The following is a 57,671-nucleotide window of genomic DNA, read 5'->3' as shown; positions in this document are numbered from 1 at the left end:
TTCCTTATTTCGAACGACACGTATTAATTCTTTCTTCGGTCTCATTTCATTGGTGACTATACATTTACGCTCTGGAACCTTTTTCTTCTTAACCAATGACATTTACCTCCTTATTCAAACAAGTCATTTTCATTGTCAGAATAGGATTCACCTTCATCGAGTAATCCTTCTTCTCTTGCTTCGGATTCACTTTTAATATCTATTTTCCACCCTGTCAATTTAGCTGCCAATCTGGCATTTTGGCCTCTCTTACCAATTGCTAGGGATAACTGGTAATCTGGAACGACCACCGTCGTTGATTTTTCTTCCTCGTTCACGGACACCTTAACTACTTTTGATGGACTCAATGCATTAGATACATATACTACTGGATCTTCTGACCATTGAACAATGTCTATCTTTTCACCTTTTAGTTCAGTTACAATTGCCTGAACTCGTTGTCCACGCTGTCCAACGCAAGAACCAACTGGATCTATTTCCGGATCAGATGCATACACAGAAATTTTAGAGCGATCTCCTGCTTCACGAGCTACTGACTTTATTTCTACAGTTCCATCATAAATTTCTGGAACTTCCATTTCGAATAGTCGTTTTAATAGACCAGGATGGGATCTAGAAATAAAGATTTGTGGACCTTTACTTGTATTTTCTACTTTCGTAACAAACACTTTCAAACGGTCATGCACATGATATTCCTCTGTAGGCATCTGCTCAGATTCAGCTAGTTTTGCTTCAATCTTACCTAAATTAACATATACAAAGCGTGGATCTTTTCGTTGAATTATACCCGTCATGACATCTTCTTCACGATCAACATACTCAGAGAAAATCACACCTCTTTCTGCTTCTCGAACTCGTTGAGTCACAACTTGTTTTGCAGCTTGTGCAGCGATACGGCCAAAATCTTTTGGTGTTACCTCTACCTCGATAACATCATCCACTTCATAGTTTGGGTCAATTTTTTTTGCTTCATCTAAAGAAATTTCTTGTTGTACATCTTCTAATTCGTCTACTACTGTTTTACGTGCATAAACTGCCATTTTTCCGGTTTCTTCATTCAACTCTACTCTTACATTGGAAGCAGATTTGAAGTTTTTCTTGTACGCTGAGATTAAGGCTGCTTCTAAGGCCTCCATTAAGATATCCTTATCAATTCCCTTTTCTTTTGCTAAATTCTCAATCGCATCAAATAACTGCATGCTCACTTTTACTTTTCCCCCTTTTATTAAAACGTAACAGCAATTCTTGCTTTGGCAATTTTGTTATAAGGTATCTCTACTTGCTTCTTACGCGTTTTCACTTTATATTCCATTGTTACAATTTCTCCATCAAAGGATTGTAATGTACCTTCATACTCTTTACTTCCATCAATAGGCTCATATAATTTCACAAAGATATTTTTCCCTATACTGGAGTCAAAGTCTTCTTTATGCTTGAGTGGACGTTCTACTCCTGGAGAAGACACTTCTAAGAAATATGCTTCTGTAATTGGATCTGACTCATCAAGCTTCTCACTTAGAAGTTCTGAAACTTCTCCGCATTCCATGATGTCAATACCGCCTTCTTTATCTATATATACACGTAGAAACCAATTTTTGCCTTCTTTTACATATTCAATGTCTACTAATTCTAGATTCTTTTCTTCTAAAATTGGAGTAACCAACTCTTCCGTTAAAGAAACCACATGAGAACTCATACTCTCATCCTCCTTAAATTCCGACTTAAATTAAATTCATTCAATATAAAACCCCTGCCAGATGTATCGGCTAGGGGGAAGCTAAACTCTTCATGGAAATGGGTAAGAATAAAGAGTGGGCGATTCACCCACTCTTTTAAACCGTACGTATCGAACGTTCTTTCCAAAAAATAGTATAGCATAGTTATCTTACCAATGCAAACGGCTCTAGTACTTGTGTAATAGAACGATTTATTAATCTAGTCAACATCTGTTTATAGGATATCCTTTTATTATAAAAACTATGCTATACAATACGTATTAGAATAAGGATAACTGGTTTTTATCTTCCATTCCTTCTAAGCAACCATGATTGTCCAAGTATTCCAATACCGTTTTCGAAATTTTACTACGCTCTCTTAAATCTTCCTTAGACAAGAATTCCCCTTCTTCTCTCGCTTTTACTATATTTAATGCTGCGTTTGTGCCTAATCCATCCACTGCATTGAATGGAGGCAATAAACTTTCTCCATCAACAATAAAGTCGGTCGCACTTGATTGATATAGATCAACTTTCTTAAAAGAAAAACCTCGTTCACACATTTCTAGTGAAATTTCTAGTACTGTAAGTAAATTCTTTTCTTTTGGAGATGCGTCATTACCTTTAACAGTAATTTCTTCCATTCGTTTACGAATTGCTTCAGAACCCTTGATCATCGTATCAAGTTCAAAATCATCTGCACGTACTGTAAAATATGCAGCGTAAAATAGAATCGGATGATGAACTTTGAAATAAGCGATTCGAACAGCCATTAACACATATGCAGCCGCGTGTGCTTTCGGAAACATGTACTTGATTTTTTTACAAGATTCGATATACCAATCTGGTACATCATGTTTTTTCATCTCGTCTATCCATTCATCTTTAAGCCCTTTTCCTTTACGAACAAATTCCATAATTGTAAATGCCATCGATGGTTCTAATCCTTTATGCATTAAATAAACCATAATATCATCACGACATCCAATTACGTCTGGTAATTGGCAGATGCCATCATTAATCAACTCTTGGGCATTTCCAAGCCATACATCCGTACCATGTGACAATCCAGAAATAATGAGTAGCTCTGCAAAGGTCTTTGGCTTCGTATCTTCTAACATTTGTCGAACGAATTTGGTACCAAACTCAGGTACTCCTAATGTACCGGTTTTACAATTTATTTGTTCCGGTGTTACTCCTAATGATTCCGTACCAGAAAAGATTTTCATTACTTCTTCATCATCGGTCGGAATAGTTTTTGGATCCATGCCACTTAAATCTTGCAACATACGTATGACTGTTGGATCATCGTGTCCTAGTATATCAAGTTTCAACAAATTATCATGAATGGAATGGAAATCAAAGTGCGTTGTTCTCCATTCACTATTACGGTCATCTGCAGGAAATTGTATTGGCGTAAAATCATAGATTTCTTTATCAGAAGGAACAACGATAATTCCTCCAGGATGCTGTCCTGTTGTTCGTTTTACTCCAGTACATCCTTGTACAAGCCGGTCTACTTCAGCATTTTTATACACAAACTGATTATCTGAAGCGTATCCTTTTACATATCCATAAGCAGTTTTTTCAGCAACAGTTCCTATCGTTCCTGCACGATATACATTATCAATACCAAACAATTCTTTCGTGTAATTATGTGCACGAGGTTGGTAATCACCAGAGAAGTTCAAATCAATATCAGGAACTTTGTCTCCTTTAAACCCTAAAAATGTCTCAAATGGAATATCTTGTCCATCTTTCGTTAAGGGTTTCCCACACTCAGGACATTCTTTATCCGGTAAATCAAATCCACTAGCAACAGAACCATCGGTAAAGAATTCATGGTAATGACATTCTTTACAAACATAATGCGGTACCAATGGATTTACTTCTGTAATTTCTGTCATGGTTGCTACAAAAGAAGAACCAACTGAACCACGTGATCCTACAAGATATCCGTCATCTAAAGATTTCTTTACAAGTTTTTGAGAAATGAGGTAGATGACTGCAAACCCATTACCAATGATACTTTCAAGTTCTTTTTCTAAACGATCGACAACAATTTGTGGAACAGGATCTCCATATACCTCTTTGGCCTTGTTATAACATAAATCACGCATCTCTTGTTCAGCGCCTTCAATATTTGGTGTGAACAAACCATCTTTCACCGGTGAAATTTCTTCAATGGAATCTGCTAGTTGTTGACTGTTTTCAACGACAATTTCATTCGCTTTTTTCTCACCTAAGAAGTGAAAACATTTAATCATTTCATTCGTTGTACGGAATGGAGTATCTGGTAACTTATGGCGACTCAATGGATTTCCTGCTTGCGAACCTATTAAGATTTGACGATATTGCTTATCATGTTTATCTAAATAGTGTACATTACCAGTAGCAACTACGTTTTTTTTCATTTTATCTCCGAGATTGACGAGTTTTCGTAAAATGTCTAAGATTTGCGATTCGTTTTGAACTAGATCTTTTTCAATAAGATGGGTATAGTTCTCAGGTGGTTGTACTTCAATATAATCATAGAAATCAGCAACTTGCTCTGCTTCTTCCTCAGATTTTTGCATCATGGTCTCAAATACTTCCCCTTTATCGCAAGCTGTTCCAACTAAAATTCCTTCGCGGTGTTTTTGCAATACAGAACGAGGTAATCTAGGTACCCGGTAGAAGAAATCAATATGAGCTCTAGATACTAATTTATATAAGTTCTTTAAGCCTTCTTCAGTTTGTGCTAATAATGTGCAGTGGTATGGTCTTGAACGTTGATATGCATTATTCTCACCCATATGATTGTTCAATTCTAAATGATTGTTAATTTCTTTTTCTACTAAACGTTGAACCAATTTCCAAAGTAGATATCCTGTTGCTTCAGCATCATAGATTGCACGGTGATGCTGTGTTAATTCGATATCAAGATGCTTACAAAGTGTATTTAAGCGATGATTTCGTAGTTCAGGTAATAAAAATCGTGCTAATTCTAATGTATCAATTACCGGATTGGATGCCTTCTCATAATTGATTCTTTGAAATCCTTGATTAAGAAATCCCATATCAAAGCTAGCATTATGTGCTACTAATATATCGTTGCCCATCCATGTATGAAAATCCTTTAGAACATCAGCTACTTCAGGAGCATCTTTTACCATATCATCTGTAATACCAGTTAAATCTATAGTTGTCTGAGACAATGCATGATGTGGATTTGCAAATGACTCAAATCGATCAACAATTTCTCCGCCTTTAATTTTTACTGCTGCTAATTCTATAATTGTATCGTAAACAGCAGAAAGACCGGTTGTCTCTACGTCAAATACAACAAATGTATCTTCATATAAATCTCGATCCGCTTCGTTATAAGCAATCGGCACGCCGTCATCGACAAGGTTCGCTTCCACTCCATAAAGTACTTTAATACCATGCTTTTTCCCTGCATTATGCGCATCGGGAAATCCTTGTACGCCGGCATGATCTGTTATAGCAATTGCTTTATGTCCCCATTTCGCAGCCCTTTCTACTAAGGCTTCAGGAGAAACAACTGCATCCATTTGACTCATCGTCGTATGTGTGTGAAGTTCAACACGCTTTTTATCTTGCGCAGCCTCATCCATACGTTGTGTTACATGAATTTCATGAATGTCTTTGGCCATCATAGCTAGTTCATTCGTATACATATCGGTTTGAATACTTCCCCTTGCTTTTACCCACATGCCTTTTTTCACTGATGCAAATTTAGCTGCATCTTCATCACCTTTGGAGAACATTTTTATTTGGATTGAATCTGTATAATCTGTTGCTTTAATAATTAGTAGACTTCTTCCAGAACGTAATTCTCTCACTTCTGCATCAAATACATATCCTTGGACAGTTATGCGACGCTCTTCATCGATGATCTGATCCATTGTGATTGGTTCATCTTGAATCTTATAACCAATTGCTAATGGTTGCTGATCTGGAACAGACTTATCCTTATCTCTTTTCTCTTTTTCTTGTACAGTTTTCATAACTAACTGTTGGTCTTCGAGTGCTTTTTTATCTCGAAATTCTTTCATTGCTTCTGTGTTAGTTTTCACTTCAACTTCAAGTGTGTATGGTAGACTTCCGATTGACAAACAGAACTGATGAAATTTAGTTTCAAGCCTTTTCTTCAATGCTGATGCTTCCGCTTCGTTTCTAGCAGTTAACATAATCTTATTATTGGAAACTTCGGGAGCTTGATCCAATACTAGATCACGGTAAGCAGGAGACAAAGAGGTTTGTGCAATAAAATGCTTCCAATATATTTGTATATCGCCTTCCGGACAATGTTTATTTGCAGCAGACAAAGTTAAACTTACCTCTGCAATGGATGCAAAGGAGTCTTTAAGAGAACGATGAAACAATTGATAAGTTTGGAAAGGAAGTACATGATCTATATTTATATAAAAATTCCATTTCTTATCTGCTTTATGTACTTCTACTTTTTGTAGAGATGAATCAGAAAAATGTGCTTCGATTTCGTTCTCTGGCATCTGAATTTGCTCTAGTAATAATTTTAGCTTTTCCTTCTTTGAAATGTCCACTTCTTGCCCTCCTCTAAAGAAAGATGAATCAAAAAGGAAGAGGTTGAGACAAAAGTTTTTAATCAAAAGATATCTTCCAATGAACGGTGTTTGAAAATAGCTTCAAAAATATACTTCGCTTATCTAATGGGTGGCAGATGAAACCTCCGTTTGCTTTACGGTGGATTACCTTGTCCTTGTTCCATAGTCTAAGTATATTTCTTACACTAATTCAAAATATCCGTTCGTCTTTTGAACAAAACTTTTTATTTAGTCCCAACCTCTAGTTTCTCTTAATATATTTTACAAGAATAATCGTTGAATGTCATTCCATGTAACTACAATCATTAGTAACATTAGTAAAGCAAACCCTACAAAATGGAATATACCTTCCTTCTCAGGAGCAATCGGCTTCCCGCGAACAGCTTCGAGCCCTACAAAGAGCAAACGTCCACCATCCAAAGCTGGTAATGGAACTAGATTAATTATTCCTAAGTTAATACTTAACATCGCTGTCCATAAAAGGAAGTTTGAAAAACCAGTCTGAACCACTTGGTCTGTAGCGTCATAAATACCAACCGGCCCCGATAAAAGCTCAATAGAAACTTGCCCTGTTACTAACATAAATAAGTTTTGTATAATCATGGTGGTTGTATCATACGTTCTTTCAATTCCATAAACAAACGTACCTAATACGTCTTTTTCAAACCCTTGATACACCCCAATTTGCCCAATTGTAATAGGATCCCCAACTTCATTCACGGCTTCCGCTTCACCTGGAACAACAGATATATCTTGTGATTCACCATTTCGTTGAACCACCATATCTAATTCTTGTCCAGGGTTTTCACGAACAATGGAAGTGAATTCTTCCCAAGTAGAAATGGACTGATCACCTATTTGTGTAATAACGTCATCTTGTTGGAAACCAGCCTGTTCAGCTGGTGTATCAGGTTGAATTTCACCAAGTTTAGCTTCTTCCACTGGCACACCTTGAATAATCCCTAAAATAAGGAAAATCGCTATCGCTAATACAAAGTTCATCATTGGCCCAGCAAATAATTGCATAGCACGTTTACCTGTAGACTTGGAAGCAAACTGTCGATTATATGGAGCGATTTGTGTTTCACGCTCGTCCATTACAAACATTGCTTTTTCATCAACATCGAAAGATAATCGGGTTTCATCATCATCTAATTCGTATCCTTCAATTATTAATTTATGGTCTAGGTCTACATTTTCTACTTCAATGACTCTAGCATAAGGATGCTTTGATTTGTTATTTACAATGATTTTAGACACTTTACCATCTTGATTAAATTCAAGACCAATATGATGTCCAGGTTTTAATTCAATAATTTCAGGATCTTCACCAGCTACACGAACGTACCCACCAGCAGGAATTAAACGAATCGTATACAAGGTTTCATTCTTAGTGAAGGAAAAGATTTTAGGCCCAAAACCGATTGCGAATTCTCTTACGAGCATACCTGCTCGTTTTGCAAAAATTAAATGTCCCCATTCATGAATGGAAACTAAAACTCCAAACATTAGTATAAATGCAACAACCGTTGTCATAATAACACCTTCCTTTTAGTGGAGCAGGCATTCGAATTAAGTATACAAGCTCTCCGTTAATTATATTCATGAAAAGGTTAAGATTAACCTTTTCGACTAAAATCGTCTAAATTTATTTTAGAAAAAATGTATAAAATGTAATAACGGAAAAACAAATAACATACTATCAAATCGGTCTAATATTCCACCATGACCAGGTAGTATATTACCTGAATCTTTCACATCATAATTTCGTTTAAATGCTGATTCCACTAAATCACCAATTTGCCCAAAAATCGATGCCAATATCGTTACAATAATTACAATTAACCATGTATGTTCAAATGGGGAAATCAAATGAAATACAGTTGCTACGATACAAGCTGTTAGTATTCCACCCAATGCCCCCTCTACTGTTTTCTTTGGACTAATGGTTGGCCAAAGCTTACGTTTTCCCCATTTTTTACCAAATAGATAAGCTCCAGTATCCGTTGCCCAAACAATGAAGAAGGCAAATAAAATATTATTTAATGCATTATCTCCGTTTCGTGTTTCCAACAGATAATAAAATCCAAGACCTACATAGAATGCGGCTAAAATTACAAAACCAACATGGTCAAACGTAAAACGATTCTTCACTAATACGGTATAACCTAATAAAATTAAGATTAATAAAGCAATTAGCTCATATCTTGTAAACCAATTAAATATTGCACCATAGTAAGTCGGTAATAGTATTAGCCAAACTAAACAAACTGATAAAATATAAGGAAATATATAATTTCCAATATGCCTCATCCGTAATAGCTCTAATAAACCAATTGTAGCTACTAGATAGATCAATATCATGAATGGAAGTCCACCGATAAGGATGAATGGGACAAAGATTAATAGTGCGAGTAATGCTGTAATTGTTCTTTGCTTCATTAAAAAATCATCACCTTATATACCTCCGTATCTCCTCTTTCGTTGTTGATATTCCATCAACGCTTGAAGAAATGTATCTTCATCAAATTCCGGCCAGAGTTTTTCGGTAAACCAAAATTCCGTATAAGCAAGCTGCCAAAGCATAAAATTACTCAGACGGTACTCTCCTCCAGTACGAATCAATAAATCTGGATCAGATAAACCGTTCGTAAATAAATGTTTCTCGAAATAACTTTCATCTAATTGTTCTACGTCAAATTCAGATGCTTTCGTCTCTTGCACTATTTGTTTTACTGCATGTATGATTTCATACCTACTTCCATAGTTTAGCGCAAAATTAAGTACTAAACCATCGTTGTCCTTCGTTTTCTCCATGGCATATTCTATCGCATCCTGTGTATGCTTAGGTACTGCATTAAAATCACCAATTGTTTGTACACGAACATTATTTTCTATTAAACCTGGTAAATATACATGCAGGAACTCTTTTGGTAATTTCAATATAAAATCAACTTCAGATTTCGGTCGTTTCCAATTTTCTGTAGAAAATGTATAAAGTGTCAATACTTTTACATTTGCATTAACAGCGGCTTTGACGATTCGATTTACTGTAGACACACCTTCTCTATGTCCAGCGATTCTAGGTAATCCTCGTTTTTGTGCCCAACGACCGTTACCATCCATAATGATAGCAACATGACTGGGAATGTTATCCCAATCTTCTAGTTCCGTTTCTTTTACTTGTTTTGATAAAAAAGGAATTTTGATAGACATAATCCGTCCCCCGAATGGTTGTTAATTCACAAACCTTTCTTTCTAACTTGAAGAAAAAGGTATGAAAGGCATGACCATGCCAAATGAATATATTGTAAATGACTATTCTCATTTACCCAATTATAACGACTTTCCTAACAGAATACAAAAGCCCCCTTTAATAAGAGGGCTTAATGGCATCTTACTACGTAAGAAGAAAACTGTCATCTAGAAAATCGATTTTTTTATAGAATAATTTACCAAAGTGAAATACCTTTTGGAATTTGTAATTAAAACTTAAGAGAAATTCATTAATTAAGCATCCTATTTCATTCTTACAATCACTAACTTGTACAGAATAAACTGAGGATAAAAGGCCGTAATTACACTTCCATAATTTCGTTTTCTTTATTTTTAGCTAATTGATCAATTTTATTAATATAATCATTTGTAGATGTTTGAACATCATCTTGGAAACCTCGAAGATCATCTTCCGTCAAGTCACCATTTTTCTCCATTTTTTTCAACAGATCATTTGTGTCTCTACGAATATTACGGATTTGAACTCTAGATTCTTCTGCGTACTTTCCAACCACTTTAACAAGATCTTTACGTCGCTCTTGTGTTAGTGCAGGAATATTAATTCGAATAATATTACCATCACTAGATGGAGATAGACCGAGGTCTGCTTTTTGAATCGCTTTTTCGATATCACCTAATGCAGTTTTGTCATATGGAGTGATTGTTAAGAGTCTTGCTTCAGGAGCTCCAACTGTTGCTAATTGGTTTAAAGGTGTAGAAGCACCGTAGTAATCTACAAACACACTATCTAAAATACTTGGGTTAGCACGTCCTGCTCTTACGGAAGCTAAATTCTTAGAAAAAGCTTGTACCGCTTGATCCATTTTTTGTTCCATCTCTTTTAATACAGAAGCTGACATTTTTATTTCCCCCTTATTGTTGTTCCGATCGTCTCACCTTGAACGACCCGTTTAATATTTCCTTCTTCCATAATTGAGAATACAATTAATGGAATATTATTATCCATACATAATGAAGAAGCCGTTGAATCCATTACACCTAAACCTTCATTTAACATTTCAAGATATGATAACGATTCGTATTTCTTAGCTGATTTGTTTATCTTAGGATCATCCGTATATACTCCATCAACATTATTTTTTGCCATTAAAATTACTTCCGCTTCGATTTCAGCTGCTCTTAATGCGGCAGTAGTGTCTGTTGAGAAATATGGATTACCCGTTCCTGCTGCAAAAATGACAACACGTTTCTTCTCTAGATGGCGAATAGCTTTTCTTCTTATGTAAGGTTCTGCAACTTGTCTCATCTCAATGGATGTTTGCACTCTTGTTTCAACATCGATTGTTTCCAAACCATCTTGTAATGCAAGAGAGTTCATAATCGTAGCAAGCATTCCCATGTAATCAGCGGATGCACGATCCATTCCCATTTCACTACCGACTTTACCTCTCCAAATATTTCCTCCGCCTACAACAATGGCAACTTCAACACCAAGGTCGGCAACCTCTTTTACTTGTTTTGAAATAGATTGGATTACTTTTGGATCGATTCCATATCCTTGATCACCACTTAAAGCTTCTCCACTTAATTTTAACACAACTCTATTGTAACGTGCTGTCGTCATAATAACCTCCAGAGAAAAAGTTTTTACTATTATATCACTTTTACTAATTAATAAGCTTGGTAAACCATACGTTAAAGTTCCAGTTACACTTATATGGTAAAGCTTAAAAATACCCTTACTTGCCAAAATAGGGAACAAATTAATGTCCCCTAATTTGTTGCAACTATTTTTTAATTTGACTCATTACTTCTTCTGCGAAATTGTCTTCGCGTTTTTCCATTCCTTCGCCCACTTCATAACGAACAAAAGTTTTTACAGTAGCACCTTTATCTGCTACATATTTTTTCACTTTTTGGTCTGGATCTTTTACGAAGCTTTGCTCTAATAATACAATTTCTTCAAAGAACTTGCCTAGACGACCTTCTACCATCTTTTCAACAATTTTCTCTGGTTTACCTTCATTTAATGCTTGTGTTTTTAATACTTCACGTTCACGGTTCACTTCTTCTTCAGCTACTTCATCACGAGATACGTAACGAGGATTTACTGCTGCTACATGCATGGAAATATCTTTACCTACTTCTTCATCTGTAGTACCTTCAAGTAATGAAAGAACTCCAATACGCCCACCCATGTGTAAGTATGCTCCAAATGCATCATTGTCTGTTTTCTCAATTACTTCGAAACGACGAAGAGAGATTTTTTCACCAATTTTTGCAACAACATTTGTAATTACAGAATCAATTGTATCTCCATCACCGTGCAGTTTTTGTTGAAGAGCCTCTTCAACAGAAGCAGGTTGGTGAGCAACTAAATGTTTTCCAAGATCCGTTAATAATTGTTTAAACTGATCATTTTTTGTAACGAAATCAGTTTCGCAGTTTACTTCAATAATAGCAGCTTTGTTACCATCAACTTCAATATGAGTTAATCCTTCTGCTGCTACACGGTCTGCTTTCTTCGCAGCTTTTGCCATTCCTTTTTCACGTAGAAAATCAATTGCTTGTCCAATGTCACCATTTGTTTCTTGAAGTGCTTTCTTACAATCCATCATTCCAGCACCAGTTTTTTCACGTAGTTCTTTTACCATTTGTGCAGTAATAGCCATGTATGGTCCTCCTTAAAATCAATAATTTAATTCTTTAAAAAAGGGTGATAAAAGGCTTCTATCCTCTTATCACCCTCACCTTTTCAATGATTACTCTTGAGTTGAAACTTCTTCTGCCGCTTCTTCTTCAGCAACAGCTTCGTTTGCTTCTTCTTCAACTACTTCTGTTTCTTCCCCTTGTTTCACTTCTAAAATAGCATCTGCCATTTTTGAAGTCAAAAGCTTCACGGCGCGAATAGCGTCGTCATTAGCTGGAATAACGTAGTCAATTTCATCTGGATCACAGTTTGTATCTACAATTCCGATGATTGGAATGTTTAGTTTATGAGCTTCAGCAATTGCAATACGCTCTTTACGAGGATCGATTACAAATAATGCATCTGGAAGCTTAGTCATTTCTTTAATTCCACCAAGGAATTTCACTAAACGTTCTTTTTCTTTTAATAGATTTACAACTTCTTTTTTAGGTAATACTTCAAATGTACCATCTTCTTCCATTTTCTCAATGGATTTCAAACGATTAATACGCTTGCGGATAGTTTGGAAGTTTGTTAATGTTCCACCTAACCAACGTTGATTTACAAAGTACATACCTGAACGGATTGCTTCATCACGCACAGAATCTTGTGCTTGTTTTTTTGTACCAACAAAAAGGATTGTACCGCCATTTGATGCGATTTCCTTTACGTAGTTGTATGCTTCATCCACTTTTTTAACTGTTTTTTGTAAGTCGATGATGTAAATGCCGTTACGCTCCGTGAAGATATATTTCTTCATTTTCGGATTCCAACGACGAGTTTGGTGTCCAAAATGTACACCAGCTTCTAGCAATTGTTTCATTGAAATTGCTGCCATGTTGCATTCCTCCTAATGGTTTTTTCCTCCGTATAGATCTTCTTTATAGAAACACTGATTCATATCAGCACCAATCCTACAAATCCCTATACGTGTGTTTTTTGTTCTAATCGTTCATGACTAGACTATTTACACCAAAAGTTACTATACCACAACATGATTAGTGAAGCAAGTTATTTCAAACATTTTTTTGATGAAGCTTTATAATAATCTCAGCTTCTGTTTTGCCACATTCCAATTCACTTGCAATTTCGTCAATTGTTTTGCCTTGATTATAAAGTTGTAATACTCGTGCTTCCAATGATGCCTCAACTGTATCTTCTGCATCTTCACTTGAGAAGTTCTCTTTTATTTGTTCACTAAATGGCTCCTCTTGGAGATTAAATTCTTCTAATACACCATTACTTTGCTGCTTTTGGTCAGGAGTAGCCCCCTTCTGTATTAGCGCTTGTAGATTTTGGTTCTCTTGTCTAATTTCTTCTATGTAATGTTTTAGTTTTGAATCTATATTCGATTCAGAAGCAGGTCGTTGCTTTAAGACTTGAATTTGTTGTAATAATTTATAAATTGCTAATAAGGCAATCATGTGTAATAAAAAACTGATAATCCATAAAAGAGAAGACATAATTCACCCCTAAACTATCCATTATAATCAATTTTGCTTCCTAAAAACGGATGCTCTGACTTTTGCTCTTGATTGTCATCTTTATTTTCATCTTTACTCTCATGTTTACGTTTGTTGTTTGAATCTACTTTATATGTATGATTCAATTCATTCACCTTTTTACTTCTCAGTTCTTGTTTTTTCGCTTGTAACTGCGCTAGCGATTCCTGAAGATGTTGTCCTTGTTTATCCATTTGATCCTGTATCTTTCCTGCATCTTGAACTCGAGGTAACGCTACTTGCATCTCAATTGATTTCCAACCCATACAAGCATCTCCTTTAATTATTCAAATAACGGAATAATTTCAATTTCATTCTTTGATACTTGGATTTTGACAAAATGGTGAGCACTTTTAATAATTCTTTTATATTTTCCAAAAGAAATAATAACATTTGGATGAATGAAATTTCGGACAGTTAAAGATGCTTTATTTTCAGAACCAATTGTCGATTGAATTACGAATAAAGATTGATCAATTAATTGCAGTTCTTCTTCTGTTTGTTTTAATAATTTTCTTTGTCGCAACAATGATAAGCGTAATTTCGGGTCATTATCTATACTTCCATTACGTAATCTGTCACCAACTTTTCGTATTTTTTCAACATCTTCTTCTAAAGTCTTTTTTCGATTAAGTAATTGTTTTTCTTTTTCATATTCATTCTTATTAATTCCAAATGCAATCTCTGTCGTAATTCCTAATCGGTTTCCGATGTCTTTCGCTTCCATTGTTTTCCCAGCAGATACTGTTCCACCTATGATATTCCCTAGTTTGCAAAACACATGCCCGATTGCTGTACAATCACTATGAAGAATCGATTTTTCTACATATAAATCATTCCCAGTCTGTATATGAGAGTGATTACAATAACCAAGTACAATATCATTTCCAGCTTGAATACTTCCGATATTTTTCCCAGCTATACCTTCCATAATAAAAACAGATCCACCAGCTATTATTGTTGCCCCTTCTACCATGCCTTGTATACGTATATCACCTTCTGCTTTAATCTCAAAACCAGACGGTACATCCCCTTGTATTTCAATGTTACCAACAAAATCCAAATTCCCTGTTTTCATGGATATCGATTCATTCACCTTAAATACAGGTAATACTTGAATTTGCTGATTGTTAATACTAATTTGTCCATCACTAACAGCATAAAAAGAATGAGCATCTTCTTTCCAAACAACATTTTTTCCCGCTCGAATCTTCTTCTGTTTTCCATCCTTCGCCTTTAAATCTCTTCCTGTAACATCTACCCCATCTACACCTTTTTTAGGTAAGATTAATTTGGCAAGCAATTGACCTTTTGTGACATTCGGTATTCGCATAACTTCTCGATAATCCCAATGCTCCTCTCGATTAATAGAAGTGTCTAAGTTTGCTAGAATTTCTAGCCTACCGTCTTCACCATTTATTGGCTTCGTACCTTCTGCTATAAGAATAGGTTCTATAACAGTTAAATCAATGCTAGTTAATATATCTTCCTTGATACCATGAACTATTCCATGTTCATGAAGTTGGTTTTCAATTGATTCATGAAACAATGCTATATCTTCTTCTGATAATGCCTCTTTTTCTATTTCTATATAAGCAGCCATTTTGTCTTTACTCGTATAAATTCTCCACGAATTATCTACTTTCATCCCTTTTACCCCTTTTCCCGTATATGACGGGCAGTAATACCCCCACTGAATGAAGTTTCACTTTATCGCTTTTGTACAAGCTACTACATAGCTTGTATTTTTTCTAACGTTTTTTTCAATTTAAAGATAGATCGTTTATGAATTTGTGAGATTCTTGAAGTAGTTAATCCAACGACTTGGCCAATTTCAGTAAATGTAAGTTCTTCATTATAAAACAAACTAACAACCAACTGCTCTTTTTCATTTAATAGTTTAATTCCTTGAATAAGCTCCTCTTTTAACTCTTCATTAATAATATGGTTTTCTGGCAATATAGCTCTTTCATCAGAAATCGAATATCCAATGCCTTCTTTTAATTGATCGGAGTTACCTTTTGGTTTTTCTTCAATGGATAAAATATTACTAAATAACGCATCTTTCATCGTAGTTTCTACTTCTTCGGTGCTCATACCTGTTAGTATAGCAATTTCTGAAGAATTTGCTTCTCTTTGATGGCTTTGTTCATATTCTTCAATTGCTTGTTCTACTTTTTTTGTCTTTTCCCGTATAGATCGAGGTAACCAATCTTCTTTTCTTAAGCCATCCATAATCGAACCCTTTATCCGAAAAGAAGCATACGTATCAAATTTTAAATCTCTGGAGGGGTCAAATTTCTTTAGCGCATCATAAAGTCCGAGAATACCAAAACTTCTTATTTCATCTTTCACTACGTTATTTGGAAGATGACTTGCAATACGTTCAGTGTGGTAGTTAACAAGATACATATAATTATTAATTAACTGATTGGCTGCATCCCCGTCCTGATCATTTTTCCATTTGTCCCACAGTTTTTGTTCCAGAGGAGAATTTGTCATATTCACTTGAAGCTCCCCTTTCTATTCTTATTTCTGGATTTAAATCATCATTGATTCTTGATTTATTTTTCGAACAGCAAGTAGTTTAGATCTTGGATCAAACTCAATTGTCCTACCAACGTTACCACCAACATCCTTACTTACAATAGGTACACCAAGTTCGGTTAATGCCTGCTCTACGGATTCTACATTTCTAGGGCCAATTCTCATCATGTCAGTACCAGTTCGTAATTGAAACATTTGAGCTCCCCCGGCTAATTTAGCTTTTAATGATGATTCTTCTGCTCCTCGTTTAATAAGTTCTTGATATAGATAAGGAATAGCCGTATCTGCATATTTATAGGGGTTAGTGTTTGTTTGCTTTCCTTGTTGCGAATTCGGTAACAATACATGCGATAATCCCGCAATTTCTTTTTTTTCATCATATATAACAGTCCCAACACAAGATCCCAATCCAGATGTACGAATCAATTGGGGAAATTGGATAATTTTCAAATCCGCAATACCAACTTTAACAACAGTGGTTTCTACGCTAGTCATTATAGTCAATTCCTAACTTTGTAAATAGATTATGGAAAGATTCTGGATCCGGTATAAAAAGAAATTTACCACTAATTTTTTCAAATTGTTTATCATCTTGATGCATTTCTGTATCGATAATAATCACATAATCACTTGTATGAGATATCTCAATTAATCCTACAGTTAAAATTGCACCTGCCATATCGATGCCTAAATAAGGGACAGAAGGTTGCAAATTCATGGTAGTAAAATCGGACAATGCGGATAAATAAGTACCTGTCAAAATATTGCCAATCTCACTTAATGCAGATATTGCAATTTCTTGGTTTTCCGTATTATCAAACAAAGAGTAATCTGGATTATTTGTCAATTTACGCACAAGATATTCTGCTTCTTCAATTTGTAATATTACATACACTGTCCCAGGAATGTCTCCATTAATACGAAACATTAATCCTACTATTGTTTGTTCCGGACCACCAATCAAATCCATGACTTCATCAAAACCAACTACGTTTACCTTCGGTACTTTCATGTCAATTTTTTGATTAAGCAACTGGGATAAGGCAGTCGCAGCATTTCCAGCACCGATATTGCCAATTTCTCTCAACACGTCACGTTGATCTTCATTTAATCGCTTTCTACTCATTCCTCTTCTTCCAACCAAGTAGAATCTTCTGAGTCTAGTGATAAGACGTGATGCATATCTAGTAAGATTAATAGTCGATCATCTATTTTTGCTACTCCACTTAGATATTCTGGTTTTACAGAATCAATAACTTCAGGAGCATCCTCTATAATATTTACTGGGATATCTATTACATCATTTGCTTCATCAACAATTAATCCTACTTCTTGATCTCCGACTCTTGAAATGATAATTCGTTTATTTTCATTAATATCTGTTTTCGTTCTTTCTAACCTTAGACGTAAATCAATAACTGGAATAACCACTCCGCGTAGATTGATGACTCCTTTCACATAATCTTCCTTATGAGGTATGCGAGTAATAGGCATCATACTCTCTATAGAGCCAATCCATTCAACAGGAAGTGCGTATTCCCCACCATCTAAGTCAAAAACAATCATTTTAATGCTCTTTATTGTTCCTTGTTCCATTTTGTATACCTCCTATAATTTATCTTAATTGTTTTACAATCAAACCAGGTATTTCCTGTAATGAGATTTCATAATCGATTAATCCAGCATTCACCGCAGCTTTTGGCATGCCATATACAATCGCAGTCTCTACAGATTCAGCTAACGAAATAGCAGATGCATCATGTAATCTCAATTGCTGTAAACCGTCTGTTCCATCATTGCCCATTCCTGTTAAAATACAGATAATCTTGTTGTAGTTTTTAATATGTTGAAGAGAACTGAAAAGATTATTTACAGACGGTCGATGCCCTTTTAACGGAGGAGATTTATCTAATGCTATTGCTAAGGACATGCCTACATTCTCCACCTTCATATGAAATCCTCCTGGTGCGATATAAGCTGTTCCAGATTGCAATATTTCTCCGTGAACAGCTTCTTTAACTGAAATTGCACAAATCGAATTTAATCGGTCAGCTAATGATTTTGTAAATCCAGGCGGCATGTGCTGTACAATAACGATTGGAGCTTGTATATCTTTAGGCAATTCCATTAACACCTTTTGTAATGCTTTTGGTCCTCCGGTAGAAGTACCTATAGCAACAATACTTCTTCGATATCTTTTTTTTCTATCTATATTAGCTATGGTCTTTGTTGATTGTATATTATCTTCCGCGGTTTCTTGGGTAGGATTCACCTTTACCGTAGAAGCCAATATAACCTTCTTACGAATTTCTTCTTCTACATCTCGAATATCTAATGAAATAGATCCCGAAGGCTTCATGATAAAATCTACTGCACCACTTGAAATGGCTTGAATTGTTTTTTCTGCTCCTGCTTTCGTAACACTGGATAACATTACAACAGGAACGGGATGTTCATTCATAATTCGTTGTAAAGCTTGCAGGCCATTCATTTTAGGCATATGGACATCAAGCGTTACCACATCTGGAGATAACTGTATGACTTTGTTTAGTCCATCTTCTCCATTGCGAGCAACAGCTACTACTTCAATTCTTGGGTCGTTATCTAAAATATCGGAAATTATTTTCCTCATAAATGCCGAGTCATCAATCACTATTGCTCGAACTTTTTTCATAAGATCACCCTTCCATCCAGTTCTTTAACCTACCTAGAAAGCTTGTGTCTGCGGAATTACTCTTCCTTTTTTCTTGCAAGTAAACATCTGCTAAATGTGTTATAGCTTTTGATGCTTTAGATCTTGGGTAAACTTCAGAATACGGCTGTTGTGCGGTAACTCCCTTTACAACTAATACATCATCCGGAATAACCCCAAGAGCTTTTACCTCTACAGATAAAAATTGTTGGATAACATTTTGGAATTTTTTTAATGAGGCTATCCCATCACTTCTTTTGTTCCATCTATTTAAAACTGCATAAATAGGAAGTTGATCATTTCTGGATACGATATGCTTTACCATCCCATATGCATCTGTAATGGATGTCGGCTCTGGCGTTGTGATAACAATACATTCTTCAGCTGATAGTGTGAAAAATAAGGACTCTTCAGTAGCTCCTGCTCCCATATCAAAAAAAATATAATCATATTGATGTATAAGCGTATCAAAAGCTTCATAAAATCTAGTTTTTTGAAGATCAGTTAATTTGAATAACTGGGATAAACTCGAACCACCGGCAATATAATGTAAACCATTTGATTCCTTTTCTATTAAACTATTAAGTGGTATATCGTTTTTGAGTAAATCAACAATAGAATAAGTAGAACGATTTCCTATTAGAATATCAATGTTGCCCATTCCGATATCTAAATCTAAGATTAATACTTTTTTATTTCGTTTTATCAGTTGTAGAGAAAAATTAACAACAAAATTTGATTTCCCTACTCCTCCCTTACCACTTACAACAGCTACTGTTTTCGCTTGGTGAACGGAATCACTTAGCCTTTTTCGCAACCCCTCTGCTTGGTCAATTTTCATTGTTATCACTTAGAATTAGATGCGACATTTCTTCGACAGATGGTTGTATGACATCTTCTGGAACATCTTGTCCATTTGTCAAATAACCAATTCTTATTTTATTGTTCCAACAAATGTTTAAAATGTTCCCGTATTGTTCCGTCTCATCTAATTTTGTAAAGACAACACCATGAACATCGAGTAATTGAAATCGCCTATATATATCCAACATATCTTTAGGCTTAGAGGTCATCGATAACACTAAATAATTGGTCACTTTAAGAGAACTTGGCCATTCTTTTATTTCGTTCATATACTGATTATCTCGATAATTCCTACCTGCAGTATCTACTAAAATTACATCAAAAGAAGAAAATTTCTCTACTGCTTTTCGATAATCTTCCTTACTATATGCCACCTCTACGGGGATGTGTAATATTTTTGCATAAGTTTTCAACTGTTCTACTGCCGCTATACGGTAAGTATCTAATGTAATAAATGCAACTTTCTTTTTATCTTCTAAATAAAGTTTCGCTGCAATTTTTGCGATGGTTGTCGTTTTCCCAACCCCTGTCGGTCCAACAAATTGAATAATTCGATGATCATAAGTAAACCCGATATCCACTTGCTCTAGTCTGTTAGATATTAATTGTTTTACTTTAATTAAAATTGTCTCTTGATCATGGTACTTATCTTGATTCGTTTCATCATTTTTTACGTCTTTAATTAATTGCCCAGCAATTGATGGCGATAATTCTTGCGCTAATAGGTGCTCATAGGCTAATTGATAAACAGGTGTAAATTCTTGTTTACTTGTTCTTCCTTGTACTTCAATCAAACGCTGTAAATTTAGAATTTCTTCCCGAAGTGGATTTTCTTCTTTCACTTTTCTGTTATGACTTTGTTGAGTATGTTCTGTAACTTGTTTCTCACTAGGGGATGATTTACTAATAATTGGTTCTGGATCTACTCCAGCTACAACTTCAATAAATGTCTTTTTAAACAGACCAAGGAAACCACCCTTTTTTACTTCTTTGGATTGCAAAATTACTGCATCTGTTCCAAAATCTTTCCTTACTTCTTTCATCACTTCTGGCATTGTTGGTGCTGTATATTTTTTTATCTTCATGCAATATTCACCACCCCTACACTTTGAACTTCAACAGTTGGTTCGAGTTCATTGTACGATAGAACAACAACTTGAGGTAAAAATCGATCTAGTAACTGTTTTAGGTACATTCTTATAGCAGGAGAGCATATAAGAATGGTTGTTTCTTCTTGTAATGATAACTTTTCTGCTTCGGCATGAATTGATTTTACTATTTCTTGCTGTGTTTCTGGGTCTAAAGACAAATAATTTCCATGTTCTGTTTGTTGAATGTTATCAGCAATGGTTTTTTCTACTTTTCCTGATACAGTTATAACTTTCATTTGATTATTATCTTGTGCGTAATTTTTCGTAATTTGTGCAGACAGTGATTGTCTTACATATTCCCCGAGTAACTCTGTATCATTAGTCATTTTAGAAAAATCAGCTAATGTTTCAAATATGATCGGTAAATTACGAATAGAGACACTTTCACGTAACAGTTTCGCAAGAACTTTTTGTACATCACCTGTAGATAATGGTTCTGGTGTTACTTCTTCAACTAAAATTGGATTACTTTCCTTCAAGTGATCAATTAATTGTTTTGTTTCTTCTCTACCCAATAACTGATGTGCATGACGCTTAATTACTTCTGTGATATGTGTAGACACTACAGAAGGTGGGTCAACCACCGTGAAGCCAGATAATTCCGCCTCATCCTTTATCTCCTCATTAATCCACTTTGCAGGTAGTCCAAAAGCGGGTTCCTTCGTGTCAATTCCCTCTATTTCTTCTTCGCCAAAGTCTGGAGTCATTGCTAGATAATGGTCTAACATTAGTTCCCCGTTAGCGACTTCATTGCCTTTAATTTTCAACCGGTATTCATTTGGATTTAATTGGATATTGTCTCTAATTCTTACAACCGGGATAACTAATCCTAACTCAATTGCTAATTGACGACGTATCATAATCACACGATCAAGTAAATCCCCACCCTGTGCTGTGTCAGCTAGTGGAATTAACCCATAACCAAATTCAAACTCGATAGGGTCCATATTTAATAAACTGACTACATTTTCTGGTTGTTTTAATGCAGTAGATTCGGTTTCTTCCTCTTCTTCAACCGTTGGTTCTTCCTCTTTGGTTGCCCGGTTTTGCATCCAATACCCACCTAATATTAAAATCGCCGCCAAACTAGTTGTTAAGAAAAAATTAATTGGAGTTAGACCTAATAAGAAAATAGTTCCTCCTGCAATATAAAGTAGCTTCGGAAACTGTAATAATTGATCCATAACATCAGCACTTAAGTTATTGTTACCTGCAGAACGTGTAACTACAATACCTGTTGCAGTTGAAATTAAAAGTGCGGGAATCTGACTTACCAATCCATCACCAACTGTTAATCTCATAAATGTATTTACTGCTTCATCCATGGACATTCCCATTTGCACCATTCCGATAATTAATCCAAATAATATATTGATGATAACAATAATAATTCCAGCAATGGCGTCCCCTTTTACAAACTTACTAGCACCGTCCATCGAACCATGGAAATCTGCTTCTTTTTCAATTTTTTCACGACGTTCTTTTGCTTGCGCTTCGGAAATAAGTCCAGCATTCAAATCAGCATCTACACTCATTTGCTTTCCTGGCATAGCATCAAGGGAAAATCTTGCAGCCACTTCAGAAACTCGCTCAGAACCTTTTGTAATAACTAAGAAATTAATAATTACTAATATGATAAATACTACAAAACCAACAAATGGATTGTCTCCAATAACAAACGTTCCAAACGTATCAACGACTCCACCAGCTTCTGCTTCAGAAAGTATCGATCTAGTTGTAGATACATTCAACGCAAGTCGAAATAATGTTAACAATAAGATTAATGTTGGGAATACACCAAACTGCAATGGTTCTGTAGTATTCATTGCAACTAAAATAACAATTAGCGCTAAGATAATATTAATTAATATAAAAAAGCTAAGAAGTGCTCCTGGCAGTGGAATCACTAACATGATAATTACTAATATAACTCCCAGAAGTACTGATATATCTCGCGCTTTCATACAACTCTCTCCTAACTTGTTATGCTTTTTTCTCCACCCTGTAAACATAAGCTAATACTTCTGCTACTGCTTGAAAGTATGCTTCTGGGATTAATTCACCAATTTCTACAGCATCATGTAGTCCCCGTGCTAAAGGGCGATTTTCTACCATCATTACACCGTGATTTTTAGCAATCTCTTTAATCTTTTGAGCAATTTGATCTGTCCCTTTTGCTAAAATATATGGTGCGTTTGCTTTCGCTTCATCGTATTTAATTGCAATTGCATAATGGGTAGGGTTGGTAATTATGACGTCTGCATTAGGTACTTCACTCATCATTCTTCTCGTTGCCATCTGTCGTTGCTTTTCTTTAATTTTTGATTTGATTAATGGATCTCCCTCAACATTTTTATATTCATCTTTTATGTCCTGTTTAGACATCCGGATATTTTTTTCAAAATCAAATTTCTGATACCAATAATCAAATAACGCAAGAAAGATGAGTAAGATAATTGCGGCAAACCCCATAATTGCTGTGACAGAGGCGAAAAAACCTAGCGCACCTTTTGCATCGAGAAATGCTGTCATTAACATATCATCTTTAAAAATCCAAATCACAGAAAATGTTACTAAACCAACAAACACAATTTTTAACATAGATTTTAGAAACTCTACTAGAGCTCGAATGGAAAATATACGCTTTGCACCTTTAATTGGGTCAATCTTTTTCAAATCAAATTTTAATGGCTCTGTACTAAACAAAAACCTTACTTGCACTAAGTTTGCTGCCATTCCAGTAATGATCGCAATAATCATTATTGGTGCCAACATCAACCCTGCATCTAATGAGGCACTGTTAAACATTAGTTGAACGTTTTTTTCTGTAATGTCCCAATGAATGTACTCAGTAAAAGATTTTTCGAAAAATCCAGTCATGTATTGAAGCATATAGCTTCCAAATACGAACAAACCGATAAAACATCCCAAAAGCAATAATGCCGTGTTAACATCTTGACTTTTGGCTACTCGACCTTTTTTTCGTTCATCCAGTCTCTTTTTTGGAGTTGCCTTCTCTGTCTTTTCACCTGCAAAAAATTGCAAATCTAATTTTAAAAGCAAGTTATACACCTCCAAACAATGACATTAAGCCATTCATAACTCTATACATTGTCTCAAAAAGGCGTTGTGCTAGATTCATATAAAGCGCAAGGAATACTAATATAGCAGCAAAACTAACAAGAATTTTCAATGGTAATCCAACAACAAACACATTCATTTGTGGAACAGTTCTGGCAATGATCCCAAGAGCAACATCAACTAAAAATAAACATCCAACGATAGGAATCGCAATTTGAAATGCAATTAAAAACATCGTATTAAAAGTCGTTATCACAAACTGAACAATCGACTCTTCTCCAAAAGGTAGAAATTGATTTAAAGGTATGTAAGAATAACTATTAAAAATTCCATCTAAGATAATGTGATGTCCATTAACGGATAATAAAAATAATAATGAAATGATATAAAGATACTGACCTGTTAATGGACTTTGTGCTCCTGTTTGAGGATCAACCACATTCGCGATTGCAAATCCCATTTGAAAATCTATAAATCCGCCGGCAACCTGTATAGCGGCAACAATAATATAAGCAATCAGGCCAATACATATCCCGACTAGTATCTCTTTTACAATTAAAAAAACATATAAATTATTAACAGCTACTCCTGTAGTATCAACAGTAGATATCATAATAATTGCTAGAAAAAAACTAATTCCTATTTTAAATTGTACGGGAACTGACCGATAAGAAAATAACGGCATAATCACAAAAAATGCTAGGACTCGGACAAATATTAATAAAAATGCAGGTAACGTATTCAAATCTATATACTCTAACATGTTTTAACCTACAAATTGATTTAAATTCTGATATAAATTTGATGTAAATTCCACAATTGTTGTTAACATCCAAGGTCCAAAAAATACTAATCCGACCAACACTGCAATTATCTTTGGAATAAATGCCAATGTTTGTTCCTGAATTTGTGTCGTTGCTTGAAATATACTTACGAGTAAACCAACTCCTAAGGCAAGTAACAATAATGGAACGGTAATTAATAAGATAGTAACGACGCCTTGTTCAGCTAACGTTAACACTAATTCACTACTCATGACACATGCTCCTTTCTAAAAGCCACCTAATAATGATTGGGTGATAAGATACCAACCATCCACAAGTACAAATAATAATATTTTGAACGGTAGTGAAATCATTACAGGCGGAAGCATCATCATACCCATAGACATTAAAATACTTGCTACAGCCATATCAATAATTAAAAAGGGAATGAATATCAAAAATCCCATTTGAAAAGCAGTTTTCAACTCACTAATTGCAAATGCAGGTACTAATGTAGTGAGTGGTATATCTTCTACAGTCTCCGGAGGATCAGCTTGAGTATAATTTAAAAACAAATCCAAATCTTTTTGCCTAGTATGTTGAGCCATAAATTCTTTTAATGGCATACTAGCATTCTCATATGCTTCATCCAAGGTGATTTCCTCATTAAATAGTGGTGCCAACCCCTCTTCATAAACTTCTGAGAAAGTAGGAGCCATAATAAAAAAGGTCATAAACAATGCAATTCCTATTAATACTTGGTTAGGAGGCATTTGTTGTGTTGCTAGTGATGTCCTCACAAATGAAAGAACAATAATAATTCTAGTAAAACTTGTCATTAAAATTAAAATTCCTGGCGCCAATGAAAAAATCGTTAGTAGTAATAATAATTTTATAGAAGTCGATATGTTGGTTGGGTCGGAACTGGAAAAAATATCAATAAATTCATTCATGAGAATCTTCCTTATACTTTTGAATCATTTTACCTCGATTATATTTAAGGTTATTCAGTTCTTGTTCAAAATGCTTTTCGAATGATTGGTCTGAATCATCTTCTCGCGTGTTTATCTTTTTATTCTTTGTCAACATAGACATAAAGTTGGCTCCAAGGAAATCCTCTGACTGTTGTTCATCATTTAGAATTTGTTGAATTGTCTCTTCATCAGTTATTTCTTGAAGTAATTCCACATTGTCGCCTACTCCAACCATGTAAACCTGATTCCCAATTCGTACAATTTGTATCGACTTATTTTGTCCAACGGAAATTCCGCCGACATTTTCCAAAGATTTGATGTTACTACCTAACTTGTTTCGTTTTCCAAGAAGTTTTAATACGACATAAATTAAACCTATTACAAGTATTAATGCAAAAAACATTTTAATAATTTCAAACACTAATGACGGACTGGAATTATCTCCATTAACGACCATACCGTTATTACTATCTTCATTTATCACTTCAGGTTCTTCTTCGAAATTTACTTCTTCTGAACATTCTTCATCATTTTTAATGCAATCTGACACATTTGGGGCCGCCCCCACAGGAAGGGGCAGTATACATAAGATAAAAAGTATTCCTGCTCCCCATGTTAGTAAGATTCTATTGAAGTTCACTTTACTCAACTCACTTTTAAGATAACGCTTTTTGAATAGCTTCAATTACACGATCCGCTTGGAATGGTTTTACAATAAAATCTTTTGCTCCTGCTTGAATAGCATCAATTACCATTGCTTGTTGGCCCATTGCAGAACACATAATAATCTTTGCTTCTGAATCAATTTGTTTAATTTCTTTTAACGCACTAATACCATCTTTTTCTGGCATTGTAATATCCATTGTTACTAAATCTGGTTTATGTTCTTTAAATTTTTCTATTGCTTCGTTTCCATCTTGTGCCTCATCTACTACTTCAAAATCATTTTTTGTCAAAATATCTTTAATCATCATTCGCATGAAAGCTGCATCATCCACTATTAAAATTCGTTGTCCCATTCTTAAACTCCCTTTCCATCTTTTATTTTTTTAGGTTTTTAATTCGATCGGTTGGACTAATAATATCCGTTACTCTTACACCGAAATTTTCTTCAATAACAACTACTTCACCTTCAGCAACGAGTTTTTCATTCACTAGTATATCGACTGGTTCACCTGCTAGTTTGTCTAATTCAATAATCGATCCTGCTGATAAATCAAGAATGTCACTAATTGATTGTTTTGTTCTCCCCAATTCCACAGTCACTTTTAAAGGAACATCTAATAGCATATCTAGATTTCTGTGTTCTTGTTTGGACAATGTAGAACTTTCAAAATTAGAAAATGCCGCTTCTTGCACAGTTGGATTACTAGAAACAGATGAATTACCTAAATAATTTGTTTCTCTTTTTATTTCCTCTTGAATTGGCTGTTCTTCGTAAGTTTGGGTTATATCTTCATTCCTGGTTCCATGATCCATTTTAGGTTGTGAAACTTCTGAAGCTGTTTTTTCTAGTTCTAATACAGCAGCAGCTTCTGTTGGAGCATGTAATAGTCGATCCACAAGTTGTCTTGCAAAACTTAATGGAATTAATTGCATCATGTTAGAATCTATTAAATCTCCTACTGTTAATCTGAAAAACACCTTAACGTATACATCTTCATCAAACACAATCTTATCAGCATTATCTTCAATTCCATTTATAATTTCAGGAGGTGAAATATCAACCTTCATATCAAAGACAGTGGACATACTAGTTGCAGCCGCCCCCATCATTTGATTCATCGTTTCTTGGACAGCACTTAAGTGAATATCATTCAATGTTTCATCTGGAGTTGTTCCATCTCCACCTAGCATAATATCAGCAATAATTGCTGCATCACGCGCTTTTATTACAAATACATTCTTACCAGAAAATCCATCTATGTAATTCACTTGTACACTGACAGGTTCAAACGTAACTTCGCTATCAATGTCAGCTTTTTCAATTACTTCTACATTTGGCGTTGTAATTTCTACTTTTTGATTTAATAATGTGGATAATGTTGTAGCAGAACTACCAAATGAGATATTCCCAATTTCTCCTAAAGCATCAATCTCGATGCTAGACAAATAGGCTTGTGATGTTTCTTCATTTGATGTTTCAGAATCATCCTCTGATACTTTAAGTAAAGCATCTATTTCATCTTGAGAAAGCATTCCATCATTCATCATCTTCATTCACCCCTTTAATTTCTTCTAAAATTTGAACAGACATTTTGTTTTTGAATTTACCTGGCTGTGCAAAGAACTTCGGTTGATCATATATCGATAACAGTAATGGTGCATCAATAGGTTGATCAAGCGAAATAATGTCCCCTTGTTGAAAGTGGAGAAAATCATGAATTGATATCGTTGTTGCCCCAAGAATGGCCTTTAACTCAACCTCTGTCTTCTTCAAATTCTGCTGCATTTTACCATAAGCTTGTTCATCTTTATTCGATTTTGACTGCATCCAGTAATGTACTGACAGTTTTGGAATAATCGGTTCTAAAATAACATGAGGTATACACATGTTAATCATACCTGTTGTTTCTCCGATAATCGTTGTAAGAGATACGACAACTACTGTCTCATTAGGTGCAATCTTTTGCATAAACTGCGGATTCTCTTCAAATTCTTCTAATACAGGTTCGATATCAACAACCGAGCTCCATGCATCTTTTAATGCGTCTTCTGCTTTTTCAAACATTTGCATAAGTAATGTTTTCTCTATCTCTGTTAAATTGCCGTCTTTTGTAATTGTGCTTCCTTTTCCACCCAGTAAACGATCAAGTAACGCGTAAGCAATATTAGGATTAATTTCCATAATCAAATTACCATCTAATGGTTCCATACTATATAAATTAAGGATGGTTTTCTTTGGAATCGAGCGAATAAACTCTTCATACGGTACTTGATCAACAGATGTAACAGAAATATTTACAAAACTACGTAATTGTGTAGCAAAAAATGTCGTTAGCATTCTAGCATAATTTTCATGTATCCGAGATATACTTCGAATTTGATCTTTTGAGAAACGAAGCGCACGTTTAAAATCATAAACTCGAACCTTTTTCTCTTCTTCTTCTTTTTTCAATTCATCTGCATCCATCTCTCCAGAAGAAATAGCGGACAATAAAGCATCAATTTCATTCTGCGATAAAACTTCATCCATGTATTACGTTCACCTCCTAGCAGGAGCTAGCTTCTATTGAAGGATCTTACTTATCGTATAGACTTCAGTAACGTTGCCTTCTGTCATTAAATTATTTAATTCATTCTTCAGAGCTTCTTCAATATCTCCTAATCCAGCTTGAAAATCTTCTTTATTCTTTTTCGCCAATTCTTTTATTAAAATATTCTTCAACTGAAAGTCTCGTTTTTCTAATTCCTTTTTAGCATCACTACTGTCAGCAATAATTTGAAATTGGACACGAACAAAGGCACCATCCTCTAAATCCGTGGTAACTTCAGGCGACTCGAATGAATATTCCACCATGTCATCAATCGATTGTTCCCCACTCACTTTTTCTGGTGTACTGATATTTATAACTATTACTAATGCTGTAATCGCGCCTGCAAGTAAAATTACTAAAGAAGTAATCATTGTTTTCATAAGTTTACTCATCTATTTCACCTACCTTGGAAGATAATTGTTGTAAGCCAATCGTTTGATAATAGCTTGTAACTTGTTGAAGTACCTCACTAGCATTGTCCTTTACAACAATTTTCTTACCGTTTATCAATGAAATTGTTGTATCTGGCAGTGATTGTATCTGTTCAATATAAATTGCATTTAAAACGAATTTTTCATTATTTAATCTCGTTAAATGAATCATCTGTTTGGCGGGAGTAACGAAGCAATGTCGTCACTCCCTACCTCCCTTTTATCGTTTTAGGTTTACAAGTTCCTGTAATATTTCGTCTGAAGTAGTAATGATTCGTGTGTTCGCTTGAAAAGAACGTTGTGCTGTAATCATTTCCGTAAATTCTTCAGATAAATCTACATTTGACATTTCTAATGAACCACTGACAACGGAAGAACCTAGATTCTCAGATTCTGGTGTATATAATTGATCAGCTAGTCCTGCATTCGGTGAATCTAAATATAAATTATTTCCTGCTTTTTGCAATCCAGATGGATTCGAAAAAGAGGCTAAAGCAACTTGACCAGCCACTTGTGTATCTCCATTTGCATCAATATAGTTGATCGTTCCATTGGACTGTACACTGAAGCTTTGTGCAGTCTCTGGAATATTTATTGTTGATTCCTGTGGCGGATCACCAACAAAACCAACTAAATATAGTCCTTGAGAATTGACGATGTTTCCATTATCGTCTAAGAAAAAGTTTCCTGCGCGGGAATACGCAGTTGTGACGTTGTCTAAATCTATATTCGTTGTTCCTCCATTGGCATCTACACCTTCTACCAGCACAAACATACCATCACCTTCAATAGCAAAATCTAATGGGTTATTTGTAACTTGTTGAAAGCCCTGTGTGTGAATGTTAGAAATAGCACCAATCGTTGAACCCAAACCTACTTGAGAAGCGTTCACGCCACCTCGGGTTGCTGTTGCCCCTTGTGCACCAGAAGTTGTTTGACTCATCATATCTTGGAAGTTTACCATTGCTTTTTTATAACCAGTTGTATTAACGTTAGCGATATTATTACCGATAACATCTAGTTTCGTTTGTGAATTTTTCATTCCAGAAATACCTGAATACATTGAGCGTAACATGATTATTTCCCCTTTATTCTTTATTCTGCGTCTGTCATTCTGCAGTTTATTAAGCTTCCCTATGGGGTCCAGCTTAATCTTGAATTAAAATCGTTCCATTAATATTTGTAAAGATCTTACTTGCAAATTCATCACGATTCATTGCCGTTACTACTGTATTATTCTTTGTACTTACAACAAGTGTTGCGTCATTTAAAACAACAAGAGAATCAGTTACTCCTTTTTCTTTTGCTTCTTGCATCTTTCCTTGGATCAAGTCCCATTGCTTATCATCTATTGAAATATTGCGTTCATGCATTCTTTCCGAAGCATGCTTACTTATCTTTAATTGATTTTGTTCATGCAGGACATCTTTAAACGAGACAGTTGATTGTTGCTTAGATTGACTCGTTTTTGTTGGTGGTATAACAAATGGTATTGTCTGATAAATACGATGATCCATTACTATTCACTTTCCTCTTCATTATCTGGATCCGCATCACCTTGTTCACCATCGTCAATGTTTGATTTCCCGACTTGTACCACAGCATCTGCATAAATACGTTCACCATTTTCTAATTCAAAAACTGCCCATCCTTGGTTTTGAGTCACTCCAACTACTTTACTAGTTTCCACGCCTGTTTCTTTCCCTGTTTCTTCATCAAATGTCATATAGGAGACTTCTTCTCCAATCATGTGACTGTATTGAAGAACAGGAGATACGAGTGAATTGTTTACTAACATTTCAATAGAGTTGGACATATTCATCATTTGTTCTAAGGATGAAAAAGTCGCCATCTGTGACATAAATTGAGAATCGTCCATTGGGCTAGTTGGGTCTTGATTTTGCAACTGAACCATCAGTAATTTTAAAAATTCTTCTTTTCCTAATTCTTGACTTGGTGTGCGTACCTTCTGTTGATTATTTAAATATAAAGATGAATCAATTGATGTCATTTTTTCACCTACCTAAATTTGTTCATTGAGTAATTCTGCCATAAACTCTTCAAAATCATGTGTGCCAGTATCTTTTTCATCTTCATCAGTTTGTTGATTAGAACCATTCGTCTGTTCTTTAAGTTGCTCTTCGGTGCTATCTTTAGATTCTTGTAAGCTATTTGTACTCATTAATACATCCTGTTTTTCAATCATTACTTGATGCGGTGAGAAGATATTTCTCAATTGATGTAAATTCGAATCAAGCATTTCTTTTGCAGCCATAGAAGAGACCAATATTTTCACAGTCATTTCTCCATTGACTTGCGCCATTCTTATCGTCATATCACCCAGTTGTTGTGGACTTAACTTAATAGATAGTCCACCACTTCCATTCCAGAAGTTTTGCAATTTATTTGATTGTATAATTTGTTTGAATTTATCGATCAACTGGTGTTCTTGAGCCTGGTTTACAGAATTGGTACTTAAATGAATATAAAATTGCTCTAGTTTAGAAATCGGAACTGACTGATTCATTGATGTATAGGTAAGTGGTTTATCGAAATCAATTATCTTGTTTAACCACAAGCTGACATCCGTTGATGTTATTTTTGGTCCATTTCTTTGTTGAAGGTGTTGATCACTTACTTGCAAGAGCTTCGACCAAATTCCTTCTAATTCTAATTCATTAACAGTATTCACCTGATTAGATATAAAACTCTGTGTATGTTGTATTGCTGGTAATTTAATCTGTTGATTATTTAACTGCTGATTCCACTGCTCTAACAATAATGCTATCTTCGGGGCAACCGTATGAATATCCCCTTTATTCGAAATATTTTGTAGTAATTCTATTGCAGTCAGTTGTATCTGCTGCGGCGTCAAAGATTTCATATTTCCAGCTACTTCTACAATATCTTCCGTCCAACTAAGATTAATTGGTGAAACCAACTTATCCACATATGCATGAAAGTAATCATGATCAGCGATAATTTTATAAGCTAATTGTTCAATATTTAATGCAGCAACCGACTCTTGAATTTGTACTAAAGATTTATTTTCTTCTACACTTTCAGAGAGCATCAATTGAACTTGGTTCATTAAAGAATCAAATAAATCAGTCTCTTGAAGAAATTGTAATAATTCTTCAGGAACTTCTTCATTAACTAGTTTTTCAGTTAAAGTGAATCCATTTTCTTTGTCCATCGATAATCCATTGCTTTTTGTATCAGTATTCGCTAATAAATTGTGAAAGTTTTCTACTTTTTTATTTATTAAAGATGAATCAGACTTTGGCGTACTTGACATAGATTGCATTGCTTGCAACATCATGACATTCACTTTTTCACCTCCTTTCAATTGTGGATTTAATTATTCATTCTCCATTGTTGCCATGACGAGTTCAGTATATCTGGCTGCTTTTTCTTTAGTCATACGTTGTAATATTTCTCCACGATCTCCGGGTTCCATTCCTGTAAGTATACGAACAACTAATTGATCATCATCAATTGATTCAAGAATTTGAGCAGCTTGCTTTCCTTTCATCTCGGTAAATGATTGAATCATTTCATTCGCAACATCTTCTTCGGGATTTTGATTTTCTTCAGTGTTATTATTCGAATCATTCCTATGTTCAAGGCGAAGAATTTCATCTTCTAATTGCTTTATAGTAGATTCTAAATCTCCAATAGAATTTTCTAATTCCGTTATCTCATCTTGTCTTTCTTGCAATTTTGCTTGTGCAGCTTCTAATTTTTGTGTGGATTCCTCAGTAGGTTGATCTTCTTTAATCATCTCACCAACAATTGGTACATTACTTGTTTTTTCTTTTGCCCAATCAACCACTTCCACCCCAGCCATTTCTAGAACAAAAACAGCTAATATAGCAACAACGAATAGTGGAATGACACCAGCAAATAACACCAAGATAAAAGGATTCATTTTTTTCTTTTCTTCATTATTGTTCATAATATTCACCTAGACTTATGGCTTAAATATTGTTGCATGGACATTTCATCCATCCAATTTGCTTCTTTTCTTTTCGCTTCCTCTATTTCATTTTTTTGTTTAAATTCAATAATCTTGTCAAACTTCTTCACTTCAACATAAGCATTTGACAGTTTTTCTTGTTTTATTTCCATGTCATTTCTTGCTCGTTGTACGAGAAGTTGAACACTTTGAATACGCTGATTTAATTTTTCAATATAGGCAGCTTGTTCCTTTATTTTTTCAATTGAAGTTGTATTTTGAATATACGATTCAAATGAAGCTTCCGCACTCTCTTTTGTTCGTAACAAGTTATAAAGTTCCGTTGCTATTTTTTCGAATGTTTCCATTGACTGACTGTATGCCGATTGTGCAACCTTCTTCTCGTTTTCTCTAATTTCTCTTATTCTATTTAAACCAACTACTTCTACCATCAGGACACCCCTCCATGTAGTAGATTCTTCATCATTTGTATTGTTTCAACAAACGATCGTTTTTCGTGTATACCTTGTTTTAAAAATTCTTGAATATAAGGTTGAAAACTGATAGCTTTATCAATTTCATGATTGGTTCCTTTTTTATATGCACCAATCGTGATTAACTCTTGGTTCTCTTCATAGGTAGACAACAGCTTGCGTAATGTTTGGCTTAGGTCTTTATGTTCCTCATCTGCAATAACATTCATAACTCTACTAATTGATTTCAGTACATTTATTGCTGGAAACTGTCCACGCTCCGCCAACTTTCTATCAAGAATAAAATGCCCATCCAAAATTCCTCTAACCGCATCGGCAATCGGCTCATTCATATCATCCCCATCTACCAAAACAGTGTAAAAACCAGTGATTGTTCCATTAGCATTCGTTCCAGTACGCTCTAAAAGTTTAGGTAAAATGGAAAAAACAGACGGCGTATAACCTTTGGTTGTTGGTGGTTCACCAACAGCAAGTCCAATTTCACGTTGTGCCATTGCGACCCTAGTTACCGAATCCATCATTAGGTTAACTTTGTACCCTAAATCCCGGAAATATTCACTAATTGCAGTAGCTGTATAAGCTCCTTTTATTCTCATTAGTGCAGGCTGATCAGAAGTTGCGACAACAACAATTGATTTCTTTAGTCCTTCTGGACCGAGATCATTTTCAATAAATTCTCGAACCTCTCTTCCTCGTTCGCCTATTAACGCAATAACATTTATATCGGCACTACTATTTCTGGCAATCATTCCAAGAAGTGTACTTTTTCCTACTCCACTTCCCGCAAATAAGCCAACTCTTTGCCCTTCCCCCATGGTAAGTAAAGAATCAATTGCCTTTACTCCAACTTGTAACGGCGTTCGAATTGGCGGACGATCAAGTGGATTTGGAGGGGCTTGTTCAGTCATAAAATTAGCTAAACCTTTCGGTAATTCTTCTGACTCATTTAACGGTTTTCCTAGTGAATTTAGAACTTTTCCGATTAATCCTCTGCCAACCTTCACTGTTAAAGGTTTTCCTGTTGCTTCAACAAGGCAACCCGGACCAACTTCAGTAACCTCTGTATAAGGCATTAATACTATTTTTTCATTTCGAAATCCGACAACTTCTGCTAATAACGCATGATCCGTATTTGGAGAAGTTTTTATATAGCAAACCTCTCCAATATTAGCCGTCGGGCCTTCAGATTCAATCATTAATCCTACAACTCTGATTACTTTTCCATAACGTTTATACGTATCTACTTTAGCTATAACTTCTCTATATTGATCTATCATTATGCTTTCGTCTCCATCAAGAAATCCATTAATGCTTCACGAATCTTTGTCAGTTGACTATCTATATTAGCTTCAATTTGTCCAAAAGGATGTTCAATTAAGCAATCTGTTTCTTTCAAATCTTCATTTACATAAATAGCCAGTTTACTATCCTTACCAATTATGCGTTGTAATTCCGTTTTGTGAGTGGAAACTAGTTCATAATTTGTTGGATGTAAAATAATCGATACTTTTGGTTGACCCTTTATATCATGAACCGCCGCTTTTACAATATTTAAAAATTGACTCGGATGCTCAGTGAGTTGATTCTCTATAATGCGCTCTGCGACTAATACGGATAGTCCTAATATTGTTTCCGTACTTTTATCAAGTTCACTATGATAATCTTTTATTGTTGCGTCTACTATATTATTTACTTCGATTAATTTTTCTTTGTAAGAATCATAGCCTTCTTGTTTACCATGTTCGTAACCATCTCGATAACCAACTTGTTTTGTTTCTTTCATAAGTTTTTTCTTTTCTTCTTGCCACTGTGCTTGCGCTGTAGCAATTTTTTCTTTCGTTTCCTGAATTAACGAATTTTGTTTCTCTTGAAGTGATTGCAAATATTTTTTCTCTTCTTGTATCTTTTGTTGTAAGTTTTGGATAATTACTTCTTCCGTTTGTTCGGGTTCTAATCGCTTTGGAACAATGGATTCAATTGATCTGATTGAGATTTGTTTTGTTTGATTAGACAATGATATCGTCTCCTCCACCTCTTGCAATTACAATTTCACCTATATCTTCTAATCTACGAATCAACCCTACGATACGAGTTTGAGCTTCCTCGACATCTCGTAATCGAACTGGTCCCATGAATTCCATTTCTTCTTTAAAGGTTTGTACCATTCGTTCTGACATATTTTGAAATACAATATCTTTCACTTCTTCACTAGCTACTTTTAATGCTAAACGAAGATCTTCATTATCTACTTCACGCACAACACGTTGTATAGCACGATTATCAAGAATAACAATATCTTCAAAGACAAACATACGTTTTTTAATTTCTTCAGCTAAGTCAGGATCTTGAATTTCAAGTGCATCTAATATTGTACGTTCTGTACTTCTGTCTACACCGTTTAACACTTCTACAACTGCTTGAATTCCGCCTGTTTGAGTGTAATCTTCGGTTACAGACGAAGAGATATTTTTTTCCAGCACTTGTTCAATTTGATTGATTATTTCTGGTGATGTTGAGTCCATCGTCGCAATTCTTCTAGCAACATCAGCTTGCAATTCTTGCGGTAGAGAGGAAAGAATTTGTCCACCCTGTTCAGGATCTAAATAAGATAATATAAGTGCAATCGTTTGCGGATGCTCTCCCTGTATAAAATTAAGTACTTGTTGAGGGTCTGCTTTCCTTGCAAAATCGAATGGTCTAACTTGCAATGATGATGTTAACCGATTAATGATATTAGATGCTTCCTGTTTTCCGAATGCTTTTTCTAATACCGTTTTGGCATAACCAATACCTCCAGAAGTTATATAATCTTGAGCTAAAGCAATTTGATGAAATTGTTCCAATACCTCTTCTTTTAAATTGGAGTCAACTTTTTTAACCGAAGAAATTTCAAGACTTAATTTTTCAATTTCTTCTTCTGATAGATATTTATATACTTGTGCTGAAACGTCTGGTCCTAGAGATATTAGAAGAATTGCTGCTTTTTGTTTTCCTGTTAACGCACCTTTTGTTCTAGCCACTTCACATCCTCCTAATCTTCACCAATCCAGCTACGCAATAGTTTTGCAAAATCCTCTGGTTTTTCTTTTGCTATTTTCTCTAATTGCTTTCTTCTGATGGTAGCATCTGATTCTTCTTTTTCTGGCAAGTCCGGTATCGGTGTTTGCTCATTTATTTCTTCATACTCATCGACTACTTCTTCGGATGTTTTTCGATTTCGTATTAAGAAGAACAATAATACAATAATAACGAGTAGTAAGATTCCTGCTACAACATACAACCAAGTTGGAATACCAGCTGTACCTTCTGAGCCTGGTGTAGTTGTTTCTGTAAATTCTTGAAATACGATTGAGGTTTTATCATCAGGTACTAAATCTTGGTTGTACTCACCATCGATAGATGAAGTAATAATCGAATTTAAAATGGAACTTATCCCTTCCTCTACAGAGGTCTGCTCTTGTTGTGAGAGGTACTCTACCTCATTATTTACATTTCTCGTATTGTTCACTGCCACTTGAATACCTAAATCTCGAACTTTATAAGGACTTTCTACAATATCACGACGAATTCGATTAAATTCATAATTAATCGTTTCTTTATCTAGTTCATACTCTCCGTCTCCATTATCACCAGCTGGATAGTTGGCTACGTCTTCCTCACCAGTACCTGCTGCTCCAGCCTCTGCTGCACCTTCACCAACGTAAGATTCTTGAATAGTTTCTAAACTAACTGGTAATCCTTCCATATTTTCTATGTCTACTGGTTCCACTAATTCTTCTGTTCGATTCTCTTGCGTAAAATCTATGTCTGCTGTAACGGAGACAACAATATTTTCATTACCTACCATCGTTCCTAGCATTTGTTGCAATCTTCGTTGTATATCTCTTTCCACTTCTTTTTTCACAGTTTGTTGATGTGTATATGTATCTTGATTCGCCGCTTGTTGAGTATTTTGATCAAAATACTCAAAATATTGATTCATAATAACAATATTTTCTGCCGGTAAATTTGGAACTGCTTTAGAAACTAAATGATATAGTCCTTCTACTTGATTCCCTTCAAACTGATATCCCGGTTGTGTATTTAAGACGATCGAAGCACTTGCTTCACCCGTTACCTCCGTAGCAAACACTGGTTCTTCTGGAACATTTATCATTACTTGTGCATCTTGAATTCCTTCAACACTTTTGATTAAATTCGCAAGTTCTGTTTGCATGGCATCTAACTTCATTACGTTAAACTCATTATCTGTAATGCCCCAAGAAGTGTTTTCACTAAAAAATGAATAATCAATACTACCACTATTTGGAAGTCCCATGGCTGCCAAATCTAACAATAATGTATCAACCTGCTCTTCCGGAACTGTAATGGTTGATCTTCCATTCTCTAACTCAAAAGGAACGCCTCGAGACTCTAACTCGGTAGTAATTTGACCAGCTTCTTGCGTTGATAAGTTGTTATAGAGTGGTACATAGTTTGTGTTTGTCGATGCAAAAGTAATTACACCTATTAGTAAAATGATTAGAAGAAATCCCCCTATGAAACTTCCCTTTTGAACTTTGGAACGGGAAGCCCAAAATGTCGTTAAGGAATCCTTCCCTTTTAAAAATTTTTCCTTCATATACTTCCCCCACTAAACACATATAAATTAAAAGAATTAATGATATCCACTAAGTTATACTTGCATTCTCATTACTTCGTTATATGCGTCAATCACTTTCTTTTGCATCTGAACAGTAGTTTCAAGTGTTACACTCGATTTTTGTGCAGTAATCATAACATCATGCAAATCGTCAATCTTCCCACTTGCAAATGCTTCTGTCTTTTTATCCGATTCTAATTGAATATGGTTTAGGTCTTCAATCGCATTTTTTAATGTAGAAGCAAAATTCGCTTGCACTTCACTAGGTGATTGTTTAACTTGATTAACCAATTCTTTTGATTGAATCGGAGTGACATTATTGCTCATAATTGAAATAGTCATATCGATCACTCCTTATCTATTTACCAATTTCTAATGCTTTCATTAACATGCCTTTACTAGCATTCAAAGCTGTAATGTTCGCCTCATAGGACCTAGTCGCACTCATTAAGTCAACCATTTCTTTTAAAGGGTCCACATTAGGCATTTCGACATACCCTTGTTCATTTGCATCCGGATGCTGAGGATTAAACACTAATTTAAAAGGTTCATCATCCTCGGTAATGGATGTTGCTTTTACACCAGACGCAGATGTAGACGCAGAAGATGTTGCATGTTTTAAAACATTTTTAAACTGAGTTTGATCTGATTGTAAAGTAACCATTTTTCTACGATATGGCTCAAATTCCCCATCTTCATTTATCGTTGCTCTAGTAGATTGAGCATTAGCAACGTTTGAAGAAACGATATCCATCCTTAATCGCTGCGCTGTTAATCCACTAGCACTCGTATTCATAGAATTAAATATGGACATTCTAGTTACCTCCTCTAATCACGGTTTGCAGACTTCCAAATTTACCATTTATTCGATCAATCAAACCGTTATAATAGATTTGATTTTTTGCCAACTCGGCCATTTCTTTATCAACATCAACATTATTCCCATTGTGGTTATAAGCCGTAGAGTGATTAGTTACATATCGATAAGGAGATGAGAATGACTGATTAAACGACAAATGACGATCGTTCGTTCTTTTTGCATCTATCGTAGCCATTGTATTTTCTAATGTATCTTTAAAAACAACATTTTGCGATTTGTACCCGGGCGTATCTACATTTGAAATATTATTAGAAATTGCATTATTCTTCGCTGTTGAATAATCTAGTGAGTGTTGTAACTTAGATATAGTACCTGAAAATAAATCCACCTCTTAATCAACCCCTTCATTATTTTTAACACCCAAAAATTCCTATGCTGATACGAACATTTTAAGTTAAATGTTTTACAAAGTCTATGTATTTTCGACATTTTCCTTCATTTGAAACAAAAATGACCATAATTAACTAGGTCTTTTATCCCTGATGATTTCCTTTTTTTGTAATTAGATACACTAGACGACAATTTCCGCTATTTAATTTTGGTAATATATGGAATAATATCATAGTTTTAAAGGTAAATTGGAAAATTTATGTATATAGTTAGTCTAATATACTGGGTTTTATTACCCACATAATGTATCTTTAGTATAACAAAAAAAAGAGTCGATTTTCATCGACTCCTTTACATATTTGTGAAAATTTTACATTATATTCAAATTTCCAACATAAATCTTCATCTGTAACTTCTCCTACTAGAAACTCGCTTTATCTTGTACGTAACTTTTCTAGCTCTACTAAGAATTTATCGTTCAGTACTTTAATATACGTACCTTTCATACCTAGTGAACGAGACTCAATTACTCCGGCACTCTCTAATTTACGTAGTGCATTTACAATTACGGAACGAGTAATTCCTACTCGATCTGCGATTTTACTTGCAACCAGTAATCCTTCTTTACCATTAAGTTCTTCGAAGATATGATCAATAGCTTCTAATTCGCTGTAAGAAAGTGAGCTGATCGCCATTTGTACTACAGCTTTACTACGTGCTTCCATTTCTATTTCTTCTGTTTTTTCATGCAGAATTTCCATTCCTACTACTGTTGCACCATATTCTCCTAATAGTAAATCATCATCACTAAAGCTTTCGTTAACTCTACCTAAAATTAACGTACCTAAACGTTCTCCACCACCGATAATCGGAACAATTGTTGTAAGTCCATCTTTAAATAATTCCTTGTTTTCTACCGGGAACACTGTGTGAGTACTTTCGATATCCAAGTTTGCCGTAGTCTCACGAATATCGTGCAATCCTCTTGTATATTCTTCTGGGAATTGACGCTCTTCTAACATAGATTTCATACGCTCGTTCTCAATCTCTTGATTTACAGCAAACCCTAATAGCTTTCCGCGTCTACTTACAATATAAACATTCCCACGAATAACGTCGCGTAATGATGCAGACATTTCGTTAAAATTCACTGACTTCCCTGTTGCTGTTTGTAACATTGCATTGATTTTTCTTGCTCTACTTAATAAATCCATGATATTTCCTCCATTCAATATTTTAAATTATAGTATGAATTGGCTTAAATCTTTATCTTGAACAATAGATGATAGTTTATCATCGACATAACCAACCGTAATTTCAATTTTTTCCATTGTTACTTCTGGCGCCTCATACGATAAATCTTCTAAAAGTTTTTCTAATATCGTATGTAATCGTCGAGCACCAATATTATCTGTGTTTTGATTTACTTGATAAGCAATTTCTGCTAGTCTTTCTATAGCCTCGTCAGTAAATTCAACATTTATACCTTCTGTTTGCAGCATAAGCTGATATTGCTTAATTAAAGCATTGGAAGGTTCCGTTAAAATACGTTTGAAATCTTCCACTGTTAATTTTTCAAGTTCTACCCGAATTGGAAATCTCCCTTGTAATTCCGGTATCAAATCAGAAGGTTTTGACATATGAAAAGCTCCAGCAGCAACAAATAACATATGATCCGTTTTTACAGTTCCATGTTTTGTTACAACAGTAGAACCTTCAACAATTGGTAAAATGTCTCGTTGAACACCTTCTCTGGATACATTTGCTGCATTCTCTTGTTTACCAGCTACTTTATCAATTTCATCAATAAAGATAATACCAGATCCTTCTGCACGAGCAGTAGCTTCTTGAGCTACTTCATCCATATCTACAAGCTTTTGAGCTTCTTGTTGTGTGAGTACTTTACGAGCCTCTGATACTGGTAATTTTCTTTTTTTCTTTTTCTTTGGCATAAACTGACCAAAAGCATCTTGCATATTCATTCCCATTTGCTCCATACCCGATCCTTGTAACATATCAAACATGGATGGAGGAACTTCATCAATCTCTACAGAAACAAGATGATCCTCGAGTTCTCCAAGAGATAATTGATGAGTGATTCTTTTTCGTTTTGAACGAATTTCATCATGTGAATCTTGTTCCGTCGCTTCATCTTCTCCATCAGATCCATCTGATTGGAATAACATTTCGAATGGATTTTTCATAGCTGATTTCTTTTTAGAGTCAGGAACTAATAGTTTTACTAACTTTTTATTAGCTTCTTCCTCCGCTTCACTCATTACTCCAGCCATTTTTTCTTCTTTTACCATACGCACTGCCATTTCAACCAAGTCTCTTACCATGGATTCTACATCTCTACCAACATACCCAACCTCAGTAAATTTTGTTGCCTCAACTTTTATAAAAGGTGCTCCCACCAATTTCGCAAGTCTTCTAGCAATTTCTGTTTTTCCTACACCGGTTGGACCAATCATGAGAATGTTTTTAGGGACAATTTCATCCCGGAACCCTTCATCTAATTTCATTCTCCGATAACGATTACGAAGTGCAACCGCTACTGATTTTTTTGCTTGCCTTTGACCAACAATAAACTGGTCTAACTGCTCAACAATTTGCCTTGGGGTATAATCCATTCCCATTAATGGATAGCCTCCTTTTATTCAAGTACTTCTAATGTAATTTGATCATTAGTGAACACACATATTTCTCCTGCAACTTCTAATGCAGAACGAGCTATATCAGCAGCAGACATATTATCAGCATGTCTGACAAGCGCTCTTCCAGCACTTAAAGCATAATTCCCACCTGATCCTATAGCTAATATGCCGTCGTCAGGTTCTATCACTTCACCAGTTCCAGATACCAAATACATATGTTCTTTATTCATCACAATTAACATTGCTTCTAATTTACGAAGTACTTTATCTGTACGCCATTCTTGAGCTAGTTCTACCGAAGCTCTTGTTAAATTACCATTAAATGATTGTAGCTTGGTCTCAAACTTTTCAAACAAGGTAAACGCATCCGCTACCGAACCAGCAAACCCTGCAAGAACTTTTCCATTATAGAGAGTTCGAACTTTTTTCGCCTTGTGCTTCATTACAACGGAGTTACCTAATGTTACTTGACCATCTCCACACATGGCGCTTTGACCCAGGTGTTGCACAGCAAAAATAGTTGTTGCATGCATTTCCATTGTCATTACCCTCACCTCATCTTTTGTTCCCATTTGCTCTAGGGTGACTTTTCATATAAGCTTCCCGCAAATGATCTTTTGTCACATGTGTATATATTTGTGTCGAGGATAGGCTTTCATGGCCGAGCAACTCCTGTACGGATCTTAAATCAGCACCCTCATTTAATAGATGCGTTGCAAATGTATGTCTCAACTTATGAGGATGTACATGTACAGTCAAAGAGGCTCTTTCGACGATTTTATTTAAAATGGTACGAATTCCTCGAGTGGTTAGATGACGTCCACGGGAATTTAAAAAAATAAATTCCGTGTCTGAATTACTTTTTTGTAATAACTTGTTTCTTCCTTCTTGAAGATAAGTCTCTAACGCTATTTCAGCGAAACTTCCAAATGGTACGTAACGTTCTTTACGTCCTTTCCCTCGAACAAAAATAGTACCGATTGAAAAGTCGATATCTTGTAAACGTAGGTTTTGACATTCACTCACACGAATTCCAGTTCCATATAACATCTCTAATAAAGCTTGATCTCTTTGCCCCAATGGAATTGTTATATCGTTAACCTCAAACAATTTATCCAATTCCTCTTGATACAAAAAACCAGGAACCGGTTTACTTGTTTTCGGCAGATGTAACTGTACAAAAGGGTTTCCTTCCACATATCGTTCTCTTTCTAGAAATCTGTAAAAACTTCTTAATGTAGATATTTTTCTTGAAACGGATCTACGGCTAAGTTCTTGCTTATATAAAGAAGTTAGAAAAATGCGTACATCTTTATATGTTACATTTGCAATATGAGATATCCCCTCTGAGTGAAGGAAATCCGCGAAAATTTCCAGATCATTCCGATAATATTTCACGGTGTAAGGTGAAGCGTTTTTTTCTATTTGTAGAAATTCTACAAATGTGTCTATATATATTTCTAATGGGTTCATACCTACGTCCACCTCATTGCACAGCGAATAAATAATAACACACTCTAACCGATAAAGCAATGAACTTAACTAAATTGTAACAAAATTCAGAATGATATACAATCTTAATGACTTTGCAATGATATTATTGCAAAATAGCCGATTGTCGTGTGTAAAGTATTTTACCTTACCAAAGAGTGATTATAATAAGAAAATGGCTCCTAGTCAAATATCAAATCTTATAAACATAAAAAAAGTCGATATCGTTGAATATTCTGTGAACTACATAGTCTCTATATTTCCAATTTAAGAATTATTTATACCCATTTCAGATAATTTTCTTTGTGTGTCTTTGGTTCCCAGTTTTTTTATTATCGAGAATAAGTTATTTATATCTTCCTTATAACTATCTCGCTCATCATCAGCACCCCATTCATCGAAGGGTTTAAAACCAATATACTTCATTGCATTTTTGGATTCTTTATCAAGACGAGAGAATATTTCCTTTATTTCCAGTACTTGTTCATCCGTCGCTTTAATTTCAAATTCAATTTCATTGTCTGGAACAGAGAAGGTTCTAATTTCCTTGGTATCAATGGTTACATAATATATATTGTGAGTATCCACTGTAATCCACTCCTTATATACGTAAGTATTCCCATTGCATATTTAAGTAAAACGTATTAAAACAAAAAAAGACTTATAGAGGGGAGCTAATCCAACTCTACAAGTCATACAATTTAAGTCTGAGCTACTTCTTTATATTCACAATTTGTACACTGGACCTGTGTATCTTTCTTATTCTTTTTCTCTACTAGCATAGACTCACATTTTGGACATTTTCTAGCAATTGGTTTGTCCCATGAAACAAAGTCGCATTCAGGGAAGCGGTCACATCCATAGAATGTTCGCTTTTTCTTTGATTTTCGTTCAACCACATTGCCTTCTTTACATTTTGGACAATCCACACCAATTTCTTTTAAGATTGGTTTTGTATTACGACACTCTGGAAAGTTTGAACAAGCGAGGAATTTTCCATATCTCCCCATTTTATAAACCATTTCATGACCACAATTCTCACAATCGATTCCTGCTGGTTCATCTCTTATTTCAACTTTTTCCATCTCGTCTTCTGCCTTATCAAGTCTTACTTTAAAGTCTTTGTAAAAACTATCAATAATTTGTTTCCACTCTATCTTTCCTTCTTCAATAGAGTCTAAATCATCTTCCATTTTTGCAGTAAAAGCTGCATCGACTACTTCAGGGAAAAATTCAATCATTAGATCACATTTAATTTCTCCAAGCTCAGTCGGAATAAAGCGTTTATTATCCATCGATACATAACCCCTACGTTGAATAGTGTCTAGTGTAGGAGCATAGGTAGATGGTCTTCCTATGCCTATCTCTTCCATTGTACGTACGAGACGTGCATCTGTGTATCGAGGAGGCGGCTGTGTAAAGTGCTGATTCGGTTTAATTTCTTTTGAATCAACCTGCATACCTTCTTCTAAATCAGGTAATAATTTATCTTCTGTTTTCTTGTTATCATCGTTACCTTCTACGTAAACTTTCATGAAACCCTTAAACTTAATTTTTGATCCAGTTGCTCGGAATTCAATGTTATTGTTTAGTAAATGGACGGTCATTGTATCCATCACTGCTGGAGCCATTTGACTAGCTACAAACCGTTCCCAAATCAGTTTATATAAACGCAGTTGGTCTCTAGATAAAGTATTCTTTAAAGTTTTCGGATCTCTTACAGCAGAAGTTGGTCGAATCGCTTCGTGCGCATCTTGCGCTCCTTCTTTATTCTTCGTTGATCCTTGTTTACCTAAATACTTCTCTCCATAATTATCTTTAATATAGTTCTTTGCTTCTTCTTTTGCGGTATTGGATATTCTAGTAGAGTCAGTACGCATATATGTGATTAAACCAGTAATCCCTCCGGATTTTTTACCTAGGTCAATACCTTCATATAATTGTTGCGCAATCATCATCGTTTTCTTTGCACGGAAGTTTAGCTTTCTTGCAGCCTCTTGTTGTAGAGATGAGGTAGTGAAAGGTAGAGCAGGATTTTTCTTTCTTTCCCTTTTCTTCACTTTATCTACTGCAAATGTTTTCCCATTTAATTGTTGTTTAATATCTGTTACATCTTGTTCGTTTTTTAGTGCTACTTTTTTTCCATTTATTCCATAGAAGGATCCTTCAAATGTTTCCTTATCCTTTTGGAATTTTGCATCTATAGACCAATACTCTTCTGGCTTAAAATTTTGTATTTCTTTTTCACGGTCTATAATCATTTTCAAAGCAACTGATTGCACTCTTCCTGCACTTAGTCCTTTTTTTACTTTCTTCCATAGTAATGGACTAATATTATAACCAACCAATCGATCCAACACTCTTCTAGCTTGTTGGGCATCAACTAGATCTAAGTCAATTGCTCGTGGATTTTTGAATGACTCTTTAATTGCCTCTTTTGTAATTTCATTAAAGACAACTCGACAATTAGAGGAGGGATCGACACCTAAAATATATGCAAGATGCCATGCAATCGCTTCTCCTTCTCTATCGGGGTCGGCAGCAAGATAGATTTTTTTTGCTTTTTTTGCTGCTTTACGTAATTCTTTAAGAATATCACCTTTACCACGAATGGTTATATACTTCGGTGTAAAATTATTTTCAACATCTACACCTGTTTGACTTTTAGGTAAATCACGGATGTGACCCATGGAAGCCTTTACGGTATATTTTTTTCCTAAATATCGCTCAATCGTTTTTGCTTTTGCTGGAGATTCAACGATAACTAAATAATCTGACATGTACCTTCCTCCCAAAATGAGGTTGACAATTTTACGAAATGAAATCTTTTCTAATACTAAATATAGATCTCTGTTTTGTCAAACACTTCAGTTAAAACATTTTTAATTTTCAAGTAAAATTCCTTCATATTCTATAGTAATATCTTTTGTTTCTTGGACTAATTTTGCACCATCTTGAATCATTTGGTGACAGCCCTTTGTTTGTTGCACCCATGGATTTCCTGGTATCGCAAATACTTCTCTTCCTTGATCAAGGGCTTGATCTACAGTAATAAGTGTACCACTTCGTTCCATCGCTTCAATAACAAGTGTTCCCATCGTCAAGCCACTGATGATACGATTTCTTTCTGGGAATTGGTGACGTTTTGGTGGTTGGTCAGGGGGATATTCTGTAATCACTAATCCCTTTTGTGTTATTTCATGAAACAATGGTAAGTGCTCGCTTGGATATATATGATGAAATCCTCCCCCTAAGACAGCGATTGTTTTTCCATTGCGATATAAAGCCATTTGATGAGCAAAACTATCAATACCTCTAGCCATACCACTTACAATTACCCAGCCTTGTTGAATTAATGGTAAAATAACAGCCATTTTCCTTTGAGCTTGTGATGTAGGATTCCTTGTTCCGATCACACTTAAACTAGGTAATTTCTTTAAAATATCTACATCACCTAACGTGTATAAAACGATAGGAGCGTCCTTAATAGTATTTAACATAGGTGGATAATATTCGTCAACTATGGTTACAGTTTGATAAAGTTGCATATCTTTAATTACTTGTTTTTGTAAACCTACATTATGAAGATCAGAATAAATATATTCCGCTTTTTTCAAGGAAATATGTAACCAACCGGAAAGTTGACTTGCAGAGGATTGATAAGTTTTATTTAATGAAGGATCAAGTTGAAGAATGTTACGTAGTAATGAGCGAGTAATAGAACGGCATCTAGAAAGATGGACAATTTTCGCTTTCAATAATTCCAAGCTACCACTTCCTTTAATTAGATATATTGGAAATAGAGATTGGAATAAAAGAAACCAAACGAATTGACTTATTGAAATCGCTCGTTTTCTTAGTATAGAATATCCCAATCTCTATTTTTTATTTAATGTGTTTTACACTTTTCATCTAAGCCTGTTTCTTTTAGTACTTCAATCATCGTTTCTCCCATCACAGCAGGAGTATCAGCTACTTTGATGCCAGCAGCTTCCATCGTACGTATTTTTTCATCAGCCGTACCTTTTCCACCAGAAATGATTGCACCAGCATGTCCCATACGTTTTCCTGGAGGTGCAGTTGCTCCTCCAATGAAGCCAACAACTGGTTTATTCATATTAGCTTTCACCCATTCAGCAGCTTCTTCTTCTGCAGTACCGCCAATTTCACCAATCATGATTACTGCTTCTGTTTCTGGATCTTGGTTGAATGCATCCAACACATCGATAAAGTTCGTACCATTTACAGGATCTCCACCGATACCGACTGCTGTAGTTTGACCATAACCGGCTTCTGATAATTGATGTACAGCTTCATACGTTAATGTACCAGAACGAGAAACAACACCAATATGACCTTTTTTATGAATGTAGCCAGGCATAATACCAATTTTTGTTTCATCTGCAGTAATCACACCAGGACAATTTGGTCCAACTAAGCGTGTCTTCTTACCTTCCATATAACGTTTTACTTTGACCATATCTAATACTGGAATATGTTCCGTAATACAAATGACAAGATCTAATTCTGCATCTGTTGCTTCCATAATTGCATCTGCTGCAAAAGGTGCTGGAACATAAATAACGGAAGCAGTCGCACCAGTAGCAACGACAGCATCTTTTACCGTATTATATACAGGTACTCCTTCAACTTCTGTACCTGCTTTTTTAGGCGTTACACCTGCAACGATTTTAGTGCCATAATCTAGCATTTGTTTTGTATGAAAACGTGCAGTTCCGCCAGTAATTCCTTGGACAATCACTTTTGTATCTTTATTAATATAAACACTCATTTTCGTCCGTCCTTTCCTTATCGTAAAATTCTCGGTTTAATACGCTTATTTTACTGCAGCAACAATTTTCTCTGCCCCATCAGCCATAGATGTTGCAGAAGTAATATTTAATCCAGATTCATCTAAAATTTTCTTACCCGCATCAACGTTTGTACCTTCAAGACGCACAACTAGTGGAATCTCTAAACCAATTTGTTTTGTAGCTTCTACAACACCTTCAGCAATAACGTCACACTTCATAATTCCACCAAAAATATTAACAAAAATACCTTTTACGTTTTTATCTGAAAGAATAATCTTAAATGCTTCTGTTACTTTCTCTGCAGTAGCACCGCCCCCTACATCAAGGAAGTTAGCCGGATCTCCGCCATAATGTTTAATAATATCCATGGTAGACATAGCAAGTCCTGCTCCATTTACCATACAACCAATGTTTCCATCAAGGGATACATAGCTTAAGTCATACTTAGAAGCTTGGATTTCTTTTTCATCTTCTTCTTCAAAATCTCTTAAATCTTGGATATCTTTATGACGATAAAGAGCATTATCATCAAAGTTTAATTTTGCATCGAGCGCTAACACTTCACCATCACCAGTTGTTACTAATGGATTAATTTCAGCAATAGAGCAATCTTTCGCAACGAAGGCATCATATAAAGCAGACATAAATTTCACTGCTTTCCCTAGTAATTCTTCTGGAATATTTATATTAAATGCTAGTCTTCTAGCTTGGAAAGGTGTTAATCCAACAACTGGATCTATTACTTCTTTAAAGATTTTTTCTGGAGTCGCTTCAGCAACTTCTTCAATTTCAGTTCCACCTTCTTCTGATGCCATCATAACAACTCTAGAAGTGGCACGATCTAATACTACCCCAACATAATATTCCTTTTGAATGTCACAGCCTTCTTCAATAAGTAAACGTTTTACTTCTTTTCCTTCAGGTCCAGTTTGATGAGTTACTAATGTCTTTCCTAATATTTCATCCGCATATGTACGAACTTCATCAAGACTTTTTGCAACTTTAACTCCACCTGCTTTACCACGGCCACCAGCATGAATCTGTGCTTTGACAACGTTTACAGATGTGCCAAGCTTTTCCGCAGCTTGTACAGCTTCGTCCACTGTATATGCAACATAGCCGTTAGGAACCTTAACCCCATATTCCCGTAAAACTTGTTTACCTTGATACTCGTGAATGTTCATCTTCCATCCTCCTATCAAATTCAATGCATTACCATTGTATTAAAAAAATGAGAATTTAACAAGAATTAGCGAATAACGTTTGATAATTTCAACTAACATTAGATAAAGGAAGAACGAACCGTCCCCTATGTAGTCAAGATTAACTGTATGAATCAGTATTCGCAAATTCTTTATCTGCTTTGTAAACAAATGCAAACACTTCCGCAACGGCCATGTATAACTCATCTGGAATAGATTCATTAATGTTTAATTCTGCAAGTATTTCTACTAAAGATTCATCCTTCATAACTGGAACATTATTTTCTGTTGCTCGCTTTATAATTTCATCAGCGACTAATCCCTTCCCAGTTGCAGTAACTTTTGGTGCTATATTATTGTCTTGATTATAACGAAGTGCTGCTGCCTTATGTCGTTTTTCTATCATACTCTAAAATCAACTCCTTGATATGATGATGGATGATATCGCTTTTCCCGATGTTCTTTATCACCTTCATTCAAACTATCCATTGCTTTAATATGTACAGATGATAGTCTATAATCATTTTGCTTCAAACCTTGATTTAAATTTTCTTTCATCGCTCCTACAAAATTTTCTAGATCGGTGAAATCATTATAAATCGTAACTGTTACATTTCTCTTTTGAACATGCATATCAATTACTGTATCTTTTAAATTATTCAAACTTAAATAAAATAAAACACGACAATACTCCGGATCAATCTTTCCATCTTTTGTTTTTTTACTTTCAAACTGTAAATCTATATCTTTTGCTAATCCTAATTTCTGAGCTGGTATTTGTAAAAAAGCCTGTAAAAATCCGTTAGATTCTGTTATGGAATTAATTTGAATCCCTTGAATATGATTTAAAAGTTGTTGTGCTTTTTCAGCTAAACTACCGCTAGAGCTCTGGACAAGTTGTATCAATTGAGCCTTTACATTATTTATATCTATTTGCTGATGTGCTAACTGGTGCTCATAATTTAGCCCCGCACGTTGATTCATCCATTGTACTTGTTGTAAAAATAATTGCTGTATTTTTCCTAACTGCGGTGAATGATTTAGTACAGGATTCTGTAATGTTTTCAACATATTATAAAGTTCATGGTACGTATTAGGATTGTTTAATGTTTCTAAAAAAGACCTTGGTTGTCCTTTCATCAAGGCTTCAGAAAACCGAAGGGATATTGATTCGGGTAATAAATCCGCTATTTTTTGGAAATTAATAAGATTTTTTGAGTGCCTCACACTCCCATCATTCACTTGTAACATTGAACGAGTAAGCTCGATTATTTTTGATTGATTTGCTGTTAATTGGTCGATCCCTTTCATTAACGCTGAATGATCCATAGAAAAAGGAAGAGCTCTACCTTCTACCAATGATTTAGGGGTATTTTCCACCATTGACATCCATGCTTGATTCCACTGATTTTTAGTTATCGATGGTGAAATCATACCGAGATTTTTAAATATATGATATAAATTTCCGTTAGTTTGAGTGTTATTTAGATCAGAAGCCATGTATTTAATAATCGACATATTTTCAGTTTTAAACCCTGAATTTACTTGTTCAAGTTGATATAAGAGAGGGTTAAATCTTATGTTTTGATTTCGACTTTCCTTTAATAAAGCTTCTATCGAATTACTAATACCACCGGTAGATAATTTCATTGTCGATTGAAATATGGCATGGGAAATAGGCAGCTTTTTTTCCATTAGATTATGTAATACTCCAAACTGTTGTTTTATTGGAATTTCTTTAGCCTCTCTTGATTGCAATAAATGAACAGATTGTATAAATGAGTTCTGATTAAATGGCATTTGCTGCTTGATTAAGGACTGCATAAATGCGACTGATATCTTTGTCGGCTTTAATCCTAATTGCTGAATCAATTGTATTGCAGATTGCTCTGTATTATTTTTGAAGTTATTTGCTAATACTTGGAGATGAAGAATTTGATCCTGCGTATGTTTTACTTGAAAATGATATCGTTCTCCTATAATTAGAGGTGTCTCCAACTGCGCGATCATCTGCTTACCAGCTAGGTTAATTTTTGCTTTATGATCAGGAAAAAGCTTTATTACCTTTCCTTGAACAACATCTCCGGATTTCAACTGTTGATGTGATGGTAAATGGACTTGTTGTACAGCTTTATCACCTAATAAACGATGAATACTCATAGAATCACCTCCGATTATTTTTTCAATGATGATGTAAATGGATATTTATGTACAGGCGCAAACGAATAACGATGATAAGGAGTAACACCATAGTTTTCTAAAGCCTGGAGGTGTTCCTTAGTACCGTAGCCCATATTGGAATTAAATCCATATACTGGATATTCCTCATGTAACTCTTTCATCCAATTGTCACGTGCAACTTTTGCTAAAATACTAGCTGCCGCTATATGTACGCTAGCAGCGTCGCCTTTAATAATTGCTTCATATGTGCAGTTTAGTCCTTCTAACGGGACAGCATCTATTAATGCATGGTCTGGGTATGGTTCTAGTCCACTAATTGCTTGTTTCATTGCCTGTTTTGATGCTTCATATATATTAATTTCATCAATAATGGTATTATCAACAAATGAAATTTGATAGGCGATTGCATGTTGTTTAATGTAGGTACTATATGTATTTCTTTGTTCTTCAGACAATTTCTTTGAATCATTAATACCCAAAAGGTAAAAGTCCTTTGGTAAGATAACTGCTGCGGCAACTACTGGACCAGCTAATGGACCTCGCCCTACTTCATCCACACCAGCAATATAATGATTTCCATTACGATAAGCTTCATTTTCATAAGTACTCATTTTGATGAACGCTTGTTCTAGTGCAACTTGTTTTTCTTGTTGTTTTTCATAACGTTTTAGTAATGCTTGCACACCTTTTCTACTATCTTTGTATAATTCTTCTATGTCCTTATTATTTAGTTCTCCGTTGTTTAATTGTGATTTTATATTTGCAATAGAAGTTGATTTCATATTTTTCCTTCTTTCATTATTTATCGGCTCATTATGATTACATATAAATAATTTCATTTCTCTCCTGGACGATCCAATACACACGCAAACATCCATGAAGATGACAAAATGCCAACTATTCATGGATGCTATTATTCGTGTTCCTATTATCATATCTGCTATGATACAGGGCTATCCTCTGGTTGTTCCAATGTTATTGTCCCTAATCGTCCTACACGTAAATCACGGATAACAATATCAGCTACTTTATCATAGTTTACTTGGCCGCCGCTTTCCAAAGCGCCTCTAATCCTACCTATGGATTCGAATACTTCAACCATATCTTCCATTTCCTCTAATTGGTATCTGTCTTTTAATTGAGTTGGATAATGCTCTGCCATGTAACGAATAATAAATGCAGTCACATCGGGTAGTGGTAATAATTGATCTTTTATTGTTCCAATTGCAGCTAGACGATATCCTACCACTTCCTCCTCAAACTTGGGCCATAGTATTCCAGGAGTATCTAATAATTCAAAGTCTTTTTTCACTTTAATCCAAAGCTGTTGTTTCGTTATCCCTGGACGATCTCCTGTTTTAGCTATTTTTTTATTTGCTAAGCGATTAATTAACGTTGATTTTCCAACATTTGGTATTCCCACAATCATTGCTCGTGCAGGTCGAGGCTGGATACCTTTTCGTTTTAATTTCTCCATTTTTTCCTGACCAAGTAATTTTGCTTGTTGGATAACCTTTTGTATGTCTGCTTTATGATTTACATTCACATCAATCGCTTGAATGCCTTCCTGGTTAAATTTTTCAACCCATCGTTTTGTTACTTCTTGATCTGCAAGGTCTTTTTTCATTAGTACAATTAATTTCGGTTTATTATTTAACACTTGTTTTAGCATTGGATTTTGTGATGAAAGAGGTGCTCTTGCATCTACTAATTCAATTACAAAGTCAACTAATTTTAATTTCTCTTCTACTTCTCTTTTTGCTTTTGCCATATGGCCTGGAAACCATTGTATAGCCATTTTTATTCTCCTTTTCCTATCAGATGAATTCGATCAAATGGCCAGTAAACAAAGCTTGCTTCTCCCACCAGTTCTTCCATTGGTACAACACCTATCATACGAGAATCGGTTGAATTACTACGATTATCTCCTAATACAAACACATGTCCTTCTGGTACTACATCATAATTTCCTGGAAGCTGTTCCAGCGTAAAATCATTTGTAAGTGTTTGGTAAGATTGCAAGTTCTCTTTTTGTTCATTTAGAAATGGCTCTTCTACTTCTTCTCCATTAATGTACAACGTATTATCTTCTACAGCTACATGCTCCCCAGGTAAAGCGATTATTCTTTTAATAAAATCTTTTTGGGTAGGTGCGTGAAACACAACAATATCAAACCGTTCTGGTTCACCAATTGTATAAGATAACTTATTGACAATCATTTGATCACGGTCATGCAACGTCGGGAACATCGACGGCCCTTCAACTATTATTGGTGCAAATAGGAACATTCTTACAAGGAATGCTAGTCCAAAAGCTAATAATAGTGCTTTAATCCAATCTAACCATTCGTTTTTCTTTTTATTTTCTTTATCCCTAGCCATCCAGTCCCCTCCGTGTCTTATCTTTCTACTATATATTGTAAGCTAAATATGTGTTTCTAGACAACTCAAATATAATAGATATGTAAAAAGGAGCTTCTGCTATCAATAGCAAAGCTCCTTTCTTTCGTTTATCCTTGTTTGCTCGACTCTTATCGACGTTCTTTAATACGAGCTGCTTTTCCACGTAGATTACGTAGATAGTAAAGTTTCGCACGACGTACGATACCGCGACGAGAAACTTCAATTTTATCAATTCTTGGTGAATGTAATGGCAATGTACGTTCCACACCTACACCGTAAGAAATCTTTCTTACTGTAAATGTTTCGCTAATTCCACCGTTTTGGCGTTTAATTACAACACCTTCAAACACCTGAATACGCTCACGGTTACCCTCAACAACCTTTACGTGTACTTTTAAAGTATCACCAGGTCGAAAATCAGGATGATCCGTACGTAATTGATCTTTTGTAATGTCAGCGATTAATTGTTGCATGACTTTCACTCCTTCCAAACTAATGCTCATGAACAAGTAAGGACAGCGGAACATCGTTTATCGTACTTATACGCACATAAGCACAATTATTAATATACCATAACAAAATAGATTGTTCAACTAGCTATTTACAAAATTTCATCGGATTTATCATTCTTTAACGTTTTTTTGTCTTCATCAGTCAATTCCATGTTATCCAATAAATCCTTACGACGATTCCATGTTCGAAGAAGCGATTGTTTTCTTCTCCAGGAGGCAATATTAGCATGATTCCCGGAAAGTAATACATCCGGTACTTTATACCCTCTGAAATCGGCTGGTCTTGTATAATGAGGATGTTCCAAAAGGCCTGTAGAAAACGAATCCTGTGGGGCAGATTGTTGGTTTCCAAGTACATCAGGTAATAGTCGAACCACACTATCTACTACTACCATCGACCCTAATTCTCCTCCAGTTAGAACATAATCACCAATTGATATTTCATCGGTAACGATGTGCTCTCTAATCCGCTCATCATAACCTTCATAATGTCCACAAATAAAAATTAAATGATCTTCTTTTGCTAGTTCTTCCGATTTTTGTTGTGTTAATGTTTCACCCTGTGGACACATTAAAATAACCCTAGGATTTGAATTTCGCTTACTTTTTACTGCCTCAACCGCATCAAAAATTGGCTGAGGAGTCAGTACCATTCCTGCTCCGCCACCATAGGGGTAATCATCCACTTTTTGATGTTTATTCTTGCTATACTCTCTAAAATTCACAACTTCGTAAGTAAATTGTTGTCGTTCTACTGCTTTATTCAAAATGGAGGACTGAAATACGCCATGGAACATTTCTGGAAATAATGTCAATATATCAATATGCATTAATCAAGCATTCCTTCCATTAATTGAATCTTGATTATTTTGTTTTCATTATCTACTTCTTTCACAACCTGCTCAATATATGGGATTAACAAATCTTTCGCATTTATACGTTGTACAACCCATACATCATTTGCTCCAGGGGAGAGTATTTCTTTTACTTTTCCTAATTCCTCTCCATCAGTTGTAAATACTTTACAGCCTACTATTTCATGATAATAGTACGCTCCTTCTTCCAAATCAGTTAATTGATCTTCATCAATGGATAACATCAATCCCTTAAAAGCTTCAACTTCATTAATATTTTTATAGCCTTTAAACTGTAAAAGATCAAACCCTTTATGGACTCGATGTGTAGCAATTACTAATGGCTTATATTCCCCCTGATTATCTTGTAAATACACTGTATTACCTGAGGAGAATCTGTCTTCAAAATCTGTAATTCGAACAACTTTCACTTCACCACGTATACCATGAGTATTTACAATTTTTCCTATGTTAAACTTACCTTCACTCATTTTTAATCACCTGCTTTATTCATCAATACGTATAACCTTATCATCTTTAATAATAATTGCTTGTTCCTTCATTAGTTTACTCCAATTTGTACCAACTTCGACCTCAACAAGAGCTTCAACCTCATCTTCAATAATTTCACTTCCAATTTGGATTTCATTAAGTTGTTCGATTTTAAAATCAAGAAGTTTTATCTTTTCTTTTCGATTGTTAATTTCTTGTTCAAATCGATCTTCTATCTCTTGATGATTTACAGAAGCTTTATGCTGTAACTTGCGCTTTTCAAACTTTAACTGTTGACACTCTTGTTCAAGACGCAATTTATGATTATAAAAGCCTTGGTATATACGTTGTTTACTTGTTTCGGTAACGACTTGTTTTACTGTAATTTTCTTTACTATTTTCACAACAACTACAGCTCCTACCCTACACTAATAGATTTTTCTATTTCACAAAATATTATCACAAGGTATAAGTACAAACATTATTATATAGGCAAAACAAATCCATTCATATTAATATATATTGTAAGAAATCCTGATCTTAACATTTTAAACGTAGTATGAAATAAACTCAATTACTTTAATCACTGAACTAAAACTGAAGTGTAAAAAGGGAAAGAAGAACCCAATATTTGGGTCAACTTTCCCTTTACATAATATCCAAATAAATACGTTTATTACCTTCCGTTTTTGCAGCATAAACAACTGTTCGAATCGCTTTAGCAATTCGACCGTTCTTACCAATTACTTTTCCTACATCATCCGGGTGCACTGTTAAATGATACACGACTTTGGATTCTTCCTCCGTCTTATTAATAACAATTTCTTCCGGATAATCAACTAACGAGGCAACAATCGATTCTATTAGGGCTTTCATGATATCACACTACTTATTTTGAATTTTTTTGTTCGTGGAATTTTTTCATGATGCCTTCATTTGAGAATAGATTACGAACAGTATCACTTGGTTTAGCGCCTTTTGACATCCAATCAAGAGCTTTTTCTTCATCTATTTTAACTTCTACTGGATTCACAACCGGATTATACGTACCAATTTGCTCAATGGAACGACCATCACGTGGAGAACGTGAATCAGCTACTACAATACGATAAAATGGGTTTCTTTTAGATCCCATACGTTTTAAACGAATTTTTACTGCCATGCTTTTGCACCTCCAATAAATTGTTTTTCATTTTTAAACTCAGCTTAATCGTCAGCTTTTAATGACGAGTGCCTTAGTAGTAATTAATACAGGCAATAACTTTTAT

General features: G+C 35.0%; 65 protein-coding genes (1 of these 65 only partly in view). All 65 read right to left on the bottom strand.

Translation table 11 applies throughout. The features are described from left to right. A protein-coding gene (rnpM, locus tag AQ616_RS13310; protein ID WP_017796709.1) for an RNase P modulator RnpM crosses the window boundary here: on the bottom strand, positions 1 to 96 show its 5' end (the start). 186 nt of this gene lie to the left of the window's left edge; only the first 96 of its 282 coding nucleotides appear in the window; its start codon is at positions 94 to 96; its stop codon lies off the left edge, out of view. Between the two features lie 14 nt (positions 97 to 110). Then, positions 111 to 1,205 (bottom strand): transcription termination factor NusA, encoded by a 1,095-nt coding sequence (gene nusA / locus AQ616_RS13305; protein WP_017796708.1) that lies wholly within the window; start codon positions 1,203 to 1,205, stop codon positions 111 to 113. A gap of 20 nt (positions 1,206 to 1,225) precedes the next feature. Then, positions 1,226 to 1,696, bottom strand: coding sequence for a ribosome maturation factor RimP (rimP, locus tag AQ616_RS13300; protein ID WP_017796707.1), 471 nt, complete (start codon positions 1,694 to 1,696; stop codon positions 1,226 to 1,228). Between the two features lie 300 nt (positions 1,697 to 1,996). Further along, positions 1,997 to 6,283: a PolC-type DNA polymerase III gene (locus AQ616_RS13295; protein WP_069685971.1), complete on the bottom strand. Its 4,287-nt coding sequence runs from the start codon at positions 6,281 to 6,283 to the stop codon at positions 1,997 to 1,999. 282 nt (positions 6,284 to 6,565) lie between these two features. Next, positions 6,566 to 7,840, bottom strand: a complete 1,275-nt coding sequence (gene rseP, locus AQ616_RS13290) for an RIP metalloprotease RseP (RefSeq protein WP_017796705.1) — start codon at positions 7,838 to 7,840, stop codon at positions 6,566 to 6,568. Between the two features lie 117 nt (positions 7,841 to 7,957). Continuing rightward, on the bottom strand, positions 7,958 to 8,746 hold the full coding sequence (locus tag AQ616_RS13285; protein ID WP_017796704.1) for a phosphatidate cytidylyltransferase: 789 nt from the start codon (positions 8,744 to 8,746) through the stop codon (positions 7,958 to 7,960). A gap of 15 nt (positions 8,747 to 8,761) precedes the next feature. Continuing rightward, a complete protein-coding gene (locus AQ616_RS13280) occupies positions 8,762 to 9,520 on the bottom strand; it encodes an isoprenyl transferase (RefSeq protein ID WP_017796703.1) in 759 nt (252 codons plus the stop codon). A 362-nt stretch (positions 9,521 to 9,882) separates the two neighbouring features. Next, positions 9,883 to 10,440 (bottom strand): ribosome recycling factor, encoded by a 558-nt coding sequence (gene frr, locus AQ616_RS13275; RefSeq protein ID WP_017796702.1) that lies wholly within the window; start codon positions 10,438 to 10,440, stop codon positions 9,883 to 9,885. A 2-nt stretch (positions 10,441 to 10,442) separates the two neighbouring features. Further along, positions 10,443 to 11,165 (bottom strand): UMP kinase, encoded by a 723-nt coding sequence (gene pyrH, locus AQ616_RS13270; RefSeq protein ID WP_026133765.1) that lies wholly within the window; start codon positions 11,163 to 11,165, stop codon positions 10,443 to 10,445. 163 nt (positions 11,166 to 11,328) lie between these two features. Further along, entirely contained in the window at positions 11,329 to 12,213 is an 885-nt protein-coding gene (gene tsf, locus AQ616_RS13265) for a translation elongation factor Ts (RefSeq protein ID WP_017796700.1), read from the bottom strand. Positions 12,214 to 12,303: 90 nt separating this feature from the next. Beyond that, positions 12,304 to 13,068 carry a 30S ribosomal protein S2 gene (gene rpsB / locus AQ616_RS13260; RefSeq protein WP_017796699.1) on the bottom strand — a complete coding sequence of 255 codons (765 nt, stop codon included), beginning with the start codon at positions 13,066 to 13,068 and terminating at the stop codon, positions 12,304 to 12,306. A 178-nt stretch (positions 13,069 to 13,246) separates the two neighbouring features. Then, complete coding sequence (locus AQ616_RS13255) at positions 13,247 to 13,693, bottom strand: DUF6115 domain-containing protein (protein WP_017796698.1); 447 nt, start codon at positions 13,691 to 13,693, stop codon at positions 13,247 to 13,249. A gap of 14 nt (positions 13,694 to 13,707) precedes the next feature. Further along, positions 13,708 to 13,998 carry a hypothetical protein gene (locus AQ616_RS13250; protein ID WP_017796697.1) on the bottom strand — a complete coding sequence of 97 codons (291 nt, stop codon included), beginning with the start codon at positions 13,996 to 13,998 and terminating at the stop codon, positions 13,708 to 13,710. A 17-nt stretch (positions 13,999 to 14,015) separates the two neighbouring features. Continuing rightward, the gene (locus AQ616_RS13245) at positions 14,016 to 15,380 is read right to left on the bottom strand and encodes a DUF342 domain-containing protein (protein WP_069685970.1); all 1,365 of its coding nucleotides are present in this window, start codon (positions 15,378 to 15,380) and stop codon (positions 14,016 to 14,018) included. A gap of 83 nt (positions 15,381 to 15,463) precedes the next feature. Continuing rightward, positions 15,464 to 16,240, bottom strand: coding sequence for a FliA/WhiG family RNA polymerase sigma factor (locus tag AQ616_RS13240; protein ID WP_084822480.1), 777 nt, complete (start codon positions 16,238 to 16,240; stop codon positions 15,464 to 15,466). A 33-nt stretch (positions 16,241 to 16,273) separates the two neighbouring features. Next, positions 16,274 to 16,774 carry a chemotaxis protein CheD gene (locus AQ616_RS13235; RefSeq protein WP_069685969.1) on the bottom strand — a complete coding sequence of 167 codons (501 nt, stop codon included), beginning with the start codon at positions 16,772 to 16,774 and terminating at the stop codon, positions 16,274 to 16,276. After that, positions 16,767 to 17,405 (bottom strand): chemotaxis protein CheC, encoded by a 639-nt coding sequence (locus tag AQ616_RS13230; protein ID WP_017796693.1) that lies wholly within the window; start codon positions 17,403 to 17,405, stop codon positions 16,767 to 16,769. The genes AQ616_RS13235 and AQ616_RS13230 overlap by 8 nt, the downstream gene beginning before the upstream one ends. Next, a complete protein-coding gene (locus AQ616_RS13225; RefSeq protein WP_017796692.1) occupies positions 17,402 to 17,875 on the bottom strand; it encodes a chemotaxis protein CheW in 474 nt (157 codons plus the stop codon). The genes AQ616_RS13230 and AQ616_RS13225 overlap by 4 nt, the downstream gene beginning before the upstream one ends. A 19-nt stretch (positions 17,876 to 17,894) precedes the next feature. After that, positions 17,895 to 18,953, bottom strand: coding sequence for a protein-glutamate methylesterase/protein-glutamine glutaminase (locus tag AQ616_RS13220; protein ID WP_069685968.1), 1,059 nt, complete (start codon positions 18,951 to 18,953; stop codon positions 17,895 to 17,897). A gap of 4 nt (positions 18,954 to 18,957) precedes the next feature. Continuing rightward, a complete protein-coding gene (locus AQ616_RS13215) occupies positions 18,958 to 19,812 on the bottom strand; it encodes a MinD/ParA family protein (protein ID WP_017796690.1) in 855 nt (284 codons plus the stop codon). Next, positions 19,802 to 20,920 carry a flagellar biosynthesis GTPase FlhF gene (flhF, locus tag AQ616_RS13210; RefSeq protein ID WP_017796689.1) on the bottom strand — a complete coding sequence of 373 codons (1,119 nt, stop codon included), beginning with the start codon at positions 20,918 to 20,920 and terminating at the stop codon, positions 19,802 to 19,804. Before flhF ends, AQ616_RS13215 begins: the two co-directional genes overlap by 11 nt. After that, positions 20,917 to 22,950 carry a flagellar biosynthesis protein FlhA gene (gene flhA / locus AQ616_RS13205; protein ID WP_017796688.1) on the bottom strand — a complete coding sequence of 678 codons (2,034 nt, stop codon included), beginning with the start codon at positions 22,948 to 22,950 and terminating at the stop codon, positions 20,917 to 20,919. Before flhA ends, flhF begins: the two co-directional genes overlap by 4 nt. A 19-nt stretch (positions 22,951 to 22,969) precedes the next feature. Further along, entirely contained in the window at positions 22,970 to 24,049 is a 1,080-nt protein-coding gene (gene flhB / locus AQ616_RS13200; protein ID WP_017796687.1) for a flagellar biosynthesis protein FlhB, read from the bottom strand. Position 24,050: 1 nt separating this feature from the next. Beyond that, positions 24,051 to 24,830 carry a flagellar biosynthetic protein FliR gene (gene fliR, locus AQ616_RS13195; protein WP_069685967.1) on the bottom strand — a complete coding sequence of 260 codons (780 nt, stop codon included), beginning with the start codon at positions 24,828 to 24,830 and terminating at the stop codon, positions 24,051 to 24,053. Between the two features lie 3 nt (positions 24,831 to 24,833). After that, positions 24,834 to 25,103, bottom strand: coding sequence for a flagellar biosynthesis protein FliQ (fliQ, locus tag AQ616_RS13190; protein ID WP_017796685.1), 270 nt, complete (start codon positions 25,101 to 25,103; stop codon positions 24,834 to 24,836). 15 nt (positions 25,104 to 25,118) lie between these two features. Next, on the bottom strand, positions 25,119 to 25,784 hold the full coding sequence (gene fliP / locus AQ616_RS13185) for a flagellar type III secretion system pore protein FliP (protein WP_017796684.1): 666 nt from the start codon (positions 25,782 to 25,784) through the stop codon (positions 25,119 to 25,121). Continuing rightward, entirely contained in the window at positions 25,777 to 26,355 is a 579-nt protein-coding gene (locus tag AQ616_RS13180) for a flagellar biosynthetic protein FliO (RefSeq protein ID WP_017796683.1), read from the bottom strand. The genes fliP and AQ616_RS13180 overlap by 8 nt, the downstream gene beginning before the upstream one ends. A gap of 106 nt (positions 26,356 to 26,461) precedes the next feature. Then, a complete protein-coding gene (locus AQ616_RS13175) occupies positions 26,462 to 26,824 on the bottom strand; it encodes a response regulator (RefSeq protein ID WP_017796682.1) in 363 nt (120 codons plus the stop codon). A 22-nt stretch (positions 26,825 to 26,846) separates the two neighbouring features. After that, on the bottom strand, positions 26,847 to 28,019 hold the full coding sequence (gene fliY / locus AQ616_RS13170; protein ID WP_017796681.1) for a flagellar motor switch phosphatase FliY: 1,173 nt from the start codon (positions 28,017 to 28,019) through the stop codon (positions 26,847 to 26,849). Further along, complete coding sequence (gene fliM / locus AQ616_RS13165; protein ID WP_017796680.1) at positions 28,009 to 29,001, bottom strand: flagellar motor switch protein FliM; 993 nt, start codon at positions 28,999 to 29,001, stop codon at positions 28,009 to 28,011. The genes fliY and fliM overlap by 11 nt, the downstream gene beginning before the upstream one ends. A gap of 33 nt (positions 29,002 to 29,034) precedes the next feature. Next, positions 29,035 to 29,454, bottom strand: a complete 420-nt coding sequence (gene fliL / locus AQ616_RS13160; RefSeq protein WP_017796679.1) for a flagellar basal body-associated protein FliL — start codon at positions 29,452 to 29,454, stop codon at positions 29,035 to 29,037. Further along, on the bottom strand, positions 29,447 to 29,665 hold the full coding sequence (locus tag AQ616_RS13155; RefSeq protein WP_017796678.1) for a flagellar FlbD family protein: 219 nt from the start codon (positions 29,663 to 29,665) through the stop codon (positions 29,447 to 29,449). The genes fliL and AQ616_RS13155 overlap by 8 nt, the downstream gene beginning before the upstream one ends. A 48-nt stretch (positions 29,666 to 29,713) precedes the next feature. Continuing rightward, on the bottom strand, positions 29,714 to 30,568 hold the full coding sequence (gene flgG / locus AQ616_RS13150; protein WP_017796677.1) for a flagellar basal body rod protein FlgG: 855 nt from the start codon (positions 30,566 to 30,568) through the stop codon (positions 29,714 to 29,716). A gap of 73 nt (positions 30,569 to 30,641) precedes the next feature. Continuing rightward, entirely contained in the window at positions 30,642 to 31,010 is a 369-nt protein-coding gene (locus AQ616_RS13145) for a TIGR02530 family flagellar biosynthesis protein (protein WP_017796676.1), read from the bottom strand. Positions 31,011 to 31,012: 2 nt separating this feature from the next. Next, positions 31,013 to 31,504 carry a flagellar hook assembly protein FlgD gene (flgD, locus tag AQ616_RS13140; protein WP_017796675.1) on the bottom strand — a complete coding sequence of 164 codons (492 nt, stop codon included), beginning with the start codon at positions 31,502 to 31,504 and terminating at the stop codon, positions 31,013 to 31,015. Between the two features lie 12 nt (positions 31,505 to 31,516). Beyond that, on the bottom strand, positions 31,517 to 32,815 hold the full coding sequence (locus AQ616_RS13135) for a flagellar hook-length control protein FliK (RefSeq protein WP_230199342.1): 1,299 nt from the start codon (positions 32,813 to 32,815) through the stop codon (positions 31,517 to 31,519). Between the two features lie 39 nt (positions 32,816 to 32,854). Further along, entirely contained in the window at positions 32,855 to 33,451 is a 597-nt protein-coding gene (locus tag AQ616_RS13130; RefSeq protein ID WP_017796673.1) for a MotE family protein, read from the bottom strand. Positions 33,452 to 33,456: 5 nt separating this feature from the next. Further along, on the bottom strand, positions 33,457 to 33,903 hold the full coding sequence (fliJ, locus tag AQ616_RS13125; protein ID WP_017796672.1) for a flagellar export protein FliJ: 447 nt from the start codon (positions 33,901 to 33,903) through the stop codon (positions 33,457 to 33,459). Continuing rightward, positions 33,903 to 35,222, bottom strand: coding sequence for a flagellar protein export ATPase FliI (gene fliI / locus AQ616_RS13120; protein ID WP_017796671.1), 1,320 nt, complete (start codon positions 35,220 to 35,222; stop codon positions 33,903 to 33,905). Before fliI ends, fliJ begins: the two co-directional genes overlap by 1 nt. Further along, positions 35,222 to 35,959: a flagellar assembly protein FliH gene (gene fliH, locus AQ616_RS13115; protein ID WP_069685966.1), complete on the bottom strand. Its 738-nt coding sequence runs from the start codon at positions 35,957 to 35,959 to the stop codon at positions 35,222 to 35,224. Before fliH ends, fliI begins: the two co-directional genes overlap by 1 nt. Continuing rightward, positions 35,952 to 36,965: a flagellar motor switch protein FliG gene (gene fliG / locus AQ616_RS13110; protein WP_069685965.1), complete on the bottom strand. Its 1,014-nt coding sequence runs from the start codon at positions 36,963 to 36,965 to the stop codon at positions 35,952 to 35,954. Before fliG ends, fliH begins: the two co-directional genes overlap by 8 nt. A gap of 11 nt (positions 36,966 to 36,976) precedes the next feature. Beyond that, on the bottom strand, positions 36,977 to 38,566 hold the full coding sequence (gene fliF, locus AQ616_RS13105) for a flagellar basal-body MS-ring/collar protein FliF (RefSeq protein ID WP_017796668.1): 1,590 nt from the start codon (positions 38,564 to 38,566) through the stop codon (positions 36,977 to 36,979). 54 nt (positions 38,567 to 38,620) lie between these two features. Further along, positions 38,621 to 38,929 carry a flagellar hook-basal body complex protein FliE gene (fliE, locus tag AQ616_RS13100; protein ID WP_017796667.1) on the bottom strand — a complete coding sequence of 103 codons (309 nt, stop codon included), beginning with the start codon at positions 38,927 to 38,929 and terminating at the stop codon, positions 38,621 to 38,623. A 16-nt stretch (positions 38,930 to 38,945) separates the two neighbouring features. After that, a complete protein-coding gene (gene flgC / locus AQ616_RS13095) occupies positions 38,946 to 39,401 on the bottom strand; it encodes a flagellar basal body rod protein FlgC (protein WP_017796666.1) in 456 nt (151 codons plus the stop codon). Position 39,402: 1 nt separating this feature from the next. Then, on the bottom strand, positions 39,403 to 39,795 hold the full coding sequence (gene flgB, locus AQ616_RS13090; RefSeq protein WP_069685964.1) for a flagellar basal body rod protein FlgB: 393 nt from the start codon (positions 39,793 to 39,795) through the stop codon (positions 39,403 to 39,405). 436 nt (positions 39,796 to 40,231) lie between these two features. Beyond that, complete coding sequence (gene codY, locus AQ616_RS13085) at positions 40,232 to 41,011, bottom strand: GTP-sensing pleiotropic transcriptional regulator CodY (protein WP_017796664.1); 780 nt, start codon at positions 41,009 to 41,011, stop codon at positions 40,232 to 40,234. A gap of 27 nt (positions 41,012 to 41,038) precedes the next feature. Next, entirely contained in the window at positions 41,039 to 42,436 is a 1,398-nt protein-coding gene (gene hslU, locus AQ616_RS13080; RefSeq protein WP_017796663.1) for an ATP-dependent protease ATPase subunit HslU, read from the bottom strand. Between the two features lie 17 nt (positions 42,437 to 42,453). After that, the gene (gene hslV / locus AQ616_RS13075) at positions 42,454 to 42,999 is read right to left on the bottom strand and encodes an ATP-dependent protease subunit HslV (protein ID WP_017796662.1); all 546 of its coding nucleotides are present in this window, start codon (positions 42,997 to 42,999) and stop codon (positions 42,454 to 42,456) included. Positions 43,000 to 43,009: 10 nt separating this feature from the next. Further along, the gene (xerC, locus tag AQ616_RS13070) at positions 43,010 to 43,927 is read right to left on the bottom strand and encodes a tyrosine recombinase XerC (RefSeq protein ID WP_017796661.1); all 918 of its coding nucleotides are present in this window, start codon (positions 43,925 to 43,927) and stop codon (positions 43,010 to 43,012) included. A 285-nt stretch (positions 43,928 to 44,212) separates the two neighbouring features. Further along, positions 44,213 to 44,533, bottom strand: coding sequence for a hypothetical protein (locus AQ616_RS13065; protein ID WP_017796660.1), 321 nt, complete (start codon positions 44,531 to 44,533; stop codon positions 44,213 to 44,215). Between the two features lie 113 nt (positions 44,534 to 44,646). Then, positions 44,647 to 46,725 (bottom strand): type I DNA topoisomerase, encoded by a 2,079-nt coding sequence (topA, locus tag AQ616_RS13060; protein ID WP_069685963.1) that lies wholly within the window; start codon positions 46,723 to 46,725, stop codon positions 44,647 to 44,649. Positions 46,726 to 46,827: 102 nt separating this feature from the next. Then, a complete protein-coding gene (gene dprA / locus AQ616_RS13055) occupies positions 46,828 to 47,712 on the bottom strand; it encodes a DNA-processing protein DprA (RefSeq protein ID WP_069685962.1) in 885 nt (294 codons plus the stop codon). 122 nt (positions 47,713 to 47,834) lie between these two features. After that, a complete protein-coding gene (gene sucD / locus AQ616_RS13050; RefSeq protein WP_017796657.1) occupies positions 47,835 to 48,737 on the bottom strand; it encodes a succinate--CoA ligase subunit alpha in 903 nt (300 codons plus the stop codon). Between the two features lie 45 nt (positions 48,738 to 48,782). Continuing rightward, complete coding sequence (sucC, locus tag AQ616_RS13045; protein WP_017796656.1) at positions 48,783 to 49,943, bottom strand: ADP-forming succinate--CoA ligase subunit beta; 1,161 nt, start codon at positions 49,941 to 49,943, stop codon at positions 48,783 to 48,785. Positions 49,944 to 50,082: 139 nt separating this feature from the next. Continuing rightward, complete coding sequence (locus AQ616_RS13040) at positions 50,083 to 50,367, bottom strand: EscU/YscU/HrcU family type III secretion system export apparatus switch protein (protein ID WP_069685961.1); 285 nt, start codon at positions 50,365 to 50,367, stop codon at positions 50,083 to 50,085. Then, positions 50,364 to 52,121, bottom strand: coding sequence for a hypothetical protein (locus tag AQ616_RS13035; protein ID WP_069685960.1), 1,758 nt, complete (start codon positions 52,119 to 52,121; stop codon positions 50,364 to 50,366). The genes AQ616_RS13040 and AQ616_RS13035 overlap by 4 nt, the downstream gene beginning before the upstream one ends. 14 nt (positions 52,122 to 52,135) lie before the next feature. Then, positions 52,136 to 52,924: a ribonuclease HII gene (locus tag AQ616_RS13030; protein WP_069685959.1), complete on the bottom strand. Its 789-nt coding sequence runs from the start codon at positions 52,922 to 52,924 to the stop codon at positions 52,136 to 52,138. A gap of 158 nt (positions 52,925 to 53,082) precedes the next feature. Beyond that, positions 53,083 to 53,940 carry a ribosome biogenesis GTPase YlqF gene (gene ylqF / locus AQ616_RS13025; protein WP_069685958.1) on the bottom strand — a complete coding sequence of 286 codons (858 nt, stop codon included), beginning with the start codon at positions 53,938 to 53,940 and terminating at the stop codon, positions 53,083 to 53,085. 2 nt (positions 53,941 to 53,942) lie between these two features. After that, on the bottom strand, positions 53,943 to 54,524 hold the full coding sequence (lepB, locus tag AQ616_RS13020) for a signal peptidase I (protein WP_017796651.1): 582 nt from the start codon (positions 54,522 to 54,524) through the stop codon (positions 53,943 to 53,945). A gap of 149 nt (positions 54,525 to 54,673) precedes the next feature. Beyond that, positions 54,674 to 55,018 (bottom strand): 50S ribosomal protein L19, encoded by a 345-nt coding sequence (gene rplS / locus AQ616_RS13015; protein WP_017796650.1) that lies wholly within the window; start codon positions 55,016 to 55,018, stop codon positions 54,674 to 54,676. Between the two features lie 128 nt (positions 55,019 to 55,146). Beyond that, a complete protein-coding gene (gene trmD, locus AQ616_RS13010) occupies positions 55,147 to 55,887 on the bottom strand; it encodes a tRNA (guanosine(37)-N1)-methyltransferase TrmD (RefSeq protein ID WP_069685957.1) in 741 nt (246 codons plus the stop codon). After that, positions 55,887 to 56,402 carry a ribosome maturation factor RimM gene (gene rimM, locus AQ616_RS13005; protein WP_017796648.1) on the bottom strand — a complete coding sequence of 172 codons (516 nt, stop codon included), beginning with the start codon at positions 56,400 to 56,402 and terminating at the stop codon, positions 55,887 to 55,889. The genes trmD and rimM overlap by 1 nt, the downstream gene beginning before the upstream one ends. A 15-nt stretch (positions 56,403 to 56,417) precedes the next feature. Further along, the gene (locus AQ616_RS13000; protein WP_069685956.1) at positions 56,418 to 56,807 is read right to left on the bottom strand and encodes a YlqD family protein; all 390 of its coding nucleotides are present in this window, start codon (positions 56,805 to 56,807) and stop codon (positions 56,418 to 56,420) included. Between the two features lie 244 nt (positions 56,808 to 57,051). Next, complete coding sequence (locus tag AQ616_RS12995) at positions 57,052 to 57,279, bottom strand: KH domain-containing protein (protein WP_017796646.1); 228 nt, start codon at positions 57,277 to 57,279, stop codon at positions 57,052 to 57,054. A gap of 13 nt (positions 57,280 to 57,292) precedes the next feature. After that, on the bottom strand, positions 57,293 to 57,565 hold the full coding sequence (gene rpsP / locus AQ616_RS12990; protein WP_011065932.1) for a 30S ribosomal protein S16: 273 nt from the start codon (positions 57,563 to 57,565) through the stop codon (positions 57,293 to 57,295). Positions 57,566 to 57,671: the final 106 nt, after the last annotated feature.

Source organism: Oceanobacillus sp. E9 (assembly GCF_001741975.1).
GTDB lineage: Bacteria > Bacillota > Bacilli > Bacillales > Amphibacillaceae > Oceanobacillus > Oceanobacillus kimchii.
The sequence above is the reverse complement of the archived record's forward strand: the minus strand, read 5'-3'. Positions and strand labels throughout refer to the sequence as shown.

What these genes read in the sequence shown, in the direction of transcription:
- fliP (WP_017796684.1), bottom strand. Translation starts at nt 25,784, where the DNA reads ATGAATGAATTTATTGATATTTTTTCCAGTTCCGACCCAACCAACATA.
- lepB (WP_017796651.1), bottom strand. Translation starts at nt 54,524, where the DNA reads ATGGCTAGGGATAAAGAAAATAAAAAGAAAAACGAATGGTTAGATTGG.
- fliR (WP_069685967.1), bottom strand. Translation starts at nt 24,830, where the DNA reads ATGTTAGAGTATATAGATTTGAATACGTTACCTGCATTTTTATTAATA.
- flgD (WP_017796675.1), bottom strand. Translation starts at nt 31,504, where the DNA reads ATGACATCAATTGATTCATCTTTATATTTAAATAATCAACAGAAGGTA.
- AQ616_RS13040 (WP_069685961.1), bottom strand. Translation starts at nt 50,367, where the DNA reads ATGATAGAAAAACGACATAAGGCAGCAGCACTTCGTTATAATCAAGAC.
- AQ616_RS13280 (WP_017796703.1), bottom strand. Translation starts at nt 9,520, where the DNA reads ATGTCTATCAAAATTCCTTTTTTATCAAAACAAGTAAAAGAAACGGAA.
- sucD (WP_017796657.1), bottom strand. Translation starts at nt 48,737, where the DNA reads ATGAGTGTTTATATTAATAAAGATACAAAAGTGATTGTCCAAGGAATT.
- AQ616_RS12995 (WP_017796646.1), bottom strand. Translation starts at nt 57,279, where the DNA reads ATGAAAGCCCTAATAGAATCGATTGTTGCCTCGTTAGTTGATTATCCG.
- flgG (WP_017796677.1), bottom strand. Translation starts at nt 30,568, where the DNA reads ATGTTACGCTCAATGTATTCAGGTATTTCTGGAATGAAAAATTCACAA.
- tsf (WP_017796700.1), bottom strand. Translation starts at nt 12,213, where the DNA reads ATGGCTATTACTGCACAAATGGTAAAAGAACTACGTGAAAAAACTGGT.
- rpsB (WP_017796699.1), bottom strand. Translation starts at nt 13,068, where the DNA reads ATGGCAGCAATTTCAATGAAACAATTGCTAGAAGCTGGTGTACATTTT.
- AQ616_RS13230 (WP_017796693.1), bottom strand. Translation starts at nt 17,405, where the DNA reads ATGAGTAGAAAGCGATTAAATGAAGATCAACGTGACGTGTTGAGAGAA.
- fliE (WP_017796667.1), bottom strand. Translation starts at nt 38,929, where the DNA reads ATGACTATTTCAATTATGAGCAATAATGTCACTCCGATTCAATCAAAA.
- rseP (WP_017796705.1), bottom strand. Translation starts at nt 7,840, where the DNA reads ATGACAACGGTTGTTGCATTTATACTAATGTTTGGAGTTTTAGTTTCC.
- rimP (WP_017796707.1), bottom strand. Translation starts at nt 1,696, where the DNA reads ATGAGTTCTCATGTGGTTTCTTTAACGGAAGAGTTGGTTACTCCAATT.
- AQ616_RS13285 (WP_017796704.1), bottom strand. Translation starts at nt 8,746, where the DNA reads ATGAAGCAAAGAACAATTACAGCATTACTCGCACTATTAATCTTTGTC.
- fliL (WP_017796679.1), bottom strand. Translation starts at nt 29,454, where the DNA reads ATGAGTAAACTTATGAAAACAATGATTACTTCTTTAGTAATTTTACTT.
- hslV (WP_017796662.1), bottom strand. Translation starts at nt 42,999, where the DNA reads ATGACAATGGAAATGCATGCAACAACTATTTTTGCTGTGCAACACCTG.
- topA (WP_069685963.1), bottom strand. Translation starts at nt 46,725, where the DNA reads ATGTCAGATTATTTAGTTATCGTTGAATCTCCAGCAAAAGCAAAAACG.
- AQ616_RS13215 (WP_017796690.1), bottom strand. Translation starts at nt 19,812, where the DNA reads ATGAAAATTGACCAAGCAGAGGGGTTGCGAAAAAGGCTAAGTGATTCC.
- AQ616_RS13250 (WP_017796697.1), bottom strand. Translation starts at nt 13,998, where the DNA reads ATGGGTTGGAAATCAATTGAGATGCAAGTAGCGTTACCTCGAGTTCAA.
- trmD (WP_069685957.1), bottom strand. Translation starts at nt 55,887, where the DNA reads ATGCATATTGATATATTGACATTATTTCCAGAAATGTTCCATGGCGTA.
- sucC (WP_017796656.1), bottom strand. Translation starts at nt 49,943, where the DNA reads ATGAACATTCACGAGTATCAAGGTAAACAAGTTTTACGGGAATATGGG.
- rimM (WP_017796648.1), bottom strand. Translation starts at nt 56,402, where the DNA reads ATGAGTGAAGGTAAGTTTAACATAGGAAAAATTGTAAATACTCATGGT.
- pyrH (WP_026133765.1), bottom strand. Translation starts at nt 11,165, where the DNA reads ATGACGACAGCACGTTACAATAGAGTTGTGTTAAAATTAAGTGGAGAA.
- AQ616_RS13130 (WP_017796673.1), bottom strand. Translation starts at nt 33,451, where the DNA reads ATGAACAATAATGAAGAAAAGAAAAAAATGAATCCTTTTATCTTGGTG.
- codY (WP_017796664.1), bottom strand. Translation starts at nt 41,011, where the DNA reads ATGGATTTATTAAGTAGAGCAAGAAAAATCAATGCAATGTTACAAACA.
- xerC (WP_017796661.1), bottom strand. Translation starts at nt 43,927, where the DNA reads ATGAACCCATTAGAAATATATATAGACACATTTGTAGAATTTCTACAA.
- flgC (WP_017796666.1), bottom strand. Translation starts at nt 39,401, where the DNA reads ATGTCCATATTTAATTCTATGAATACGAGTGCTAGTGGATTAACAGCG.
- AQ616_RS13135 (WP_230199342.1), bottom strand. Translation starts at nt 32,815, where the DNA reads ATGATGTTGCAAGCAATGCAATCTATGTCAAGTACGCCAAAGTCTGAT.
- fliY (WP_017796681.1), bottom strand. Translation starts at nt 28,019, where the DNA reads ATGATGAATGATGGAATGCTTTCTCAAGATGAAATAGATGCTTTACTT.
- fliI (WP_017796671.1), bottom strand. Translation starts at nt 35,222, where the DNA reads ATGATAGATCAATATAGAGAAGTTATAGCTAAAGTAGATACGTATAAA.
- flhA (WP_017796688.1), bottom strand. Translation starts at nt 22,950, where the DNA reads ATGAAAGCGCGAGATATATCAGTACTTCTGGGAGTTATATTAGTAATT.
- AQ616_RS13155 (WP_017796678.1), bottom strand. Translation starts at nt 29,665, where the DNA reads ATGATTCATTTAACGAGATTAAATAATGAAAAATTCGTTTTAAATGCA.
- AQ616_RS13255 (WP_017796698.1), bottom strand. Translation starts at nt 13,693, where the DNA reads ATGTCTTCTCTTTTATGGATTATCAGTTTTTTATTACACATGATTGCC.
- AQ616_RS13220 (WP_069685968.1), bottom strand. Translation starts at nt 18,953, where the DNA reads ATGAAAAAAGTTCGAGCAATAGTGATTGATGACTCGGCATTTATGAGG.
- AQ616_RS13030 (WP_069685959.1), bottom strand. Translation starts at nt 52,924, where the DNA reads ATGAAATCAACTTCTATTGCAAATATAAAATCACAATTAAACAACGGA.
- AQ616_RS13225 (WP_017796692.1), bottom strand. Translation starts at nt 17,875, where the DNA reads ATGGAACAAGGAACAATAAAGAGCATTAAAATGATTGTTTTTGACTTA.
- frr (WP_017796702.1), bottom strand. Translation starts at nt 10,440, where the DNA reads ATGTCAGCTTCTGTATTAAAAGAGATGGAACAAAAAATGGATCAAGCG.
- rplS (WP_017796650.1), bottom strand. Translation starts at nt 55,018, where the DNA reads ATGCAACAATTAATCGCTGACATTACAAAAGATCAATTACGTACGGAT.
- fliJ (WP_017796672.1), bottom strand. Translation starts at nt 33,903, where the DNA reads ATGGTAGAAGTAGTTGGTTTAAATAGAATAAGAGAAATTAGAGAAAAC.
- flhF (WP_017796689.1), bottom strand. Translation starts at nt 20,920, where the DNA reads ATGAAGATAAAAAAATATACAGCACCAACAATGCCAGAAGTGATGAAA.
- fliM (WP_017796680.1), bottom strand. Translation starts at nt 29,001, where the DNA reads ATGGATGAAGTTTTATCGCAGAATGAAATTGATGCTTTATTGTCCGCT.
- AQ616_RS13035 (WP_069685960.1), bottom strand. Translation starts at nt 52,121, where the DNA reads ATGAGTATTCATCGTTTATTAGGTGATAAAGCTGTACAACAAGTCCAT.
- AQ616_RS13175 (WP_017796682.1), bottom strand. Translation starts at nt 26,824, where the DNA reads ATGGGACAACGAATTTTAATAGTGGATGATGCAGCTTTCATGCGAATG.
- fliF (WP_017796668.1), bottom strand. Translation starts at nt 38,566, where the DNA reads ATGAAGGAAAAATTTTTAAAAGGGAAGGATTCCTTAACGACATTTTGG.
- ylqF (WP_069685958.1), bottom strand. Translation starts at nt 53,940, where the DNA reads ATGGCTATACAATGGTTTCCAGGCCATATGGCAAAAGCAAAAAGAGAA.
- AQ616_RS13245 (WP_069685970.1), bottom strand. Translation starts at nt 15,380, where the DNA reads ATGAAAGTAGATAATTCGTGGAGAATTTATACGAGTAAAGACAAAATG.
- rpsP (WP_011065932.1), bottom strand. Translation starts at nt 57,565, where the DNA reads ATGGCAGTAAAAATTCGTTTAAAACGTATGGGATCTAAAAGAAACCCA.
- AQ616_RS13235 (WP_069685969.1), bottom strand. Translation starts at nt 16,774, where the DNA reads ATGACTAGCGTAGAAACCACTGTTGTTAAAGTTGGTATTGCGGATTTG.
- hslU (WP_017796663.1), bottom strand. Translation starts at nt 42,436, where the DNA reads ATGGGAATGGATTATACCCCAAGGCAAATTGTTGAGCAGTTAGACCAG.
- AQ616_RS13145 (WP_017796676.1), bottom strand. Translation starts at nt 31,010, where the DNA reads ATGGATCATCGTATTTATCAGACAATACCATTTGTTATACCACCAACA.
- fliQ (WP_017796685.1), bottom strand. Translation starts at nt 25,103, where the DNA reads ATGAGTAGTGAATTAGTGTTAACGTTAGCTGAACAAGGCGTCGTTACT.